The organism is Nocardia sp. CNY236, assembly GCF_000482385.1.
Lineage (GTDB): Bacteria > Actinomycetota > Actinomycetes > Mycobacteriales > Mycobacteriaceae > Nocardia.
Genome location: NZ_AXVD01000017.1, coordinates 1 through 57,671 on the forward strand (window position 1 = coordinate 1; position 57,671 = coordinate 57,671).

The following is a 57,671-nucleotide window of genomic DNA, read 5'->3' on the forward strand; positions in this document are numbered from 1 at the left end:
AATCCGGCAGGCGGTGATCGTTGCCGCGGGGTTGGACGCGCGAGCGTATCGCCTCGACTGGCCTGCGGACACCGCGGTGTTCGAAATCGACCAGTCGAAGGTCTTGGAATTCAAACAGGTGGTGCTCACCGAGCATCACGCCCAACCCACGTGCGACCGGCGACCGGTGACGGTCGATCTGCGAGAAGACTGGCCCGCCGCCCTTCGCTCGGCAGGTTTCGACCCCGAGAAACCGGCAGCGTGGTCGGCGGAAGGGCTGTTGCGCTATCTTCCCGGCACTGCGCAAGACTTGCTGTTCGCCCGGATCGATGAACTGTCCGCACCCGGCAGCCAGCTCGGTCTGGAGGTCTTCATGGCAAGCGGCGATTTCAACAGTATTGCGGACTACGAGAAACAGATGACCGGCCAAAGTCCCTTCGGTGGCGTCGACCCGGCCGAGCTCTGCTATGACGATGAGCGCGCCGATCCCGCGTCGTGGTTGGCGGACAAAGGCTGGGTGGTCCACCCGTTCTCGCTCGAGGCACTCACCCTGACCTACGGACGTACCATTCCGGAGATACCCGACGAACTCGGCGGGATGATGAAGCAACCGAGGCATCTGATAGCGACGCGTTGATCCGAGGTCGATCGATCGTCCTGGGCGATGAGCCCGGTGCATACCATCATCCGGTAGGCCGTCGGTTCGTGCCGCGCAACGGATTCGCCACGGGGAAGGTGATCGCTGGCAGCGTCACCGACATGCGCACCGTGGTACCCGGCCCTTCGTGGGCGATATCGAGTTCCTCGGTCAGCGCGCGCATCATTTCGATACCACGACCGCGGTAGCCGGGGTCGGAGGCGCGTGGCTTCCACTTCCCGCCGTCGGTGACCGTGATCACCACGGCGTCGCTTTCGCATGTGGCCGATAGCCCGACCCGACCGGCGGCGCCGCGGTATGCGTGCTCGATGCTGTTGCTGCAGGCTTCGTTGGCGGCGGCGACCAGATCGGCCGCCAGGTCGTGCGGTACCGCTGCCGCGGACAACCAACGCCGCAGGGCGCGCCGAAGGACTGCGAGTTCTTCGGCGCGAGCGGGCGCCTCCAGCCGCAACGCTGCAGGCGGCTGGCGGTAGACCACCATGGCCACATCGTCATCGTATCCAGTCGCCGGTCGCAGTCGGGACAGCACGGCGTCGGCCACTTCGCGAGGTAGGCGCCCCGAAGTATCGGCGAGTACCGTGGCGATCTTGGCGAATCCATCGTCGATGTCCACCCCGCGTTGTTCGACCAAACCGTCGGTGAACAGCACCAGTGTGGCGCCGGGGGCCAACGCGGTGGTGGCCTCGGGGCGGCGCGGCGGGTCGAAGGTCGCCAATGGAACCGATCGACCCCCCTCGAGCAGCCGCCCTGTGCTGTCGACGTCGGCCAGGATCGGCGGCATGTGCCCGGCACTGCTGTAGCGAACGAGTCTGCGCGCTGGGTCGAGGATTGCGGCACAGGCAGTGGTGCACATGGCGCCAGGGATTCGTGAGGCCACGGTGTCGAGTTCGGCCAGCAACTGCGCCGGTCCCGCGCCGCGCAGGAGCAACGCGCGAGCGGCGGTCCGCAATTGCCCCATCACCACCGCCGCAGAAAGGCCCCGACCGACGCAATCGCCGACCACGACTCCGATGGTGCCATCGCGTAGCGGTGCTACGTCATACCAGTCGCCACCGATCTCCAGCGGCGGCAGAGCGGGTTCGTAGTGCACGGAGAAGCGCGGTGGCAGCTCGATCGGGCCGAGCATTGCTCGCTGGAGGGTCAGCGAGGTGGCGCGTGCCTGGTCGAAGTTGCGCGCCCGCTGAACTGCGAGGCTGAGATGACCGATCAACAAGGAGAACAGGGTCCAGTCCGCGGCGCCGATCACCCGTGGGGCCGCGAAGCGCAACCACATCGCCGCGTCTCCGGTCTCACCGAGCGGCGCGACGATGCCTGCTGCGCTGTCGGAGTCGGCGGGGACGGCCAGCAGACTGCGGGCCGGCCGTCGCCGACCCTGGTCCAGCAGAGCGCGTGACCGGTCGTCGACGCCGGCGCCATGGGGTGTGGCCTCGCCATCGCCCGATCTGGCGCCCGAGCCGGAGACCTGTGTGCCGGATACGTGTACCTCGGGTGCGGCATTGCGGTGGGGCCATACCGCGACCACAGCGGTCTCCGCGCCCACGGTCCGGCGCAGCTCATCGAGCCCGACCTCGAGCACCTCGACGACGCTGGTCGCCGCGCCGAGGGCGGTGGCCAGTCGGGAGGCCGCCTGGTCGCGAGCCTGGGCGTCGTGCTCGGCGGTGACATCGCGGATGGTGCCGACGAACATTTGTTCATTGCCCTCCGGCTTGATCAGCGCACTCGTACTCACCGCAAGCCATACAGTGCGCCCGTCGCGATGCCGGACCGGGATGACGAAGTGCTGGGCCTCGGTGCCGAGGTCCGGGTATCGCGGACCTGCTGGGCTCGACCACGGATGCGGGAGTGTATAGGGCAGGCCTTCGGCGCCGTAACCCGTGAGCCCGCCGAAGGCAGTGTTGACCTCGACGATGGTTCCGTGCGCGTCGGCGACGAAGAATCCGTCTTGCAGCGATTCGACGAGAGCGGTACGAAATGCATCTCGTCCAGCGAGGTCGTCGGCGCGCGAACGCTGCTGCTCGTAGCGTCGGGTGCCGTCGAGGTAACCGCGGGTAGCGATGTCCAGCGGTACGAGTGTCTGCAACAGGAATTCCAAGGCGGTTTCCGGCAGCCGGCTGTCGGATTCACCACGGGTGGATTCGCCGTGCTGTCGCTGTTGCACATCGTGGAGCACGCGGAAGTGGTTCTCGGTGAGATCGAGCAGACTGATACCTTCTACCAGCGCGCGTCTGCCGAGTTCGTAGGCCTCGGTGAGATCGGCCTGAGTGGGCCAGTTCAGATGCCGCCGAAGCGCGTTCGCGTACGCGGTCAGAAATTCTGCCAGGACCGCGCTCATGGCGCGGCCTCGGTGACGCCACGATGTCTGGCGGCCAGCACGAGCGCATCGTCGGAGGTCCTCGCGCGCAGCGCCAGAATCCCTGTGGTGATACCGGAGGCAGAGTCGGCCAGGTCGACTTCGCCGGTCGAACGGGCGACGATCCCGTCGGTGGCCATCAGCAGCAGATCGCCGGGTCGGACCGGAATGGACTGTGGTCGTAGAGTCGCCGGCAGCCGGTCGCCGACCACCCCCGCTCCCAGCAACATGGTCGCGCGCACAGCCGCGCCGACAGGACCCGCGCCGAGCACCTGGGACTCGACGTTACCGACACCGAGCCAGCACACGGTGTCGACCCGATCGAACCGGGCGAGCGAGATCGCCGCCCCGCGCGTATGAGCCAGGGCACGATGGCAAAGCACCATCAGCGCATCCAGCGGTTGGGTGCGGTGCTGCGTGAGCACCCGGGTCGCCTGCTCGGCTGCATGGGCGGCGGCTGTGCCATGGCCGAGGCCGTCCACAACGGCGAAAAGAGCCGCGCCGCCACCGGTGTCGAGGACGATCCCGCGGTCACCGGAGACCGGTTGCCCCGGCTGCGCACGGCCGGCAATCGCCCACTCGATTCGGCCGACGAACCCGTGTTCATGCACCGCCGGGTACCCATTTCCACATCTCCACCAGCGTGCCTTGCCCTGGCGACGAATCGACGGTGAGCCGGTCCATCAACCGTCGAGCGCCGGGGAGGCCGAGCCCGAGACCGCGCCCGGTGGAGTAGCCGTCCTCGAGCGCACGGGGGATATCGTGGATTCCCGGCCCCTGATCCTCGGCCTGGACGATCAGTGCCTGGCGACCTTCACGGTCGTCGATCGACAAACGAATTTCGCCGCTTCCGGCATAACTGGTGATGTTGCGTGCGATTTCGGAGATCGCCGTGGCGATCATCGTCCGATCGGTCAGAGTGAATCCGAGCTTGGCTGCCAGTTCGCGTCCGGCTTGACGTGCGGTCACGATGTCACCGGACACCCTGACCGCGATCACCACGTTCTCAGCGGCCACTGTCACGACCGTCTCGCAGGCGACGTGCCGGGGGTATTTCTGCCCAACCAGGCCAGTCCCTCTTCTAGATCGAGTGCCGTATGCATGTCCTCGAAGGTGAGTCCGAGTTGCACCATAGCGAACGCGACTTCGGGTTGCAGTCCGACGATCACAGTTTCGGCGCCCCGCAACTGCGTCATGTGCGCGATGGTACGTAACGATCTCGCCGCGAACGAATCCATTACATCGACGGCAGTGACATCGACGATGATGCCGTGCGCTCGATGTCGACTGACCTGTTCCATCAGATCGTCTTGCAAGCGTTCGGCATCGGCGTCGGTCAGCGCGGACTGTACCGACGCGATGAGATACGTTCCCTGCTTGAGAATCGGAACCGGCATGTGCTCGCCTGGTCAGCGGCCGTCGTGTCGGGTGACCCGTTCGATGACCCGGGTCACTTCATAGCCCAGGAGGCGTTCGGCCTCTTCGAGGCCGCCTTGAAGGTCGCCGACTGCATTCATTTTCGACAGATCCAAACCGATCGTGACCAGAGCCAATGCGATCTCCGAGGATAGGCCGGTGATGATCACATTGGCGCCCATCAGGCCGGACGCATCGACGGTCTGCACCAGATGGTTGGCTGCCGTGGAGTCGATCGCGGGCACACCGGTGATGTCGATGACGACGACCTTCGCGCGGTTGGCGCGGATGGCGAGCAGCAGCTGTTCGGTCAGCTGGCGGGCACGCTGACTGTCCAGCACCCCGATGATGGGCAGGATCAATAGCTGATCCCGTACCTGCAGCACTGGTGTGGACAGTTCGCGAATGGCTTCCTGCTGCTGGCGGATAACCCGCTCGCGCTCTTGAACGAAAGATACGCCCACGGTGTTCAAGATGCGGTTGGCGGCGGGCTCATATGCATTGAGCACCGCATTGAGCAGCTCGAAATCGGCATGATACTTCTCGAACAGCGACCGAGCCAGGACGTCACGCAGCAACTGGACGATGCCGAGTACCTCGTCGGTCTCGACGCCACGGGGAATGATGCGCTCGGACAGATCGCGAGCGTAGGCCTGCAGCGCCTCGACACTCCCGGTTTCCAGGACTTCGACGTAGTTGTCGTATACCGATGTGGCCTCGGAGAAGATCTCCTCGGGAGTCATCGCGGTCAGCAGTCGAGCATCGGTAATACGTCGTGCCCATTCCTCGCGTAGTGCGGTGCGATTCTGGCGCAGGTGCTCGACCAGCTCCGGGAGCAGCTTGTCGACCGATCCTGCAGTCAAGGAATCCGCCGAGAGGCTCATGGATACCTCGGACATGGAACTCCTGCCCCCTTCGAGGATCGTGTCGGGTTGTTCATGTGGTCGGCGGCAAGCCGATTTCGAGCCTAGTCATACCCCGGGTGAATCGCCGACTAAACCTGCCGGAGGTTCGGAGGGCGCACTATTGCTCACGACACCGTAGCGAATCCGCGTTCGAGTGCAGCGAGTGCCTCGTCCAGATACGTCGTGAGGTCTGCGTCGGCACGCGCCAGCCACGCATCGAAAGCGGCTCGAGCCGCCGCGAGGGTCGTACGCCCGATGGCGAGGGGGATGAGCCCGTCCTCCGGTGCGCCCAGTCGCTCGGCGGCGAATGCGCTCACTGCACGTTCCCAGGCGTCGTAGTGGGCGCCGGCGGTCGCGGCCAGCGCCGGAACGGTGGTCACCAGGTGCATCCGTGTGCGCAGCTCCGGGACGTCTTCGGCGCGATATCGATTGGCGTTCACCACGACTCGTCGCACAGCCGTCATCGTCGGAACGTCGTGCGCCACCGTGGCGAAGGAGGAGCGCAATGCCGAGACCTCGTCGTCGAACTGGTACCACAGCACCTCTGCCTTGGTCGGAAAGTAGCGAAAGAAGGTGCGTCCGCTGATGCCGGCGACGGCGGCGATCTGCTCGACCGTCGTCTCGTCGAACCCCTGTTCGGTGAACAGTCGCATCGCGATCAGTTCCAGGTCGCGCTTGGTGGTTCCGCGTGGACGGCCGCGCCCGCTCCGACTCTCCTGCATCGTCCGATTCTGCTCGACCACCATGACCCTTGATTATGACAGTGACTGACGATAATCTCACGGCATGTTGGCGGATCTCACCTGGCCCGAAGCTGGCCACCGGGCCGCCGCGGGGGCGATCCTCGCCATCGCGGTGGGTGCGACCGAGCAGCACGGTCCCCATTTGCCGTTGTCCACCGACACCGATATCGCTGTCGCTCTGTGCGCCCGACTGGCCGCGGCACGATCCGATGTTCTTGTCGGACCGCCGATTGCCTATGGGGCCAGCGGTGAGCACGCCGGCTTTCCTGGCACGCTGTCGATCGGGCAGGCGGCGTTGGAGCTGTTGGTGGTCGAGTTGTGTCGGTCGGCCACCGACACTGTCGATCGGATTCTGCTGGTGAACTGGCACGGCGGCAATGTCGAACCGCTGTGCCGCGCCCGCGACGTGCTGCGCTCGGAATCACGCGATGTGCGCGTCTACCTACCCCGCTTCGACGGTGACCCCCACGCTGGGCGTTCGGAGACAGGGCTTCAGTTGGCGCTCACACCCGAGCGCGTGCGTGGCGAGCTGGCGGCAATCGGGAATACCCGACCGTTGGTCGAGTTGCTCCCGCAGTTGCGTACTGCAGGAGTACGCGCGGTGAGTGCCAATGGTGTGCTGGGCGACCCCAGTGAGGCAACGGCCGCCGAAGGGGCGGCGTTACTGGAGGACTTGGGCGCTACCCTGCTGGACCGAACCCGGCGCTGGTGGCCCGAGCCCCTTCCGGAAAGGACCGGAGAATGAATCCATGGTTCGAGACCGTCGCCGAAGCGCAGCGGCGGGCGAAGAAGCGGCTGCCGAAATCGGTGTACGGTGCGTTGGTCGCAGGTTCCGAGCGTGGCCAGACCATCGAAGACAATCAGCGAGCGTTCACCGAACTGGGCTTCGCACCGCACGTCGCCGGACCGATCGGGGACCGGGACCAGTCGACGACCGTGCTCGGGCAACATCTGGCGATGCCAGTCCTGATTTCGCCCACGGGCGTCCAGGCGGTACACCCAGACGGTGAGGTGGCCGTCGCTCGTGCGGCAGCCGCGCGCGGCATCGCCATGGGATTGAGTTCGTTTGCCAGCAAGCCGATCGAGCAGGTGGTCGCGGCCAACCCTGCGACGTTCTTCCAGCTCTACTGGTGTGGCAGCAAGGACGAGATCCTGCAGCGAATGCGCCGGGCGAAGGCTGCTGGTGCGGTAGGCCTGATCCTGACGTTGGACTGGTCGTTCTCCCATGGGCGGGATTGGGGGAGCCCGGTTATCCCCGAGAAGCTCGATCCACGGACCATGCTGGCGTTCGCGCCGCAGGTCGTGGCCCGGCCGCGGTGGCTGGCGACCTATCTACGGTCCGGCCATCTTCCGGATCTGACCGCGCCGAACATGGCCGTGGGCAGCGGACCTGCGCCGGGATTCTTCGGTGCCTATGGCGAGTGGATGGGTACGCCCCCACCGGATTGGTCGGATGTGTATTGGATTTGCCAGCAGTGGGACGGTCCGGTGATGCTCAAAGGCGTCGTCCGGGTCGATGACGCCCTACGGGCGGTCGATGCCGGCGTGGCCGCGATTTCGGTGTCCAATCACGGCGGGAACAATCTGGACGGCACTCCGGCAGCGGTCCGTGCACTGCCGCCGATCGCCGATGCAGTGGGCACCCAGATCGAAGTAGTGCTCGACGGGGGAATCCGGCGTGGCAGCGACGTGGTCAAAGCGATGGCGCTGGGTGCGCGGGCGGTGATGATCGGACGAGCCTACCTGTGGGGTCTGGCGGCGAACGGGCAGGCCGGTGTCGAAAACGTGCTGGACATCCTCCGCGGTGGCATCGATTCGGCATTGCTGGGACTACGCAGGACCCGCGTCATCGACGTGGACCGGTCGGATGTGGTGGTGCATCCCGAGTTCGAACGGGCGCTCGGGATGCCCGCGGCGGCTGCGCCTGCCGATCATCCAGACCGGACGGTGTCCACGCCGGGCTGAGGTCAGCGCCCGGACGCGGAATGTTCAGGCCCCGGCCGTGGAATGTTCAGGCCCCGGCCGTGGAATGTTCAGGGTCCCGCCGTCGAATTCCGATGGTGGGCCAGCAGTGTGTCGTAGATGTCGGCCAGGGCGGCGAGCTGCCCACGATCGAGAATATCGGTCATGTGTCGGCGCACGCTCTGGACGTGCGCGGGCGCAGCCCCGGTCAGCACATCGGCCCCACGTGGCGTGAGCCGTGCTGCGGTGCGGCGGGCATCGTGGGGGATGGCCTCTCGGGTAACCAGGCCGCGCTTCTCCATCCGGGTGATCTGATGCGACAGTCGGCTCTGCGACCACTCGAGCTTGTCCGCCAACGAGGCGAACGGGAGTCGCTGGTCCGGGTCCTCCGCCAGATAGGCGAGGACCGAGTATTCGACGTAGGTGAGGTTGGATTCCTTGGTGGAATCCCGCCCGACTGCCGCGGCAATGAGGTCGCGGGTGCGCACGAAACCCAACCAGGTGCGCATCTCGACGTCATCGAGCCGATGGGGATCGGTCACGATAGCGCTCCAAACTCTGACGGATCACAAGGATCGTTCCGCGTCGCACGGGCCGCTGCGCAACCAGTCTGCGCGCGGCCCAGGCGATCGGATGCTCGCGTGCTTTCTCTGAGATGAGAGGTAGCATCACCGGGTTGAACGTGCAAGCCTTCGTGTAGTGCACCCGGGATAGGGTTGCCTAACCATCTGGGGGTGTCGACCGGTGGCTAGGCTCGCTGTGCCGATGACCAGCCCGGCCGTTCGCCGTGTTCGGGCCCAGCCAAAGGAGTGCGACTGGTGACCGCGCCGGACTTCCGTTATTCAGATCTGCTGCCGATCGGCGCGGACTACACCCCCTACCGGTTGCTCACCACCGAGGGCGTCACGAGTTTCGAGCACAACGGGCGCACTTTCCTGCAGGTCGAACCCGAAGCGCTGCGGCTGCTCACCGAAACGGCGATGCACGACATCAGTCACTATTTGCGCCCGGCGCACCTGGGTCAGCTGCGAAAGATCATCGACGATCCGGAATCCAGCGGCAACGACCGCTTCGTAGCGCTGGATCTGCTCAAGAACGTCAATATCTCCGCCGGCGGTGTACTGCCGATGTGCCAGGACACCGGCACCGCGATCGTCATGGGGAAGAAGTCCGAAGGCGTGCTCACCGGCGTCGACGACGCGCAATGGATCGGCCGAGGAGTGTTCGACGCCTATACCAGGCTGAATCTGCGCTACTCACAGTTGGCGCCGATCACCATGTGGGACGAGAAGAACACCGGCTCGAATCTGCCGGCACAGATCGAGCTCTACTCCACCCCAGGAGATTCAGCGCACCCGTCGTACAAATTCTTGTTCATGGCCAAGGGGGGTGGTTCGGCGAACAAGTCGTTTCTGTATCAAGAGACGAAGGCCATTCTGAATCCCACGCGGATGCTTGAATTCCTGGACGAGAAGATCCGTTCCTTGGGCACCGCGGCCTGCCCGCCGTATCATCTCGCGGTGGTCATTGGTGGAACCAGTGCCGAGTTCGCGCTGAAAACGGCGAAATACGCCTCCGCGCATTACTTGGACTCCTTGCCCACGACGGGGTCGATGTCGGCACACGGGTTCCGCGACCTGGAGCTGGAGGAAGAAGTATTCAAGCTGACTCAGTCCTTCGGTATCGGTGCACAATTCGGTGGCAAATATTTCTGTCACGACGTCCGCGTCGTGCGCCTTCCGCGCCACGGTGCCAGCTGTCCGGTGGCCATCGCAGTGTCGTGCTCGGCGGATCGGCAGGCATTGGCCAAGATCACCGCCGAAGGCGTATTCCTCGAGCAGCTCGAACGCGAGCCTGCGCAGTACCTGCCGGAACAGACCGATGACATCCTCGGTGGCGACGTCGTGCGTATCGACTTGAATCGGCCGATGGACGAGATTCGTGCCGAATTGTCGAAATACCCGGTGAAGACCCGCCTTTCGTTGACCGGTCCGCTGGTGGTCGCCCGCGACATTGCGCATGCCAAGATCGAAGAGCGCCTCGACGCGGGGGAGTCGATGCCCGACTATCTGCGAGACATGGCCGTGTACTATGCCGGACCGGCCAAGACACCGGAAGGGTATGCCTCCGGCTCCTTCGGACCGACTACCGCGGGCAGGATGGACTCCTACGTAGGTCGATTCCAGGCCGCGGGCGGGTCGTTCGTGATGCTGGCCAAGGGCAATCGGTCGGCACAGGTGACCAAAGCCTGTAAAGAACACGGCGGCTTCTACCTCGGCTCCATCGGAGGTCCTGCCGCACGGCTGGCGCTCGACTGCATCAAGTCGGTCGAGGTGTTGGAGTACCCCGAGCTGGGCATGGAGGCCGTGTGGAAGATCGAGGTGGAGGATTTTCCCGCGTTCATCGTGGTGGACGACAAGGGCAACGACTTTTTCGCCGAGACGCAGAAGCCGATTGCGCTACGGGTGCGCACCCGCTCCAAGGAACGAGTCTGAACCCTCGTGCCGCCCGCATCATGGTGCGGGCGGCGAGCGAGCGATATCGACGGGTCAGTTGCGGTGTGTCCACGGCAGCGCCGGATCCGGGTATTTGCACATGAACAGGTGCGGACACCGGCAGAGCGAGAGCACCAGATAGGCCCTGGCGGGTATCGGTGCAGTGCCGCAGACCGTCGTGTCGGGTTGCGTGTGCTGGACGGTTCGACACCGCGGCGGCTTCGCGTAGCGTCCGATATGGCGGCTCTGCACATGTTGGGGACCGAAATGTGGAAAGCGGCACCTTCCGTACACAGCGTTGGCCGTTCGCGCTGTATCGTCCGCTAGTGCCAGGGTGTGGGTTCGTACAACGCTTCGGTCGCTGCATTCAGAGTGCTTGGTGAGCACGGGGTTCGGCGTACCGCCCCGATGACCTGTGCCGGAGTCGCTGGCAGTCCTGGTATCTCGCCCTGGGGACACAGTGTGAAAACCCCATCGGTACAGCACCTCGGAACCGGCGCACACCCGACCCTGGAACACTCTGGCTGGCGGTTGATTCGGGCATTTCGGTCGTAATCGTAGTGGATGACCGAATGTGTTCCACAGCACTGGAATGCAATGTGGACAATATGTCTTCCATGTGAATCAAATCCCTGCGCGCTGGGGATAATTGAGTACATATCGGACATATCAGGTTGCTCGCCTGTGAAGTAGTAATGGTTTCTGGGGATTTCGGCGTCTGTTGTCCACAGGAAGGTGGAGACCGCAGTGGTCTGTGGTTCCGCCAGGTGAGGAATGAGTGAATTCGCCAGTCTTGTCGTCACAGTGACGCCTACAAGTATCCACCGCGGGGAGTGGAGCGACGGTCCATAGTGTGCGAATGGGCACATATCCGACATCGAGCCGCTGGCGATACCATCACTTCGTGCGGACACGGGTGAGGGTACTTGGAGCGGTAGTGTCGGCCTTGGTGGCAGCCGGAGTGTTCGCTGGGGAGGGCGAGGCCCGAGTCGGCGCAGTGAGTGACCACCAGGGGACTATGCGTTCCGCAGCCGATACCAGTGGACTCGAGCCGGGATTGGCACGCGCGTTCACGATGGCCGAGAGTGCGGCGCAGGCGCAGGGGGTGGCGTTGCAGATCACGTCGGGATATCGGACGCCGGCTCAACAACAGGCATTGTGGGACGACGGTGTCGCAACCTACGGGGCCGATGTGCACCGCTGGGTGCTTCCCCCGGAGAAGTCGGCGCATGTGGCTGGGGGAGCGATCGATGTCGGTCCGCTACAGGGCGCGCAGTGGCTGGAGGCGAATGGCAGTCGCTGGGGGCTGTGCCGGATATTCGCCAACGAGTATTGGCACTTCGAGTTGCGTACTGCGCCCGGTGCATTGTGTCCGCCGCTTCTACCCGACGCCAGTTCGCTGTGATCGGCACATCTGGCGCATAGGGTTCGCGGACCGGGTTTGCCCAGTAGCGCCGCCTGCGCGGCGGTCGCTCGTGCGCCGCGGTGCATCGAGCCCACTCACTCGATCGACAACGAGCGCAGTTGGTCGAGATAGGTTTCCGTGCGCGGGTCACCGGGGTAGTGCGCAACGAACTCGCGTGCGACTTCGCCAGCCGTCCACAGCAACGAGGGCAGTGAGCGGCGCCGACCCGCGAGCGCTCGCATGCCCTCGGCCACTGCCAGTTCCAGATCGTCCCCGCGAACGGCCACCGCAGCCAGGGTGAGGCGTGCCTCGGAGACGCGCATGGGGTTGCGCACGGTGCCGTCGGGGCGGGTTGCGTTCTTGATCACTTCGTGTGCGTACGCTTCGGCGAGCCGATCGTCGCCGGCCACCCGGCAGCAGTCCATTGCGTAGAAGTCGAGTTTGTGCGCGTCCACGACGAAGTGATTGTCCAAATTTGCAGGATGGTCCATGCGCTCCAAGATCGCTCGACCGTCCGCCAGCGCCGCCTCCACCTCGCGTCGATCTCCCAGTCGTGCCCAGGCTTTGGCCCGTTGCGCCGCGAGTTGCACATCGACACGCAAATTTCGGCTCACCTTCAGTGTCGGTTGCACCGTCTCGATGACGCCTCGATAGTTCGCCTGGGTGAGCGCGAACCACGCCGCCATTTCTGTTGCCCACGCCGTGATCTCAACGGCCTCTGCCTCCTGTCCCAACGCATGGGCTGCTCGGCGAGTGGCTTCGGCTGCTGTCCGTCGTCCGAGGTCGTAGTCGACACACCCGACCAACAATGCGACCCATCCGGCGAGTACCAGGATTTCGCGGTGTTGTCCCAGAGTCAGTCGTCCATCCAGCAACGACGTGATCCTGCGCAGCCATGCCGTCCCCTCCGAGTGCAGGTCGTGTGGGTCGGCATAGGAGTATTCGCAGCACAGGCGCTCGGCGGTAATTCGGATCGCGTCCAAGGTCACAGCAGATACATCGGATATCCGCAGCCGGCCGATGAACTCGAGTGTGTCCATGCCTGTGGCCGAGAGTAGTTCATCGTCGCGATTCGGTCTGACCTTGGGGAAGAATGCCGAGGTCACTGCGTTGAAGGTGGCGGCGATGATCGGAGCGTAGAAATCGTCGGGGCGTGATTCGCCCGATTCCCAACGGCGCCAGTTACGTAGCAGGGTGCTGTCGGTCGGCAAGTTGTGCGATGACTTCCCCCGCATCGCGCGAACAGCATCCGCCTGCGACCACCCCCTCGCATCGCGTTCAGAGCGCATCCGGATTGCCCAAACGGGTCGATCGTCGGTAGCGGTCACACCCGCAGTATCGCACCAGTTAACGTCTGGTGTCCTCAATAGGGCACGGAGATGTCCCTGGATTGACAGCTATTCGCGCCCCGCGAAGTCGAGCAGGCTCGGTATCGGTGCACAAAGTTCGCCTGGCATTTCGCCAGGGAGGCGACCGAAAAACACAACTGCTCTTGCATGTAGCGCAACAGCCCCGTAGAACGGGTTAATCCACTGAAGAGAACGGCGATCCCAATCCAACGGAGGTTCGGGTGGAAGCGTTGATCTATGGATACTTGCGTGATGACCTGGCCGACGGCCAGTGCAAGGAGCTCGAGGCGGCCATGAGCAGCCTCGCTCGCGACGAAGGGCTCTGCTTCGCAGCAACATTTCATGAATCGACCGGTGGTGACGGTGCCGCTTTTGCGGAGCTCACGGCCGAACTGAAGCGAGCCGACGCACACCATGTAGTGGTTCCGTCGCTCGAACACCTTGCTGGTCAGACGATTCCGCGTGACGTGCTACTGGCGAAACTGGTCGATGAGGCGGCAGCCCAGGTGTGGACCGTGAACAGCTGACCAGGGTGTGGCGTGATCGTTCGCGTCGCAACCAAGCACATCGAGGTTCAGCGGTTCAGCGGTTCATCGGTTCAGCGCCCGAAGCTACCCGGCCCTCGCCTGCGGAGATACTTCTCGAACTCCGCGGCGATGGCGTCGCCGTCGATTTTGGCCATGGCCTCGTTCAGGTCGACAGCAGCGTCGCCACGCTCCTCCAACGAGCGTACGTACTCGCTGATCTCATCGTCGCTCACGGTCATTTCGTTGACCGCGGTCTCCCAATCTTCTGCCTGCTTGGGCAATTCGTGCAGTGGCACTTCGATGTCGAGCGCGTCCTCCACCCGATGCAGCAACGCGATGGTTGCCTTCGGGTTCGGCGGCTGGGAAACATAATGCGGTACGGCGGCCCAGAACGACACAGCAGGCACCCCAGCCTGCACGCACTGGTCCTGCAAGACGCCGGTGATCCCGGTGGGTCCCTCGTACCGAGTCTGCTCCAGGTTGAACCGCTCGGCAGCCTCCGTGCTGCACGCCGAGCCGGTCACCGGCACCGGTCTGGTGTGTGGTGTATCGGCGAGCAGCGCGCCGAGTATGACCACGGTCCGTACCCCGAGTTGGTCGATGAACGCGAGCAGATCGCCACAGAAGCTTCGCCAACGCATATTCGGTTCGATACCACGCAGCAGCACGACGTCCCGGTCGCTTCCCGGGGGGGAACAGACCGACAGTGTCGTCGACGGCCACAGGACTTCCCTGGTCACTCCATCCACTTGACGCACACTCGGCCGGTTGACTTGATAGTCGTAGTAGTCCTCCGAGTCGAGTTCGGCCAAGGGTTCGGCGTCCCAGATCAGTTCCAGGTGCTCGACGGCACCACTGGCTGCGTCACCGGCGTCGTTCCAGCCCTCGAAGGCAGCAACCAGCACCGGATCCCGCAACGTGGGCAGGTCCGAAGCGGAGGTTTCACTGGCGTTCACTCGGTCAGCCTACGGCGTTCGGCGCCGTGGCGTGTCTCAGGACGGTTCGAGGGTCTGCGGCATGTTCGGCGCGGTCGTGTCGGTGTGGTGTGCTGTGGTGTGGCGCACCACCCAGCCTCCACGGGCGCAACGGTCCGGCCGTCGGCCTACTACGCTGGGAGACATGTCTGCGTCCATTCCCGCCGAGTTCGACACCACGCTACTCGAGACGTTGCGCCGCCGCGTCGTCGTCGGCGACGGCGCGATGGGGACGATGCTGCAAGCCGCCGATCTCACCCTGGACGACTTCCATGGGCTCGAGGGTTGTAACGAAATCCTCAACGAAACGCGGCCGGATGTTCTGCGTGAAATCCATCGCGCGTATTTCGAGGCGGGCGCCGACGCGGTCGAGACCAACACCTTCGGTTGCAACCTGCCCAATCTCGCCGATTACGGCATCGCCGATCGAATCCGTGACCTATCGACCCGCGGCGTTCGACTCGCGCGTGAGGTTGCCGACGACATGGGGCCGTCCTCGGACGGGACCCCACGGTATGTGTTGGGCTCGATGGGACCGGGCACGAAACTGCCGACGTTGGGGCATGCGACGTTCGTCTCCCTGCGGGACGCCTACACCGAAGCCGCGATCGGCATGCTGGACGGCGGCGCGGACGCCATCCTCATCGAGACCTGCCAAGATCTCCTGCAAGTGAAGGCAGCGGTGACCGGCAGCAAGCGCGCGATGGTGCAGGTCGGTCGCAAGATCCCGATCATTACCCATGTCACGGTGGAAACCACCGGCACCATGCTGGTGGGTAGCGAAATCGGTGCGGCGCTCACCGCGCTCGAGCCGCTCGGCATCGACGTGATCGGTCTGAACTGTGCGACCGGGCCCGACGAAATGAGCGAGCACCTGCGCCACCTGTCGAGGCATGCACGCGTACCGGTCTCGGTGATGCCGAATGCCGGACTTCCGGTGCTCGGCGCCGATGGAGCCGTGTATCCACTCACTCCAGAGGAACTTGCCCGCGCACTGAGTGGGTTCGTCACCGAGTTCGGTCTCGCCTTGGTCGGCGGGTGCTGTGGCACCACTCCCGAGCACATTCGTCAGGTCGGTGCCGCAGTACGAGCAGTCGATCCCGGCCTGGCGCCGATGGCCGAGCGTCGCAGCCCGTTGCACGAGCCGAGCGTGTCCAGTATGTATTCGGCGGTGCCGTTCGATCAGGACACCTCGATCCTGATGGTCGGCGAGCGGACGAACGCCAACGGCTCCAAGGCATTCCGAGAGGCGATGTTGGCCGAGGACTGGCAGAGATGCCTCGACATCGCCAAGGACCAGACTCGTGACGGCGCGCACATGCTCGATTTGTGCGTCGACTACGTGGGGCGCGATGGAACCAGAGACATGCAGGCGCTGGCCAGCAGGCTGGCCACCGCCTCGACATTGCCGATCATGCTCGACTCCACCGAGACCGAGGTGCTGCGAGCGGGCCTGGAACATCTCGGCGGCCGTTGCGCGGTGAACTCGGTGAACTACGAGGACGGCGATGGTCCGGATTCGCGTTTCCAGCAGACCATGCGGCTGGTCGCCGAGCACGGCGCAGCGGTGGTGGCGCTCACCATCGATGAGCAAGGGCAGGCCCGTACTGCGGAGAAGAAGGTGGAGATCGCGCAGCGGCTGATCGCCGACATCACCGGTACCTGGGGGTTGTCGGAAAGCGATATCATCATCGATACCCTGACCTTCACCCTCGGCACCGGCCAGGAGGAATCGCGCCGCGACGGTATCGAGACGATCGAGGCCATTCGCGAACTCACCCGTCTGCATCCACAGGTGCAGACCACATTGGGGCTGTCGAACATTTCCTTCGGGCTCAACCCCGCCGCGCGGCAGGTGCTCAACTCGGTCTTCATGCACGAATGCGTCGAGGCCGGCCTGGGTTCCGCGATCGTGCATGCTTCGAAGATTCTCCCGATGAGCCGGATTCCGGACGAGCAGCGCGTGGCCGCGCTGGATTTGGTATACGACCGTCGAACCCCGGACTACGACCCGTTGCAGAAGCTGATGGCGCTGTTCGAGGGAGTGTCCACATCCTCGTCCAAGGCGTCGCGAGCCGAGGAACTGGCGGCACTTCCGTTGTTCGAGCGACTGGAACAACGGATCGTCGATGGTGAGCGGGCAGGGCTGGAGGCCGACCTGGACGCAGCGATGACCGAAGTGCCGCCCCTGCGGATCATCAACGAGACGCTGCTGTCGGGGATGAAGACGGTCGGCCAGCTGTTCGGCTCCGGCCAGATGCAGTTGCCGTTCGTGCTGCAGTCGGCCGAGGTGATGAAGGGCGCGGTCGCCTATCTGGAGCCATACATGGAAGCGGTCGACGACAGCGGCAAGGGGCGTATCGTGCTGGCTACGGTCAAAGGCGACGTGCACGACATCGGTAAGAACCTCGTGGACATCATCTTGTCGAACAATGGCTACGAAGTGGTCAATCTCGGTATCAAGCAACCGATTTCCACCATCCTGGACACCGCAGTGGACAAGAAGGCCGACGTTATCGGCATGTCGGGTCTGCTGGTGAAGTCGACGGTGGTCATGAAGGAGAATCTCGAAGAACTCAACGCCAAGGGAGTGGCCGAGCAATTCCCCGTGCTGCTCGGTGGTGCGGCGTTGACTCGTTCGTATGTCGAGAACGACCTCACCGAGGTATATCGGGGCGACGTACGCTATGCCCGTGATGCGTTCGAGGGTCTGAGGCTGATGGACGACATCATGACGCGCAAGCGTGGCGGTGCGCCGGACCGGAACAGCCCGGAGGCAGTCGCCGAGCGAGCCAAGGCCGCCGAACGCAAGGCGCGCCGTGAACGTTCCCAGCGGATCGCCGCAGAGCGTCGCGCGGCCGAGCAACCCGTGGTGGTGCCCGAACGCTCCGACGTCGCGACGGATCTACCGGTGCCCGTGCCGCCGTTCTGGGGTACCCGCGTGGTGAAAGGGCTGGCCCTGCACGAGTATGCGGGTCTACTCGACGAGCGCGCGTTGTTTCTCGGGCAGTGGGGTCTGCGCGGCCAGCGTGGCGGTGACGGGCCCAGCTACGAGGACTTGGTGGAGACCGACGGCAGGCCGAGGTTGCGCGCTTGGCTCGACCGGCTCAGTACCGAAGGGGTATTGCAGCACGCAGCAGTGGTGTACGGCTACTTCCCTGCGGTGTCCGAAGGGGATGAGGTCGTCGTGCTCACCGAGCCGGAACCCGATGCACCGGAACGCTATCGGTTCGCCTTCCCACGCCAGCAGCGTAGCCGCTTCCTGTGTATCGCCGACTTCATCCGCTCGCGGACCTGCGCCAGGGAGGTCGGCCAGGTGGATGTGGTGCCGTTTCAACTGGTGACCATGGGGCAAGCGATCGCCGATTTCGCCAACTCGCTGTTCGCAGGTGACAACTACCGCGACTACCTCGAGGTGCACGGCGTCGGTGTCCAGCTCACCGAGGCGCTTGCGGAATACTGGCACCGTCGCATCCGCGAAGAGTTGATGCTCGAAGGCCACGCGGTAGCGGACTCGGATCCCAGCGATGTGTTGGAGTATTTCAAACTCGGCTACCGCGGCGCTCGATACTCCTTCGGCTATGGCGCCTGCCCGGATCTGGCCGACCGTGCGAAACTGGTGGATCTGCTCGGAGCCGATCGCATCGGCGTCGAGTTGTCCGAGGAACTGCAGCTGCATCCCGAGCAGTCCACCGATGCGTTCGTGTTGCTGCACCCGGAGGCGAAGTACTTCAACGCCTGAACTCATTGGTGGCTTGGAAGGTTACCTCTCGGCATGGGAAGGTGGATGTCGGCCGCGCGGGTACGTCGTTGTCGAAGGTGGTGTAGTGGCGCCACGAAGCGCAACGGCGGGTATGCTTTTCGGTCGATCTGTGCATGTGCGTGCAGTGCTGAACGGCTAGGCGTGTAGGAGAGGCACCCACCATGACGGCTGATCGATTGATCGCGGGACGATACCGACTGATGGATCCGATCGGCAGCGGCGCTATGGGGGTCGTGTGGCGGGCGACCGACGTACGATTGCGACGCACTGTGGCGGTCAAGCAGTTGCTCCTCGCTCCCGGACTGTCGAAGTCGGCGGCGCTCGAGGCGAAGCTGCGCGCCATGCGCGAAGGTCGGATAGCTGCGCGGCTACACCATCCGCATGCCATCACCGTCTTCGACGTGGCCGAGGAGGACGGTCAGCCGTGGTTGGTCATGGAGTACCTGGATGCGCCCAGCCTGGCTGCCGAGCTGTTGGGCAATCGGACTCTGCCTCCACGCACGGTTGCCAAGATCGGTGCGCAGGCGGCAAGTGCCTTGGCTGCCGCGCATGACGCGGGCATCGTGCATCGCGACGTGAAACCGGCCAATCTCCTGGTCGCCGCGGATGGCACCGTGAAGATCACCGATTTCGGCATATCCCGAGCGGTGGGCGACGTAACGGTGACGGCCACCGGCTTTCTGGCCGGGACGCCTGCCTATCTGGCGCCAGAGGTGGCGCGCGGCGAGAATCCGGAACCTGCCTCCGACGTCTTCGCCCTCGGTTCGACACTGTATGCCGCAGTCCAGGGCAGTCCACCGTTCGGTGAGGGTGACAATCCGTTGGCGTTGTTGCATGCGGTGGCCAGGGCAGAAGTCCAACCACCCGAGGCCGCGGGCGGGCTCGGGCCGGTGCTGATGCGCCTGCTGGACCCGGAGGCGCACAAGAGACCGACCATGCACGAGGCGCAACTGGAATTGGAAGCCGTTGCGCAGCAAGCGGATACGGATATGGTATCTGCCCACCCCGAGCCCGAGCCCGAGCCCGAGCCCGAGCCCGAGCCCGAGCCCGAGCCCGAGCCCGAGCCCGAGCCCGAGACGACAGTGGTATCGCCGGTTCGGACGGCCCCCACTTCGGCCGAGAATGCGAGCGACACGACCGCGCCGGAGACTGTGGCTGCCGCCAGTGCGGCTGCGGCAGAGTCGAAATCGCGCTCGGATCGACGGCCGCCTTCGCAGCTGCGTCGCGAGGGGGGGTCCGGGCGCAGCCGAGTGCTACCAGTGTCCATAGCGGTGGCCGCAGCGCTGCTGGTGGTCGGAGCTCTCGCATTGGTGATCTTCACCGATCGGGACAGTGACTCCGCGCAGATGTCCTCGCCCACTCCGCCGATCGTGGCAGTACAGAATGCGCCGTCGCCAGGTGAGTCGGTCGATGGCAATTCGGCGGTGAGCTCCGCGGCGCGATCTCCGCAGTCTTCGACGACCATCCCGTCCGACCCGCCGACGCCTGACCGAATCGCCGCATTCGTCCGTGAGTACTACGGACTGTTGCCCGGCGATACGGCCGAAGCCTGGACCCGACTTGCTCCTGGATACCAGGCGCAGACCGGCTACGACTCGTATATGAGTTTCTGGAGCACGATTCGCTCGGTTCACATCGGTGCGATCACGCACCCGAGCCCGACGCGGGTCGTGGTCGCGCTGACCTATACGCTCAACACCGGTGCCACGGCCTCGGAACACCGGTGGATCGACATCGCCGGCGACGGTCCCGGGTTGTCGATTGCGGCATCGGATACCTAGGCAGGTGTCCATTACGCACCCCCGTCGTGGACCGGTCGGGATAGGTACGAGCGTCTTAGGCACGATCGTCGGATACCGCATGGTGGAACGGGATTCGCGCAACGGCGCCCGGTGCTCCTGAGGCGATTCGCTGTCGCCACGACGGACAGGGCCTGCCTCGATCGCCCAGAGTTACTGTGCCGCAATGGGAATGCGCCCAGGCAGTCGATGTGATAGTGATCACCGGCAATCTCGTCGAATCTCGGGCGTGTCGCCAAGGGCTGCACCAAAATAACGCTATGGCAACGATGGGCGTACTCGACGAGATCGTCGACACCGTGCGGTATCCACTGGCGGACCCGAGCGGTCCCGAGGTGCGCGCAGCGGTGAGCCGGGCCCGTTCGGAGCTGACCGACAGCGGCTGCACCGTCCTGCGGGGTTTCGTTCGGCCCGAACTTGCCGAGACTCTGCGGGTCCAGGGTGAACAGATGGCTCCGCACGCGCACCACGAAGTCGAGCAGGTCAATGCCTACAACATTCCCCTGGACACCGCGCTGCCACAGAATCATCCAGGCCGGATCGTCCTCATGCGTGGCAACGCCTTCGTGCCACGCGACCGCATCCCGACCGATGCGCTGATCCACCAGCTCTACGTCGACGGCCTGTTCCAGGCATTCGTCGCTCAGTGCTTCGGCTTGGCCGAATTGCACGAGTTCGCCGATCCGCTCGCAGGGTTGTGTCTCAATGTCGTTGCGTCGGGTTCGTCGCACCCGTGGCATTTCGATACCAACGAGTTCACGGTGTCGATGCTGACTCAGCCTGCAGAGGTAGGCGGAATCTTCGAATACTGCCCCAATATCCGAACGCCCGAGGACGAGCATTTCGACGACGTCCGTGCGGTGCTGACCGGTTCCGGCAGACGCTTCGTTCGGCGGCTCGAGTTGCGTCCGGGCGACCTGCAATTGTTTCGTGGTCGCTTCTCCTTGCACCGTGTTTCGCCGGTCGGCGGCGCGCGTCAGCGCCATACGGCCATCTTCGCCTACACGGATCGTCCTGGCATTATCGGCACCGTGGAGCGCACTCGGCAGTTGTTCGGGCGAGTGCTCGAAGACCACGTTGTTGCCGCGGCCGACGCCGTCCGGGGTGATCGACTACTCGACTGAGCCGAATGGCTCGACTGACCATGCTCGACCCGAGAGGACCGACAGTGCCAGTGCCGTTGAACACCACCGGGAAAGCGTCTTTCGACGATATCTACGACCGACCGGATCCGCGCGCTTACTACGAACGTATGTTCGATTTGGACTACTGCATTCCAGAACTTGCGAAGCCGATCTTCCAACAGCAGATTAGGGAATATCGCGCCTCTGCACGGATTGCAACGCCAACTGTGCTGGACATCGGCTGTTCCTACGGGGTGAACGCAGCGCTGCTGCGCCTCGACACGACAATCCGCGACCTGGCCGAGCACTATGCCGCAGCGCCCGACTCCGACCGGGTCGAGCTCATTCAGCGGGACCGAGCGAGGCTCGCGTCCCTGCCCAGCGGGTCGACAGATGTCCGTTTCCTCGGGATGGACGCCGCGAGGCCTGCGCTCGACTACGCCTACGAGGCCGGATTTCTGCACGATGTGGTGCACGTCGACTTGGAGGCCAGCGAGCCGTCCGACGAGCAGCGCGCCCTGTTGGCCAGCGCCGACCTCATCGTCTCCACCGGCTGTATCGGCTACGTCACCGAGAAGACCGTGACTCGCGCTGCCACGGCACACCCGCGCAAGCGGCCATGGATGGCACACTTCGTGTTGCGCATGTTCGATTTTTCTCCGATTGCGGCGGAACTCACTGCGCTCGGGTATCACACCGAGCAGGCGCCCGGGTTGTACGAACAACGTAGATTTGCTTCCGAGGCCGAACAGGCGCACGTGCTCAACACCTTGTCCGACATCGGAGTCGACGCCACCGGTCGCGAAGACCGGGGGTGGCTGTACGCCAACTTGTATGTTTCCAGGCCCGTGCCCTACCCGCATGCCGAGCCGTACCACCACACCGACACCGACACCGAGGATACGCATTGACCGACCGCACCTTCGCCGCCGACGACCGCCTGCCCAGAGTGCCTTTACCCACGTTGGAGGACAGCTGTGCCCGGTTTTTGGAGTGGTGCGATCCGCTGTTGACCGCCGATGAGCGTGCGGCTACGCGCACCGCCGTCGATGATATGGTGCGCCCCGGCGGACCAGGCCAGATTCTGCACGAAGCGCTCGCCGAATACGACGCGACGCCTGGCGTGGGCAGCTGGTTGGACCTGTTCTGGCCGTCACGATACCTGGGCAGGCGGGATCGGATTGCGCTGAATGCGAACTTCGTGTTCCTGTTCGGTGACGACACTCGGTTGGCGGCTTCTACCGCAGCGACTCAGGTGGATCGAGCTGCTGGTCTCATCGGAGCCGCGGTCGACTACAAGCTGGCTCTCGACGAGGAAGCCGTCCAGCCAGTGGTGCAGCGCGGACAGCGGCTGTCGATGTGGCAGAACAAATACCTGTTCTCCGAGACCAGGATTCCCGGGACGGACCAGGACACGGTGCGGGTCCCCTACAGCGCCGACTGGCCGGGCCACTCCGAGGCTCGGCATATCGTGGTGTTCTTCCGTGGCGGTATGTTTCGGATGGACGTGATCGGTCCGGATGGGGCGCCGTACGCGCCCGAGGACCTCGCAGACGGGCTGCGCGCGGTACAGAAGGCCGGTGCGCGCCCGGCTCGTGCCGACACCACCGTCGGGCATCTCACGACCAAGGCCCGCGCCGAGTGGGCGGCCAGCCGGCGCAGCCTCATGGCGGAGCCGACGAACGCCGAGGCACTGGAGACCATCGAAACGGCGTTGTTCGTGGTCTGCCTCGAGGATTTCGCGCCCACCGACGAATTGCACGCTTGTGATCAGCTGTTGCATGGTGACAGCGCGAACCGCTGGTTCGACAAATCGGTGTCGTTCATCGTTTTCGCCGACGGCCAAGCCGGGATCAACATCGAACACTGCGGGTTGGACGGCACCACTGTGCTGTCCTTCATCGATGCTCTGTTGGAGAAGTCGATACTCGACCATGCTGCCGGTTCCGAGGCCCAAGCCCAGGGATTGCCCGCCGTCGAGCCGATCGAGTTCATTCTCGACGCAACGCATCGTGGCGATATCGCTGCGGCTGGCGCAGCCTTCGCCCGGTACGCCGCGGAGAACGCCACCCAGACGGTGTCTTTCCCGGACTTCGGTACCACCCGCGCGAAGCAGCTGGGCATATCGCCGGACGCGTTCGCGCAGCTGAGCTACCAGCTGGCGCATCGGCGCAGCAAGGGACACATCGGCGCGACGTACGAATCCATCGCGACCCGGCAATACCGCAACGGACGCACCGAGGCCATGCGAGTGGTGACGCCCGAGATGGTCGCCTTCGTCGATGTCATGCAGGATCCGGATGCCGACGTTCCGACCAAGCGCGCCGCGGCTCGGTCGGCGGCGGCCGCGCACGTACGTCGGGCCAAACAGTGCCAGGCCGGCGAGGCTCCCGAGCAGCACTTGTGGGAGCTGCAGTGGATTCAGCGTCGACGGGGCACGGAACTGGGGACGACCGACGCGATAGCGCTCTATGACAGCCCTGGCTGGACCGTCATGCGCGACGACTATCTGAGCACCAGTTCGGCGCCTTCGGTGAATATCCGGTACTTCGGCTTCGGTTCGACCAGTCCCCGGTGCATCGGGGTCGCCTACGTTTTGCTACCGGACCGATGGAACCTCTATCTGGCCACGCCGACGGCGGTCGCCGACCAGATGTACGCTTTCGCCGACCAGCTGCGTACCGTGGTAGCGGAGCTGGCGGCGCTACTCGCCGAAAGCTAGGTCGCTGCTGGCCGAAGGCTGGATCGCTATGGCCACCCGGCCCGGACCACCGGCTCGGGTGGCCTTGCGATCTCATGGGCCGCCGCATGTGCCCGGCGTCGGGGTCTGAAACAATGGTCTCCCGTGAAGAGCTTCGAAGCCTTGTTCGCTGAGCTGCAGGATCGCGCCATCGACCGTCCCGCGGGGTCGACGACCGTTGCCGCATTGGATGCCGGAGTGCACAGCCAGGGAAAGAAGGTGCTAGAAGAGGCCGGCGAAGTGTGGCTGGCCGCCGAACACGAGAGCGACGAATCGCTCGCCGAAGAAATCTCCCAGCTGTTGTATTGGGTTCAGGTGCTGATGGTGGGGCGTGGGCTGAAGCTCGAAGACGTGTACCGACATCTGTGACGGCCGTCCGCTTCTCGGCTTCTCCTCTCGAAAGGACTTTCATGCTGCGCGTCGCAGTCCCCAACAAAGGCGCCCTGTCCGAATCTGCTGTCTCGATCCTGGCAGAGGCCGGGTATCGTAAGCGCACAGATTTACGGGACCTGACCGTCCTCGATCCGATGAATCAGGTCGAGTTCTTCTTCCTACGCCCCAAGGACATCGCCATCTACGTCGGTTCCGGAGAGCTCGATCTCGGCATCACCGGTCGAGATCTGGCGGCGGATTCCGGTGCTCCGGTGCGGGAGCGGCTCGCCCTCGGTTTCGGACGGTCCACGTTTCGCTATGCAGCTCCGGCAGGACGGGAATGGACGGTCCAAGATCTCCACGACAAGCGCATTGCGACGTCCTATCCGAATTTGGTTCTGAGTGATCTGGCGCGCCGTGGCATCGAGGCCGAGGTGATCCGCCTCGACGGTGCGGTGGAGATCTCGATTCAGCTCGGAGTCGCCGATGCCATCGCCGATGTCGTCGGCTCCGGACGTACCCTGCGCCAGCACAACCTCGTTGCCTTCGGCGACTCGCTGTGCGAGTCCGAAGGGGTGCTTCTCGAACGCGAGGACGCCGACCAGCGCGATCGGGCCCGCAATCAACTCGTCGCCCGCATCCAGGGCGTAGTGTTCGCCCAGCAATATGTGATGCTGGACTACGACTGCCCCGAAGGCCTCCTCGATGCAGCGTATGCCGTGACCCCGGGTTTGGAGTCTCCGACGGTGGCGCCGCTGGCCGAGCGCGGGTGGGTCGCCGTGCGGGCGCTCGTACCTCGCGCACAGAGCAACGAGCTGATGGACAAGCTGGCCGATCTGGGCGCGAAGGCGATCCTCGCCACCGACATCCGCACCTGCCGCGCGTTCTGAACCCCGGGTCTCCGGGGCCGGGACCCGGGCATCCATGGCGAGCATGCCGGGTCGCCCGGGCTACTGCAGCCGGGTCGCGGCAGTGCTGCGCGCAGTGGGGTCGCCGGTTGGCCAACCGGGGTAGGGCGGTGGCGTGCCGCCGAATTCCGGGCACAGTGGCTGATAGTCGCAGTAGGAGCACAGTCGCGTCGAATTCGGCTGGAAGTCTCCGCTGCGACCGGCCTCCTCGATGGCCGCCCACAGTGCCGACAACGTGCGCTCGAAGCGCAGCAACTCCTGCTCCTGCGGGGTGTAGGTGAGAATCTGCGCGTCGGCGAGATAGATCAGGCGCAGTTGGGCGGGCACCCGCCCGCGAGTGCGCAGCACCATCAGGGCATAGAACTTCAATTGGAACAGCGCTTGGGTCTCGCGAGTGGGCCCTGGCGCACGGCCGGTCTTGTAGTCGACCACGCGCAGCGCGCCGGTTGCTGCCACGTCGATCCGGTCGATGATGCCCAGCAGCGGCACGCCGTCATCGAGTTCGACCTCTACTCGAGCCTCACACGATTCCGGATCGAATCGGGTCGGATCCTCCAGGCGGTAGTAACGGCGCACCAGCGCGCGTGCTTCGTCGAGGAACACCTCGAGCCGTTGGTCGGTGAGCGACTCGACGACCTCGGGGCGCTCACCACGCACCCGACTCCACGCCGAGGCAGCCAACGTGTCCGCTCTCTCGGGCAGACGTTCGGCTGCTGGAAGCCCGAAGAGGTCTTCGAGCACAGCGTGCACCAGCGTCCCGCGTACCGCCTGTAGTGAGGGTGTCTCCGCAATTCGGTCGATCGCCCGGAGCCGGTATTTCAACGGACACTGTTTGAAGTCCATTGCCCGTGACGGCGACAATGTCGGCCGGCCACCGGTGAGCGTGGTACGGAATTCGGAGCCGGACCGGTCGTCGACAGGGGGCGTGCGGGCAGTGGAGCGCATACCTGGCAGGCTATCCGGCGGCACCGACACGCTGGTGCTCCCTATCGAGTAGTCGAAGCGCGGAACGGAGATTCATGACGGCCGGACGGACAGGGCCATTCACCATCGGCGACCGGGTGCAGCTCACCGACGCCAAGGGGCGCCGGTATACGGTGGTCCTGCAGTCGGGCCACGAGTTCCACACCCATCGCGGCGGTATTCTGCACGACCGGCTGATCGGCGTGGACGAGGGAAGCGTGGTGCATTCCACCAACGGCACACCGTATCTGGCTCTTCGCCCGCTGTTGACCGACTACGTTCTGTCGATGCCGCGCGGCGCCGCGGTGATCTATCCGAAGGACGCCGCGCAAATTGTGCACGAGGGCGACGTGTTCCCGGGGGCGCGGGTACTGGAAGCGGGTGCGGGTTCCGGGGCGCTGACCTGCTCGTTGCTTCGAGCAGTCGGTCCGCAGGGGCAGGTGGCGTCCTACGAAATCCGCGCAGACCATGCCGAGCATGCGGTGCGCAATGTCGAGACCTTCTTTGGTGAATTACCAGCTAACTGGTCGCTGACGATTGGCGACGTCGGCGGCTACGCTGGCGAACCGGTGGACCGGGTGGTGCTCGACATGCTTGCGCCGTGGGACGTGTTGCCCACGGTGTCCACAGCTCTCGTCGCAGGAGGCGTACTCGTCGTCTACGTGGCCACGGTCACGCAACTGTCGAAAATCGTCGAGGCCTTACGCGAACAGGCGTGTTGGACCGAACCTCGCTCGTGGGAGTCGCTGGTGCGGCCGTGGCATGTGGTCGGCCTTGCCGTGCGCCCCGAACATCGGATGCAGGGGCACACGGCCTTTCTGGTCAGCGCTCGCAAGCTCGCCGAGGGAACCGTCGCGCCCAAACCGCAGCGCCGGCCCTCGAAGGGCTGAGCGGGCTGGGTTCGAGCGGTAGGCCTCGAGCGGGCTGGGCTCGATCGGGTCGACCTTCGAGCGGCTGAGCGAAGGACGGTGCTCTGTAGCCTTCAGGTGCAGGGAAGCCCTCAGGTGCAGGGAAGCCCTCAGGTGCAGGGTGCTTGTGCGAGACCGAGTAGTTGGCAGCCGCTCTCGTTCGACAGTTTCCAGGTGTCGTCGATGTTTTGCCAGGTCAAGGGGATCGCCGGTGCTACGCCGTGGGGGGATTCGATGGTCACCTGCGCGGTCGCGACAAGGCCGTGGACGGCGACCTCGGCGACGGTGAAGGTCAGCGGATAGCCCTGGAGTCCGGCGTTCATCCGATCGATGTTCTCGGTGCGCTGCTCGCCGTCGACGATCGCTGCCGCCTTGTCGGCCGTGGGCACGGCCGGATCTGCGAGCCGTGCCAATGTCGCCCGCAGCGTACCGGCAGTGGGCGCATCGGGCGCATCGGTAGCCTGGTCGTCGTGGCCGTGGGTATCCTCCGCGTCGTGGCTGTGGGTACCGTCAGCGGGGTGGTGGGTGTTCTCGGCGGAGTCGGCACCCGAAACTACGACGGCCGACGTCTGCGTCGAAGCGGCGGAGTCCTCGTCGGATCCGCATGCCGCCAACCCACAGGAAACAGCCAGCATTGCCGCGGCAGCGGCAAGGGGGATGCGCAGATGTCGGGCAGCAGGGAGCATGGTCAGCAACCTTTCAGCTCGGGTGGCGAGCGAGCTCGCGCACGGCAGGTTAGGGCAGGCTAACATGGATATTCGGCCGCCGGTCGCGGCCCAGATGTGATCACGACGAAACCATGTCGGAAAGCGAGAACGAGTCGCGCCCGGTAGCGTTGATAGACCGGGACTGGGAGGAGCAGCACATGAGCCCCATCGAGAATTCGGATTCGGCGGCCTGGAGAGAGCTCGAGGCGGTACGCGCCGAGGCGGCTGCACTCCGAAGGCAACTCGCCGACTCGCCGGATCGGTCGCGTGAGTTGGAAGCCCGTATCGATTCGCTGACGATTCGCAACACGAAGCTGCTGGATACGCTGAAGGAAGCCCGCCAGCAGCTTGTGGCGTTACGTGAAGAGGTCGATCGCCTGGGCCAGCCACCGAGTGGATACGGCATCCTGATCGGGGTGTACGACGATCAGACGGTCGACGTGTTCACGTCGGGACGCAAGATGCGGTTGACATGTTCACCGAATATCGAGACCTCGACGCTGGAGTACGGCCAGACCGTCCGTCTCAACGAAGCGCTCACCGTCGTCGAGGCGGGGTATTTCGACTCCGTCGGTGAGATCGGCACCTTGCGGGAAATCTTGGATGACGGACGCCGGGCTCTCGTCGTCGGACACGCCGACGAAGAGCGTGTGGTGTGGCTGGCCGGCCCACTGGGTAAGGTCGCCGAGGCCGACGATCTGGACGACCCGGATTCCCCGGTTCGCAAATTGCGCCCGGGCGATTCGCTTCTAGTGGACACGAAGGCCGGGTTCGCATTCGAGCGTATTCCCAAGGCCGAGGTCGAAGATCTCGTGCTCGAAGAAGTCCCGGATGTCGACTACGGCGATATCGGCGGTCTCGGTAGGCAGATCGAGCAGATCCGCGACGCAGTGGAGCTCCCGTTTCTGCACAAGGACTTGTTTCGGGAGTACGCACTGCGCCCGCCCAAGGGGGTACTGCTCTACGGCCCGCCCGGTTGCGGTAAGACGCTGATCGCCAAGGCAGTGGCCAACTCGCTGGCCAAGAAGATCGCGGAGGCGCGCGGCGAGGACGCCAAGGAGGCCAAGTCGTTCTTCCTCAATATCAAGGGTCCCGAACTGCTGAACAAGTTCGTCGGCGAGACCGAACGACACATTCGGATCATTTTCCAACGGGCGCGGGAGAAGGCCTCGGAAGGCACTCCAGTGATCGTGTTCTTCGACGAGATGGATTCTATCTTCCGCACGCGAGGCTCCGGTGTCTCGTCGGACGTGGAGACCACGGTGGTGCCCCAGCTGTTGTCGGAGATCGACGGCGTCGAAGGCTTGGAGAACGTGATCGTGATCGGCGCCTCCAACCGTGAGGACATGATCGATCCGGCCATCCTGCGACCGGGTCGTCTCGATGTGAAGATCAAGATCGAGCGTCCGGACGCAGAATCGGCGCAGGACATCTTCTCGAAGTACCTCACCGAGGGGTTGCCGCTGCACGACGACGACCTGGCAGAGTTCGGTGGCGACAAGGGGCTGTGCATCAGCGCGATGATCGAGCGGGTCGTCGACCGGATGTATGCAGAGAGCGAGGACAATCGGTTCCTCGAGGTCACCTACGCCAATGGCGACAAGGAGGTCTTGTACTTCAAGGATTTCAACTCCGGTGCGATGATCCAGAACATCGTGGACCGTTCCAAGAAGTACGCCATCAAGGCGGTGCTCGACACCGGAAACCCTGGTCTGCGTATCCAGCATCTCTACGATTCGATCGTGGACGAGTTCTCCGAGAACGAAGACCTACCCAACACCACGAACCCCGACGACTGGGCGCGGATCTCAGGTAAGAAGGGTGAGCGGATCGTCTACATTCGTACGTTGGTCACCGGCAAGAATGCCAGCGCCAGCCGTGCGATCGACACCGAGTCGAACACTGGTCAGTATCTCTGAATCTCGCAGACGGTTGGCCCGCACGGCTGTGCAAGCGTCGTGCGGGCCAACTGCTTCACCACCAGCCGACGATCGGCGACAACCGTCTGCCGAGCTCGGGGGCCAGTGATCGTGAGTAGCTGGCGGTGAGGTGATGTTCGTCGAAGTAGATCAGGATATTGCCTTCGGTGACCGCGCAGACATCCGATTCGCATACGGCATCGGACATGTCCAGCGGAAAGACATTGGGGAAGGCGGCAGCGGACTCCAACGCGGGGTTGACCTCGCTCAGCGCTGCCGCTCGGGGCATTCCGCAGGTGATTCGGTCGCCCCCCTGCTCGGCGAGGCAGTCGATCGCTTTGTAACGCACACCGTCCCGGCGTAGCCACGGAGTGTCGCGCATGGCGAGAACATCGAGCCCGCGCTCGGCCAGTTGTGACCAGACGTCGAGGTAGTCGGCTGGCGTTTCGTCGCCCTTATCGGCTCGTGGACGGGTCGCGGTCGTGAACACCCACTCCGGTTGGTCCACGCCCAAACGGTCGATCACCTCTGCGGACCAATCCCGGCAGTCCGGTATGGGTTGGCCTTTGTACATCGGCTCCGCTGCCACGGTCAGTGGGCAACCCATCTTCAGGTAGACCACGATGCGGAAACCATGTGTCCGGGCCAGTACATCGAGCGCGGGTACCCAGTGTTCGGCGTGAGAGCTGCCCACGACCGCAATCGTGCGGTCCGCGCTCGCGTCCCCGTATATACAGGTAACGACCTCCCGGGTATCCCAATCCGCGATGCACCCGTCGATTGCCGGGTAGGCGCGGTCTGCGGGCGCTTCGAAGACCGTCGGACGCATCTCTGCGGGAGGCACGTTCGCACCGCTGATCAAGGCCTCCGCGCCGGGGTACCGAAGCGGGTCGAGGGAGGCCACCGCGCGTGGCGGATTGATCGTGGTCACGACCTGGGCGCCAACCGACACGGTGAGTACTGCGACGCCCAGCACCGCCACGACCTGGCCGACGCGAGCGTCGCTCTTCGGTGCTCGGTCCAGGGGCCGCGTCGTTCGCATCCGCAGCGGCTGTTCGATGAACGTATTGGTGAGGCGGGCGAGAACCAGTGACGCGGCGATGATCGCGAGTCCGCCACCGAGTCCGATGGTTGTGCTTCCGGTTTGCGCGAGTACGAAAATCAGGATCGGCCAATGCCACAGGTAGAGGGCATAGGCCAACTCACCGAGTCGAATGGCGCCGGAAGAGCCGAGCAGGCGGTTGGGCAGCGGCTGCTCGGCAGCGGGAAGGTTGCTTCCAGCCACGATCAGCGCCAGCGCGGCGCTCACTGGAAACAGCGCCGCCGGCCCGGGAAACAGTGCCGCGCCGTCGATCAGCCAACCGCACAGAAGTACCGCGGCGGCTCCGAACACGGCCGCCACCGTCCGCAGGGCTCGGGATGGTGCCAACCGAGGCGCGACCAGCGCGAGCAGTGCTCCGGCCAACAATTCCCAGGCTCGGGCGAAACTGTCGTAATAGTTCCAGCCCTGGTGGGTCGTGGTGCCGTGGAGGGCATAGAGGAACGAGGCTGCCGCGGTGGCGGCGAGGACGACCAGCAACGCGGGCCGCAGCGCGTCGGGGCGGATGAAACGTTGGCACAGCCACACTGCCGAGGAGACGGTCGACAGTATGACCAGATAGAACTGCATCTGTACCGCCATCGACCACAGGTGCTGCAGTGGGCTGACGGCTGGGTCGGCGGCAAGGTAGTCCGACCATGACAGCGCCAGATACCAGTTCTGGTAGTACAACAACGATGCCAGTGTCTGTGCCGAGATTTCGCCCCACTGGGTGGGCGGGCGGATCAGAACAGTTGCGATGACCACCGCAGCCAACACCGTGACCAGGGCGGGCAGCAGCCGGCGGGCGAGGCGACGCGCGGTGTGCCCGATTCGTATCGTGCCGGTGGACTCGGCGCCGCGCAGCAGCGAGCCGGTGAAGAAGAATCCGGACAGTACCAAGAAGATGTCCACACCACCGGAGACCCGACCGAACCAGATGTGGAACACCACGACCAATGCGATCGCGACTCCGCGCAGGCCGTCCAGATCGTGTCGGTACCCCCCGCTCTGGGGTGCGGGCTCGTTGCTGGTGCCCGTGCGCGGCACACCTGCTGTGGTCGCTGAGCCCAACCGGATGAACCGACTCACCACACGGGTGGCGGTCACCGTGCGCGCACGGCGTCGTCGCGGAGGCAGCCGGACGTGACGGCCGCGTGGCGGGTACATGTACAGGACACGTCATCTCTCTTACCACGGGCGACGGTACGCGGTCCACCGCGGCCGGACTCGCGACTACCCACCCAGCACGGTTCGGTCACGACGTGGGTGTGACGCAAACCCCGGCGATGCGGACAATTCGGGTGCACGCCGACGGGGGTGCGGTCCATGGCCGATAGGGTGGTGGCGTGAACGTCGAGGTGACACCCCTGCCGGGTATCGGTGTATGTAAGCATTTTCCGTTGACCAATGCACCGCGCTGCTGCGGCGTGATCGATCATACTGCCGGCGATGTGCTCGCCGGCGTCGGCGCCGCCGAGGGTCGGGCGGCGGCCGCCACGATTGTGCTGGACGGCTGATCGGCGATGGTAGAACACGAGACCGCGCTCGCATTGATCCAGTTGGGTGCGGTGTTCTTCGGCCTCGGTCTGCTCGGCAGGATCGCCGCGCGCATCGGCATGTCGCCGATCCCGCTCTACTTGGTCGGCGGGTTGGTGTTCGGCACCGGCGGCGTGCTCGAGTTGCGGCAGGTCTCGGATTTCATTCACCTCGCCAGCGAGATCGGCGTCGTCCTGCTCCTGCTGCTGCTGGGACTGGAATACAGCGCCTCGGAACTGGTCACCGGCATGCGCCGCTCTCGTGCGGCCGGCCTGATGGACATTGTGCTCAATGCCACTCCGGGTGCTTTGGTCGCGCTTGCGCTCGGCTGGGGTTTCGAAGGCGCTATCGCCATGGCCGGCGTCACCTATATCTCGTCCTCGGGAATCGTCGCGAAGGTGCTCAACGATCTGGGCAGGCTCGGCAACCGTGAAACGCCGGTGGTGCTGTCCATCCTGGTGTTCGAGGATCTGGTGATGGCCGGATATCTTCCGGTTCTCACCGCGGTGCTCGCCGGCGTCGGCTTCGTTGCCGGGTTGAAGACGCTGAGTATCGCGCTGGCTGCAGTGACGATCGTCATGGTGGTTGCACTGCGCTATGGCCGGTTCGTGTCGGCGATCGTCGACAGCGAGGACCGAGAGATCTTCCTGTTGAAGCTGCTCGGCTCGGCGCTGCTGGTGGCTGGAATCGCCTCCGCGGTGCAGGTGTCCGCGGCGGTCGGTGCGTTCTTGCTCGGCATTGCGATTTCCGATTCGACCGCACGCAATGCCACCAAGCTCTTGGAACCGCTGCGCGACCTGTTCGCGGCGCTGTTCTTCGTGCTGTTCGGTCTGAGCACCGATCCAGCGAGCATTCCGCCGGTGCTGGGCTGGGCGTGCATGCTGGCAGTGGTCACGACGGTGACCAAGGTCGTCACCGGATGGTGGGCGGCGAAGCGGGCCGGCGCCGGTCGTTACGGTAGGGCGCGCGCCGGCACGGCGCTCGTGGCGCATGGCGAGTTTTCGATAGTCATTGCGGGCTTGGCCGTGTCGTCCGGCGCGGAGCCGGAGTTCGCCGCTTTGGCGACTACCTACGTTCTGCTGATGGCAGTTCTGGGTCCGGTCGCCAGTCGGTTCGTCGAGCCGATTCTCACCTTCGCATTGCGCCGTCGCGTCGGTGTGTTCTGAATCGACGTCCGGTTTCGATGCGTCCGGCGAGTCGAGATGCGGCAGAGCGGAATTCGAGGGAAAGTGGGGTGAATACCGAACGCACCGGAAGGATTGTCGCTCATGGTATTTCCGCAGGCCTTGGCAAATATCAACCGCTACATCACCAACCCGGCAGCCAGTGTGGTCGCGGGCCGAGTACCGGGATTCGGCATCGTATTGCACAAGGGGCGCAAGTCCGGGCGTGCCTACCGGACTCCGGTTGTGGTCTTCGAGCGAAACGCGGGATACCGCATCGCGCTGACCTACGGTCGAAATGTCGACTGGGTCAAAAATATTCGCGCGGCTGGTGATTTCGCGCTGGAGACCCGGGGACGCGTCGTGGAATTGACGGAGCCGGTGATTCGGTGCGACCCGTCCATGGATTGGGCGCCGTTGGGCGTCCGACAGGTATTGCGCGCGATTTCGGCCGACTACTACCTCGACTCTCGCCCGGTGGACTGAGTCCACGGCCGGCGGTGCCGAAGAGGAGTAGAAATCTGCACATTGGGGCGCTGGGTGTCATCGCTCTCGGGCCAGGACCCGATAGCCGACGTTCCACAGCCACTCGACCGGTCCCCGTTCGAACCGGCGCAACCACAGGTGCGCGCCGCAGGCGATGAGCAGCGCTACCAGGAGATACACACCGATGGTGAACGGGACGCGATCGCCCGGCGAGACACGGGCTGCGAGTCCGAAGCCCCAGCCGTAGCACAAGATCGATGCCACCAGGTTCTGCAGGATGTAGCAACTGAGCGCAGTGCGGCCGATTTCGGTGAGTCTGCGCCCGAGAAATCCCACATGTGGGCGCCGCACATACCACTCGGCGACCGCCGCCAGAATACCGAAGGCGACGAAGGGAGCACTGCCGTAGCGCATACATATGACGAGGTCACCGCCGCCCGCGGTACCGACGAGTAGATCGATGGGCGCAGCGACGCCGAACCCGACGATCATCAGCTGTCTGCGGATGCGTCCGCCATCCGGGTGGAATACACCCGCGCGAAACAGCCGAGTGCCGAGCAGAAAGAGCGCGACCGACATCGCGAACACGAAAATCGGCTCGAACCGGAACAGACCCACATTGTCGAGGCGGAACACCACGAGATCCCAGAACGAACCGTCTGCATAAGGATTCGGGTGCAGCAGCGAATGCGAGACCGGACTTTGTTGCGGCGCAAAGGCCGTGGCGAGAGCGATGAGTGTCAGCAGAGCCACGTGCACACCCGCGGCTCCGATCAGCCAGCGGCGCTGCGTCCGCTCGCCGGTAGCCAGCACGAAGGCGACGACGAGGCCGGTCACTGCATAGCCCATCAGTACGTCGAACTCGGCGATGAACAGGAAGTTCAGTAGTCCGTCGAGGAACAGCAGTCCCGCGCGCCACGGGTACGTGCCGGGCCATCGCCGCCCGGCCCTGATCGCCGACTGTTGCTGGATTGCCAGGCCGATGCCGAACATGATGGTGAGCAGCCCGAGGAATTTGCCTTGGCACAGCTGTTGGAGCACCCGCTCGGTCCACATCCACTCGCCGGTCGACCGACCCAGTTCGTTCAGGTAGCCGACCAGGCCCTGCGGGTTGGTCAGAATCCAGATGTTGGTGCCGAGTGTGCCGAGGATCGCGATGCCGCGCAGCACGTCCAGCGCGACGAGCCGGGTCGGCGCGTGTGCCGGCGGCACCGTGGGCTGGTGGGGTGGCGCGATCCGCGTGCATCGATCGGAGCCCGATTCGGACATGCGGTGAGCGTACATCGCCTGATTGTGGCGCAGATCTGCGCCCGACGCGGTTGGCGCCCAGATCTGTGCCCGACCGTGTCCTGCGGAGGACGACACGGGCACGACATCCCCTCCCGCCGGTCGCGCCGGCTTCGGCTGGGTGCGTCGCTTACGCTCGACAGCATGCAGCGCATCATCGGAATCGAGGTCGAATACGGCATCTCGACCCCCACCGAGCCGTCGGCCAACCCGATCCTCACCTCCACCCAAGCCGTCTTGGCCTATGCCGCCGCCGAGGGCGTGCCGCGCGCAAAGCGCACCCGCTGGGACTACGAGGTGGAATCGCCGCTGCGCGATGCCCGTGGATTCGACCTGAGTCGGATCAACGGACCCGCTCCGGTGATCGATGCCGACGAGGTCGGCGCGGCCAATATGATCCTCACCAATGGCGCGCGACTCTACGTCGACCACGCCCACCCCGAATACTCCGCGCCCGAGGTCACCGATCCGCTGGACGCGGTCATCTGGGACAAGGCCGGCGAACGAGTCATGGAGGCGGCTGCCCGTCACGCGTCGAGCGTGCCGGGAGCACCGCGCCTGCAGCTGTACAAGAACAACGTCGACGGCAAAGGCGCCTCCTACGGCACCCACGAGAACTATCTGATGAGCCGGGAGACGCCGTTCAATCAGATCATCGTCGGGCTCACGCCGTTCTTCGTGTCGCGCCAAGTGGTCTGTGGGTCCGGTCGGGTCGGAGTCGGACAGTCCGGCGACCATGCGGGCTTCCAGCTGTCCCAGCGGTCGGACTACATCGAGGTCGAAGTGGGGTTGGAGACCACCCTCAAGCGCGGCATCATCAATACCCGCGACGAACCGCACGCCGATGCCGACAAGTACCGCAGACTGCATGTGATCATCGGTGACGCCAACCTGGCCGAGATGTCGACCTACTTGAAAGTCGGTACGACCGCCTTGGTCCTGGACCTGATCGAGGCCGGCGAAGACTTGTCGGATCTGCAACTGGCCCGCCCGGTCACCGCGGTCCACGCAATCAGTCACGACCCGACACTGCGGGCAACTGTCGCGCTGGCAGACGGTCGCGAACTCACCGGACTCGCATTGCAACGCGTCTATCTGGACCGGGTGATCAAGTTCGTCGACCGCAGCGGCAACGACAGTCGGCGCGTCCACGACATCATCGAGAACTGGGCCACGGTTCTCGACCTGCTCGAGCGAGATCCGATGGAGTGCGCGAACCTGTTGGACTGGCCGGCCAAGTTGCGTTTGCTGGAGGGCATGCGCAACCGAGAGGGACTCGGTTGGGCGGCGCCCAAGCTGCACCTGATGGACTTGCAGTACTCGGATGTGCGATTGGACAAAGGGCTCTACAACCGGTTGGTTGCTCGAGGCTCGATGAAGCGGTTGATCACCGAGCAACAAGTCCTCGAGGCGATGACCAATCCGCCCACCGACACGCGCGCCTACTTCCGCGGCGAGTGTCTGCGGCGTTTCGGCGCCGATATCGCCGCGGCCAGCTGGGACTCGGTGATCTTCGATCTGGGGGGCGACTCTCTGGTGCGCATACCGACCCTGGAGCCGCGCCGCGGTACCAAGGCTCATGTCGGCACGCTGCTCGACGGCGTCGACACTGCCGCGGACCTCGTGGAGCAGCTCACCACCTGAGCGAGGGCCGCTCCATGACCCCGCGGTCGTCGTTGCTCGGAGGTTGTCGGTGATGGAGCGGGTTGCTGATCTACTACGGCCCAGCGGCAAAATAGGCACACTGTCGGTGCTGGTAGGTAGTGTTGAAAGACGAGCACGGACACTGCTCATGATCGGAGCCGTGCTCACGATGGGTTCCGGTCATGATGAGGACAGAGGAGGTCGGCTGCCATGGCACAAGAGCAGACCAAGCGCGCCGGGGGTGGCGACGAGGACGAGGGTTCGGACGGTGTGGATGCCGCCGGCCAGGAGCGCCGCGAGAAACTGGCGGAGGAGACCGACGACCTGCTCGACGAGATCGATGATGTGCTCGAGGAGAACGCCGAGGACTTCGTCCGCGCATACGTGCAGAAAGGTGGCCAGTGACAGTCGGTGACCTCTCGAGTCGTCAGCTCGGGTATTCCCTGTCGTCGTTTTCCGAATACCTGCGCAGGCATGCTCCGGACCTGTTGCCGACTACCAGGTTCGGTCACGGTGCCGCCGGCACCGCCGCGCAGGACATCGCGCCGCACGGCACCACGATCGTCGCGGTGAGCTACCGAGGCGGCGTCTTGATCGCCGGCGATCGGCGGGCCACTCAAGGAAATCTGTTGGCCAGCCGGGACACCGAGAAGGTCTACATCACCGACAGCTACTCCGCGGCCGGGATTGCGGGCGTCGTGGGTATGGCGGTGGAGATGGTGCGGATTTTCGCGGTGGAACTGGAGCACTACGAGAAGCTCGAAGGTGTGCCGCTGACATTCGACGGCAAGGCGAACAAGTTGTCGAAGATGGTGCGGGAGAACCTGCCCGCCGCGTTGCAAGGGTTGGCTGTGGTGCCGATTCTCGTCGGCTACGACTTGGAAGCCACCGATCCGGACAAGGCGGGTCGCATCGTCTCGTTCGATGCGGCGGGCGGACGCAGTGACGAGCGTTTCGGCTACGCCGCGGTCGGTTCGGGTTCGATGTTCGCGAAATCGGCGCTGAAGAAGTTGTACACCAAGGGAATCGATCAGCAGCGCGCACTCCGGATCGCCGTCGAGTCGCTGTTCGACGCGGCCGACGACGATACCGCGACGGGGGGTCCGGATCTGGTCCGCGGCATCTTCCCGACGGCGATCGTCATCGATGACGAGGGTGCGATAGAGGTGACCGAGCCGCTACTGGCCGAACTCACTCGCGAGATCGTCTCCGACCGCGAGGCCGCCGAGGAAGGGAGCGCCTGATCATGACGTTGCCGTACTACGCGTCGGCCGAGCAGATCATGCGCGACAAGACCGAGCTCGCCCGCAAGGGCATTGCTCGAGGGCGCAGCGTGGTCGTGCTGACCTACGACAAGGGAGTGGTGTTCGTCGCAGAGAATCCCTCCGCGACTCTGCACAAGGTCAGCGAGCTCTACGACCGGGTGGGGTTCGCCGCGGTGGGCAAGTACAACGAGTTCGAGAACCTGCGTCGGAACGGCATCCTGCAGGCCGATATCCGTGGATATCAGTACGACCGCCGTGATGTCACCGGTCGTGCGCTGGCCAACGCGTACGCGCAGACGCTCGGGGCAATCTTCACCGACCAGCTCAAGCCCTACGAGGTGGAGATCTGCGTGGCGGAGGTGGGATACCCGGAACAAGCCGCGCAGTCGGTGCTCTACCGCATCACCTTCGACGGCTCGATCGTGGACGAACGCGAGTTCGTGGTGATGGGTGGGACGACGGAGCCGATCGTCACCGCGTTGAAGGCGTCCTACCAGCCGGGCTCGGATCTGGCTTCCACGGTAGGGGTCGCAGTACGCGCCTTGCAGGCGGGGCTGCCCGAGGGTGCGGACAAGGACAAGCGTGCCCTCGGTGTCACATCGCTCGAGGTCGCTACCTTGGAGCAGGCGCGTCCGCGTCGGGCGTTCCGCCGAGTGACCCGGTCCGCGTTGGAGCGGCTGCTGGCTTCGCCGCAGACCGTGGACGCTTCGGTGGTAACGAAGGAGGCATCCGACTCGAGCGACGAGGAGCCTTCGGCAGGCAACGGTACGTCGGCGCAGTAGCACTCCGTGTAGGCCGGGTATTCACGATCCCAGCGGTCTGCGAACCGGGCAGTTCGCAGACCGCTTTGTGCTGCCCGGAGACGAGCCGAAGGGCAGACCGGTTGGTTTCGGTCAGGTGAATTCCGGCACGCCGGGCCAAATCGTTGCCAAGGCGTATGCATCTGGGTTGCGCGGTCGCTCCGCACGGCCATGACATGGCTGTAATGTCGATAGTGTGCAGCGACGAATTATGGGGATCGAGACCGAGTTCGGTGTGACGTGCACCTTCCATGGTCACCGTCGACTCTCCCCCGACGAGGTGGCCCGGTATTTGTTCCGCCGGGTGGTGTCCTGGGGGCGTAGCTCGAACGTGTTCCTCCGCAACGGTGCCCGGCTCTATCTCGATGTCGGGTCGCACCCGGAATATGCGACCGCGGAGTGCGACAACCTCGCGCAGTTGGTCACTCATGATCGCGCGGGTGAGCGGGTGCTGGAGGAGTTGCTGATCGACGCCGAGCAGCGGCTCGCCGAAGAGGGTATCGGCGGCGACATCTACCTGTTCAAGAACAACACCGACTCCGCGGGCAACTCCTATGGCTGCCACGAGAACTTCCTGGTCGTCCGCGCTGGCGAGTTTTCCCGGATCTCGGATGTATTGCTGCCGTTCCTGGTGACTCGCCAGTTGATCTGTGGCGCGGGCAAGGTGTTGCAGACACCGAAGGCGGCGACCTATTGCTTGTCGCAGCGCGCCGAGCACATCTGGGAGGGCGTCTCGTCTGCGACGACCCGGTCACGGCCGATCATCAATACCCGAGACGAGCCGCATGCCGATGCCGAGAAGTACCGCCGTTTGCACGTGATCGTGGGCGACTCGAACATGTCCGAAACCACCACGATGCTCAAGGTTGGCACCGCGGCTCTGGTGCTGGAGATGATCGAGGCGGGCGTCGGCTTTCGCGACTTCGCTCTGGACAACCCGATTCGGGCAATTCGCGAGGTGAGTCACGATCTGACCGGGCGTCGCCCCGTGCGTCTCGCAGGCGGTCGGCAGGCCAGTGCTCTGGACATCCAGCGAGAGTATTACGCCCGGGCGGTGGAGCATCTGCGCAACCGGGACCGCAATCCGCAGGTCGACCAGGTGGTCGACCTCTGGGGACGCACTCTCGATGCCGTCGAGGCGCAGGATTTCGCGAAGGTCGACACCGAGATCGATTGGGTGATCAAACGCAAGGTGTTCCAGCGTTATCAGGACCGCTACGGCATCGAATTGTCCGATCCGAAGATTGCGCAACTGGACCTGGCCTACCACGACATCAAGCGTGGACGGGGCGTATTCGACCTGTTGCAACGGAAGGGCTTGGCCAAGCGGGTCACCGAAGACGAGGCTGTGGACACCGCAGTGAACACGCCACCGCAGACCACCAGGGCGAAATTGCGTGGTGATTTCATTACCGCTGCTCAGGAAGCCGGGCGGGACTTCACTGTGGACTGGGTGCACCTGAAGCTGAACGATCAAGCGCAGCGCACCGTGTTGTGCAAAGATCCGTTCCGCTCGGTCGACGAACGGGTGGATCGGCTGATCGCCTCCATGTGAAATCGGGGGCGGATATCCGCCGGTGTGGGCCGGTACTGCGGCGCGCACCGGCACATCGATCACCTGTTCGATGATGTCGAACGGTGCGCCGGCGCGCGCCTGGGTTGCCGAGCGGATTACCCTCTATCGGGTGGCGATATCCAAGGTCGAGCGGCTGATGAATCTGGTCATTGCGCTGCTGTCGACCCGGCAGTTCCTCACTGCGGAGCGGATCCGGGACAGCGTCGCGGGATATGAGGAATCCGCAAGTGACGAGGCGTTCAGCCGGATGTTCGAGCGGGACAAGAGCGAGTTGCGTGATTTGGGCATTCCGCTGGAAGTGGGACCAGTGGGGCGGTATTCGACGATCGAGGGCTACCGGATCAATCGCGATGCCTACGAACTGCCCGATATCGACTTGACCGACGAGGAAGCTGCCGCGGTTGCGGTTGCGGTGCAGATGTGGGAGTCGCCCGAACTGGCCGCTGCTGCCGAAGGCGCGCTGCTCAAACTACGCGCTGCCGGCATCCATGTGGAGACCGACGCCGCAGTGGCATCGGTGCCCGCTGTACCTGCCCATACTCGCGGGTCGGAGCCGGTTCTGGGCAAGTTGCTCGTTGCGATCGATGAGGGTCGGGCAGTCCGATTCGAGCATCGCGGCGCGAACAACGCGCCCTATCTGATGCGCGATGTCGAACCGTGGGGAGTGGTGACTCGTTGCGGACGCTGGTATCTGGTCGGGCACGACCGCGACCGGGATGCAGTGCGTTGCTTCCGGCTGTCTCGGATGGGTGAACACGTGACCCCCCATGGCCCGGCAAGTGCGGTCCGCAAGCCCGAGGGTGTCGACCTGCGAGCGATTGTGGCTCGGGTTACCAGCACTGCGCCGGTCAGCGGCAGTGCGACCGTCTGGGTTGCCGCCGGGCGTGGGCGTGAGCTTCGCAGGCTCGGTCGGGTGACCGGTGTGCGCACCGTCGATGGACGTGACGGCGCTGTCATCGAACTTCCGATTCGATCTCATGGTTGGCTGGCCGGGTTGGTCACGAGTCTGGGTCCCGATGCGGTGGTGCTCGCGCCCGAGGATCTCAGGGCCGATGTCATCGCCCGGCTGCGGTCGGTGGTAGGCCACACGGAGGTGCGGGCATGAGGCGGCGGCGCGGGGTGGCAACCGGTGGGGTGACATGGTGAGCTCACGATTGTCGGTGCGTTTGTCGCGGCTGCTGAACATGATTCCGTATTTCATCGCCCACCCCGGCATCGGCGCGGCCGCGGCGGCGGCGGATCTCGGGGTGACCACTCGACAGCTGATGATCGATCTCAACCAGTTGTGGATGTGCGGTTTGCCCGGCTACGGTCCCGGCGATCTGATCGACCTGTCGTTTTCCGAGGAAAGTATCGAAGTCACCTTCTCCGCCGGGATCGAACGACCACTCCGGTTGACCTCCACCGAGGCGACCGCACTGTTGGTCGCGCTGCGCTCGATCGCGGATATGCCCGGTATGGTCGATCCGACCGCTGCGCATGCCGCGATCGCAAAGATCGAATCGGCTATCGCAAAGATCGAATCGGCCTCCGGCGGCGGATCCGAGCCGGCAGCGAGCGGTCAGTCACGCACGCCGCCCGCAGAGGCGCCCGCAGTTGCCACAGTCCGCGCGGCGCTGGCGCGCGGTCGGGCGGTCGATCTGGTGTATTACTCCGCCAGCCGTGACGTCGTGTCCGAGCGCAGGGCCGACCCGATTCGTATCGTCTTGGTCGACGACAACAGCTACCTACAAGCTTGGTGCAGACAGGCCGAGGGCGTGCGGTTGTTCCGTTTCGATCGGATCGAGGCCGCAACCGAGTTGGCCGAGGCCTCCCAACCGCCGGAGCACGCGACCGAAACGATGGCAGGACTGGATCTGTTCCAGGACGATCCCGCCGTCCCCGTGGCGCGCCTGCGTATCCACCCCGACCATGCCTGGGTGCTCGACCAGTACCCCATGCACCGGGTCGCGGTTCATCCGGATGGCACGCTGGAGGCGACCATGCGGTTTGCCACATTGGACTGGATGGCGCGCTTGGTGCTGGGCTTCGGTCCCGGCGTCACCGTTCTCGGTCCGGAGGGACTGGTCGCCGCGGTGCGCGATCGGTCGAACGCCGCTTTGGCGGTGTACGAGCGAGCAGGGTATCTGGAGGAGCGATGATGGACGACGCAACGGTGGGTCGGGGGACCGACTTACCGGTTGCGCCGCGTGGGAGGCTCGATGCGCGGTAGACGCCCCGATACCGCGCGTATTCCGCTGCGGACCCGCCGCCAGCGGTGGAGGACTGCGCGGTGAGTGTGCGCGTGCTGGTTCTCGGGGCAGGCAGTGTCGGCAGTTTCGTCGGCGGAAAGCTCGGGGTGGCCGGCGCAGACGTCACCCTGGCAGGTAGGCGGTGGGTGCTCGACGAGCTTGCCGCTTCGGGGCTGCGACTCAGCGATCTCGACGGGGGTGACGATGTCCTCGCCGCCGACCAGGTCCGCCTCGCCGCCGAGCCGGCCGATATCGGCCCGATCGACATCGTGCTCGTGACGGTGAAGGCGGCGGCGACTGCGACCGCGGTCCGAGAATTCGCCAGCGTCATTCAGCCGGGCACCGTCGTGCTGAGTCTGCAAAACGGGATCGGCAACGACTCGGTGATCCGAGAAAACCTGCCGCGCTGTGTGGTACTGGCCGGCATCGTGCTGTTCAATGTCGCGCACTACCCCGGCGGCCACTTCCACCGCGGCACCGCAGGCGGCCTCGCGGTGCAGGAGGACCCGGGGCTTGCGCCCTATCTGGATGTATTCGAGCGGGCGGGGCTCAGGCTGCGCCGCTACCGAGATCTGCGGCCCATGCAATGGGCGAAGCTGCTGATCAATCTCAACAACCCGGTCAACGCGCTGTCCGGACGTTCGCTGCGCGAGGAGCTCGGTGATCGCAACTATCGTCGATGCTTCGCGCTGGCTCAGCGCGAAGCGCTCACTGTGATGAACAGAGCGCGAATTCGTCCGGCTCGACTGACCGCCCTTCCGCCTCGACTGATCGCAACGATGTTGGGCAGCCCCGACGCTCTGTTTCGTCGATTGTCCGGCAGGGTGTTCGCCATCGATCCGATGGCACGCACGTCCATGGCCGAGGATCTGGACTTGGGACGAACCACCGAAATCGCATGGTTGTGCGGTGAAATCGTCGAACTCGGCGCCATGGTGGGGATGCCGACGCCGGTGAATCAGCGATTGATCGAATTGATTGTCGCGGCCGAACGCGGTGATCGGCGCCACTGGTCGGGCGTCGAACTGCTGGATCAGTTGCGTGCTGCGGCGTCGGGCGGCTCGGCCGGAGGCCGGGTGAACGGGCGGTGACGGCGGCATTCGCGCACTTCACGGTCCGGTAGCATCAAGACATCCGAGGCTTGGGAGGTAGATCATGGGCAGTATGAGCATCTGGCACTGGCTGATCATTGCGGTGGTTTTCGTGATGTTCTTCGGTGCGAAGCGGATGCCCGACGCGGCTCGCAGCCTGGGCCGTTCGTTGCGCATCTTCAAAAGCGAGGTCACCCAGATGCAGAGCGAAAGCAGTGCGTCCGACTCCGGCTCCGGCCCCTCGGCTCAGCAGCCCGCTTCGCCCTTGCCTGCCGCACAGCCGGCAGCGCCTGCTTCCGAATCTCGCACCGAGCCGAAGTCGGTCTGAGCGGAATCCGCTCGCACTGGAGTGAGCCGATCTCACTCCAGGTGTAGGGCTGCTCTCACTTCGGGCCTAGGTCTGCTCTCACTCCGGGTAGGTCTGCGGCCCGGTTGGACGAGGTGCGGCCGAGTTGAGCGAGGCACGTCAACCCAGAGGCGAACACCACATGCGAATCCCGTTCGATCCCCGGCGCAGCAAGCGCAGAAACAACCCCGACGGCACCATGTCGTTGGTCGAGCATCTGCGGGAGCTGCGCTATCGCCTACTGGTGTCCATGGCGGCGGTGGTTGCCACGACCGTGCTGGGATTCCTCTGGTACGCGCATTCGTTCCTCGGCATCGACAGCCTCGGTGAGATCCTTCGGGGGCCGTACTGCTCGCTGCCTCCAGCGGCGCGTGCGGCACTGAGCACCGACGGTCAATGCCGCCTGCTGGCCACCGCCCCGTTCGAGCAGTTCACCTTGCGGCTGAAGGTCGGCATGACTGCCGGTGTGGTACTCGCGGCGCCGATCTGGCTGTATCAATTGTGGGCATTCATCACGCCGGGGCTCTACCGCAAGGAGCGCAAATATGCGGTCGGCTTCGTGTGTTCGGGCACGGCGCTGTTCGTCGCCGGTGCGGTACTGGCCTACGTCGTCATCGCGCACGCGTTGAGCTTCCTGCTGACCATTGGTGACAATGTGCAGATCACCGCGCTGAGCGGTACCCAGTATTTCAGTTTCATCATTCGGCTGCTGATCATTTTCGGGGTCAGCTTCGAAACTCCGCTGCTGATCGTCGGACTGAATCTGGTGGGGGTGCTGAGCTACCAGCGGCTCAAAGCGTGGCGCCGAGGAATCGTGTTCGGGCTGTTCGTCTTCGCCGCGATCGTGACTCCCCAGGACCCGTTCTCCATGTTGGCATTGGCGGGGGCACTGACTGTGTTGTTCGAGATAGCCGTTCAAGCCTCCCGGATCAACGATCGCCGTCGTGCGCGCGCCGAACGCGCGCACGACGCGGCGCTGTCCGACGACGAAGCCGCCGAGTTGGACGAACCTGCATCGGTCGGCGCTGCCGATGCGATCACGATGCCGCGAGACAAATCCGCGCGACCCGCGTCGGACTACTCCGATACGCTCTGACGAGTGACAGATGACCGGCCGCACATCGAGGAACTGGCCACTTTTTCGGCCGAGCTGAAATTTCGGCTCGATGCGTTTCAGCGCAATGCGTGTGCGGCCCTCGAGCAGGGCCATAGTGTGTTGGTGTGCGCACCGACGGGTGCGGGCAAGACCGTGGTCGGCGAGTTCGCCGTTCACTTGGCGCTGGCGACCGGGGGCAAGTGCTTCTATACGACGCCGATCAAAGCCCTGTCGAACCAGAAGTTCGCGGATCTGACCGAGCGTCATGGCCGCGACAAGGTAGGCCTGCTCACTGGAGACCAGTCGATCAACCCCGAGGCGCCGACGGTGGTCATGACCACCGAGGTTTTGCGCAACATGCTGTATGCCGCCTCGGATGCGCTGCACGGTTTGGCCTATGTGGTCATGGACGAGGTGCACTACCTGGCCGACCGCTTCCGGGGCGCGGTGTGGGAAGAGGTCATCCTGCATCTACCAGCGGACGTGCGACTGGTGAGCTTGTCGGCCACCGTCAGTAATGCCGAGGAGTTCGGTGCCTGGATGGAGACCGTGCGCGGCGATACCGCGGTGATCGTCGACGAGACCAGGCCGGTGCCGCTGTGGCAGCATGTCATGGTCGGACGGCGGATGTTCGATTTGTTCGACCCGAAGTCCACCGATCAGAAGGTGCTGGTGGACGAAGACCTGGTGCGGTTCATCCGCCATCGGGAGGCCGCCGACCGGATGAACGGGTGGAGCGCCCCGCGCGGGGCGCGGGGTGGCTCACGTCGTGCTTTCCGCCCACAGACGCGCCACGAGGTGTTGGCGACGTTGGACGAGCAGGGGTTGTTGCCAGCGATAACGTTCATCTTCAGCAGGGCGGGCTGTGACGCAGCCCTGGCGCAGTGTCTGCGTTCGCGCCTGGACCTGAGTCGCGTAGACGAGGGTGAACGCATCGACGCGATCATCGACAAACACACCGGTGACCTGCCGAGGACAGATCTCGAAGTGCTCGGTTTCTGGGAGTGGCGTGAGGCACTGCACCGGGGTTTGGCGGCGCATCACGCCGGCATGCTGCCGGCCTTCCGGCACACTGTCGAAGAATTGTTCGTCAATGGCCTGGTTCGCGCAGTCTTCGCCACCGAGACGCTGGCATTGGGCATCAATATGCCTGCCCGCACCGTCGTGCTGGAGCGACTGGTCAAGTTCAATGGCGAGTCGCACGCCGAACTCACCCCGGGCGAATACACCCAGCTCACTGGACGCGCGGGTCGCCGCGGCATCGATGTCGAGGGACATGCAGTGGTGTTGTGGCAGCCCGAGGTGGACACCAGTGCGGTCGCCGGTCTGGCCTCCACGCGAACCTATCCGTTGCGCAGCTCGTTTCGTCCGGGTTACAACATGTCGATCAACCTCGTCGACCGGATGGGCGCCGATGAATCGCGCGCTTTGCTGGAGCGCTCCTTCGCGCAGTTCCAAGTCGATCGCTCGGTGATCGGACTGGTCCGCGGCATCGAACGCAACGAGGGTGCACTGCGTAAGCTGCGCGACCAGCTCGGCGGCGCCGACAGCGGGTTCCTGGACTATCTCACGTTGCGCGAACGGATCAAACAGCGGGAAAGACAGTTGCTCGCACAAAGTCGCGCCGATCGGCGTGGCGCGGCGGTGGATGCGCTCGGTGCTCTGCGACGTGGCGACGTGGTTGCCATTCCCGCGGGGCGGCGTGCCGGACTGGCGGTGATTCTCGAACCGGATGCGACGCCTGGTGATCCGCGGCCGTTGGTTCTCACCGAGGCCAAGTGGGCGGGACGAGTCTCGGTGGCGGACTTCCCGGTACCTGCGGAGGCGTTGGGCCGCATGCGCTTGCCGCGCCGGGTGGACCATCGAACTGCCCGCACCCGCCGTGATTTGGCCTCGGCACTGCGCAGTACCGGAATCTCGGTGCCGGGCAGGCCCCGACGCGGCCCACGTTCCGCCGCGGCCGAAGACCGGGAACTGGCCACGCTGCGGCGCGGTCTGCGCGCACACCCGGCTCATGCCCGGCCCGATCGTGAGCAATTGGCGAGAATCGGCGAGCGCTACACCCGGTTGCGTCGCGAAACCGACGCGATGCGCCAAAAAGTTGCTGCGACAACCAATTCGTTGGCACGCAACTTCGACCGGATTCTCGGCCTATTGGAGGAACGAGGATTCGTACACGATTGCGAGGTAACCGGCGACGGTCGCCGATTGGCGCGGATCTACGCCGAGAGCGACCTGGTGGTTGCCGAATGTCTTCGGCGAGGATTGTGGCGTGGCCTCGGCCCGGCCGAACTGGCCAGCGTGGTATCCATCGTCGTATATGAGTCACGTCAAGAGGGCGGTTATCTCGGGGCGGGTGGCCCCACCGCGTCGATTCGCCGGGCCGTCGGTTCGACGATCGACGTATGGTCGCAGCTGCGGTCCGACGAGGCGCGCCACAAGCTGCCTCCGACAAGGGAGCCGGACCTCGGGTTCGTCGGTGGGGTGTACAAGTGGGCACGCGGGGACGGCTTGGCCGAGTCATTGCTGGCCAGTGGCGAGCCCGGTGCGCCATTGGCCGCAGGAGATTTCGTGCGCTGGTGCAGGCAGGTGATCGACTTGCTCGATCAGATTCACGACACCGCCGACGATTCGGAGGTGGCTACCACGGCGGCTGCTGCAGTGCGGGCGATCCGGCGGGGTGTCGTGGCGGTGGACGCGGCGTAGCCGATGCGATTGTGATTTGATTTCCTTCGCGATCGACTGGCGGAGGCTGTGCGATGCGAAGCGGCTTACCTGAGGTCTGGGTATTCGACGACACGCGGTGTATAACGATGCGAGTGGAGGCAAGTTGATGAGCGGCCCGTACGGTCCGAACGAGTTCCCGGACGGACCTGATGGTCCCACTCGGTGGGGTGGCGCCCCGCAGGCTCCTGCCGGACCCGGCTTTCCGCAGGGGTCGGGCGGCCAACCACCGGGGCCCTCTTCACCGCCGCCGACGCAGCCATGGCCAGAGCAGCCGCAGCAGCACTGGGGACAGCCGCAATCGGGGTGGGGCCAGCAGCCTGCCCCGGGGCAGGCGCAATGGGGTGGTCAGCAACCTCCAGGGCAGCCACAGTGGGGTGGTCAGCAACCTCCAGGGCAGCCACAGTGGGGTCAGCAGTCCCCCCAAGGGCAACCGCAGCAATCGCAATGGGGTGTCCAGCAACCTGTCCAGGGGCAGCCGCAGTGGGGTCAGCAGCCGTCCCAGGGGCAACAATGGGGCCAACAGCCGCAGTGGGGAATGCCAACTCAACAGCCACCCGCACAGCCGGGCAAGGGCAAGGGCTTGATCATCGGATTGTCGATAGCGAGTCTCCTCGTGATCGGAGGGGTCGTCGCCCTGGTCCTGGTGCTGAACAGTCGGGCCGTCCTGGATCACGTTGCGGTACAGGAGGGTGTGACGGAGGTGCTGTCGCAATCCTATGGCATCCAGGACGTCAGTGGTGTTTCCTGCCCGTCCGATCAGAAGGTGGAGATCGACGCCACCTTCGAGTGCGACTTGAAGGTCGGTGGCGAAGCCAAGAAAGTGAGCATCAAGATCACCGAGGAAGATGAACCCACCTACGAAGTCGGACGCCCGCGCTGACCGCAGGTAGGGGCTCACACCAGCCGAGCCGATCGAATTCACACGGTGCGCGTACCGAGGGCTGTGATCAACCGGGTGACAGGGCCTTCGGCATTGAGCGTGCCGGCGAGCGCCCGCAACGCGTTCGGGTCCGCGGGTTCGGTGGGCAGGGGATCGGGACGCGAGAGCGCGACGTCGGCATCGCACACGACCCGGACCACCTGCTCGGCAGCGTCGAGATAGTCGTCCGCAGCGCGGAGCCGGGCACGGACTCCTCGGGTCAGGTCGGCGGCCGGATCCTCGATGGCTGCCCGGAGCGCGCCGAGGGAACCGAAGCGGGAAATCAGTGTGGAGGCGGACTTCTCGCCGATCCCGCTGACCCCGGGCAGACCGTCGGAGGCATCACCGCGCAGGATGGCCATGTCTGCATAGGCCGGTCCGGCATTCTGCAGTGGCACACCATATTTCGCGGCGACCTCGGCCGGACCGAACAATTCCGCTTTGGCCAGCCCGCGCCCCGCGTAGAGGACACGCACGTGCGGGGCGGGCTCGTCTCGTACCAGTTGCAGCAGATCGCGGTCACCGCTGACCACGATCACAGGGTCGGTACGCTCTCGAGTGGCCAAGGTACCGATTACATCGTCGGCTTCGAGTCCGACCGCGCCGCCGGTCGCGATGCCCGCCGCGCCCAGCACCTGCAGGATCATCTCGACCTGGGGAACAAGGGCGTCGGGCACCACCTCGGCGCCGGGTTGGGCCGTCGGTGAGGTGTCCAGGCGGTGCGCCTTGTACGAAGGCATCAGATCGACCCGAAATGTCGGCCGCCAGTTCGAATCCAGACAGACCACCAATCTGCTCGGCGAGAACCTGCCGATCAGCGAGGCGACCATGTCGGTGAAACCGCGTACCGCGTTGACCGAGCGGCCATCGGGTGCGGTGATCTTGTCAGGTATGGCGTAGAAGGCGCGGAACCACAAACTTGCTCCATCCAACAGCAACAGGGGCCCACCAGCGGCAGAGGTCACGCGCCGAGACTACGCGTCACACCGACGGTCGACACCGCGTTGCATCGAAACCCACCGGCGCGTCCCGTGGCGTCGAGACCGGCGTTCGGCCATCGGCGCCGGTCGTCGGTGACGACGGGGTAGGCTCGGGTCGATGAGCACCCCTACGGATTCCAGGTTTGCGGCACCGATCTACCGTGCTCGGCTGGAGCGCGCGGTCGAGCACATGCGGGCTGCACATCTGGACGCATTGCTCATCACCCCGGGTGCGGACCTGCGCTACCTGATCGGTGCGGCCGCCGAGTCCTTCGAGCGACTGACCTGCTTGGTGATCCCCGCGGATGGGTCGCCTCCGTCGGTGGTGATCCCGAAACTCGAACTGGCGATGCTGGACCATTCCGCAGCCAGTGACCTGAACTTGTGGGTGCTGGATTGGGTCGACGGCGCCGATCCATACGCTCTGGTGAAATCCGTGCTGCCCGCCGGTGCCACCGTTGCGGTCGCCGATGCCATGCCCGCGTTGCATTTGCTGCCCTTGGCGGACGCGCTGTCCAGTTTGCCGGTGTCGGCCACTGCGGTACTGCGGGAGCTACGCATGATCAAAGATCCTGCGGAACTGGAGGCATTGGGCAGGGCCGGTGCTGCGATCGATCGGGTGCACGCGCGCATGGGGGAGTTTCTCAGAGTGGGTCGGACAGAGGCCGAAGTCGGCGCCGATGTCGCTGCGGCAATCGTCGCCGAGGGGCATACCGAAGCGGGGTTCGTCATCGTCGGCAGTGGGCCGCACGGCGCCGAACCCCATCACGCAGTGTCCGACCGGCGCATCGAAGCCGGTGACGTCGTAGTCGTCGACATCGGTGGCCCGGTCGAGCCGGGCTACTACTCGGACTGCACTCGAACCTATGTGCTGGGCGATCCGGACCCCACCGTGGCCGCTCACTATGCCGACCTGGAACGCGCTCACGCCGCAGCGGTCGCGGCAGTGCGCCCTGGAGTCACCGCGGACGCAGTGGATTCCGCGGCACGGTCCTGTTTGTCCGATGCCGGGCTCGGCTCCGCTTTCGTACACCGAACCGGCCACGGCATCGGACTGTCGGTACACGAACAGCCCTACATCGTCGCGGGCAACGACCTCGTCCTCCGACCCGGCATGGCTTTCAGTATCGAGCCGGGTATCTACTTTCGTGGTGGGTGGGGCGCGCGCATCGAGGACATCGTGGTGGTGACGACCGACGGCTGCCGAACCCTGAACAACCGGTCGCGACAACTCACGGTGTTGTGATCGTCGGTGACCGTGTGCGCGGTGTCGTAGTCGGCTGTGCGGTCAGTGCACGGCTGGACAGGACCCGACGCACCTGGATGGCGATCACGACTCGGGCTGGATTGTCTCGCGGGACACGGTAGCGTCCCGCATACCGCTCGACCGCCTCGGCGACGGCGGCCGGGTCGTCGAGGACCATTGCCGGGCCCTCCAAGGTGATCCATCGGATTCCGTCGACTTGACCGACCGCCGCGTATCCCGAACGGCGTACATTGCGGACCTTCACCGACCCGCCGCCAGTGATCACGCGTGCCAAGCCGCGTTCGGGGTCCCAGGTGAACCCCACAGCCACCACATGGGGCGTACCGTCCGCACGCAGCGTTGTCAGTGTGGCGAGATGGCGCTCGGCGACGAAGTCGAGCGCAGCGGGGGACAATTGAGCCATGTCGGGGGACATTCCCTGACCGTAGCGTGCGCACACGGGTGCTCGTCACCGGGCCAGCGCGTGGTCCCCGAGCGCGTCCCAGGCCACCCGCCGTGCGGCGCAGCCGTCGATGACACACTGGGCCGATGCGAACGCGTGAGTTGGTCGAGGGGGCTGTGTTGTTGTTGGGCGGGCGCAGCGAGATCGGGCTGGAGGTGGTGCGACGGCTGGCGCCGGGGCGAACGGTGATTCTCGCGGCCCGACGCAGTGGCGAGTTGGATGCCGAGTGCGCTGCGCTCGCCGTAGCCGGCGCCAGCGCGGTCCACACGGTCGAATTCGATGCCGACGATACCGCCACCCATGCGGCTGTCTTGGAGAAGATCTCGGCCGACCATGGCCGGATCGGCATCGTGATCCTCGCATTCGGAATTCTCGGGCAGCAGGGCCGGGCCGAGCGTGACCCCGCCTATGCGACCGCGATCGTGCACACCGACTTCGTGGCACAGGTCAGCGTCCTCACCACCATGGCGCAGCTCTTGCGCGCGCAGGGCGAAGGCCAGCTCGTCGTGTTCAGCTCGGTCGCCGGTCGGCGGGTCCGGCGTGCGAACTACGTCTACGGATCGGCCAAGGCCGGGCTCGATGGCTTCGCCAGCGGCCTCACGGATGCGTTGCACGGCAGCGGTGTTCAACTGTTGGTGGTCGTTTCGGGATTCGTCATCGGAGGCATGACAGCGGGGATGGCTCCGGCGCCCTTCGCTACGACCCCCGATCGGGTCGCCGACGCCGTTGTGGGGGGCTTGCGCCGGCGTGCGAGTCGAGTCTGGGTACCCCGGATCTTGCGGCCGGTGTTCGCCGCGTTGCACTTTCTGCCCCAATCGGTCTGGCGACGGATGCCCCGGTGAGCGCGCACGAGCCCGAGCGCTGGATCGGACCTCCTATCGCAGTTGTCGGGATCGGTGCCGATGGCTGGGACGGCCTCGGTCGCGCCGCGCGCACGGCCATCGGCGATGCCGACATCGTCTACGGTTCCCCACGACAGCTCGCGCTGGTTCCGGGTACGGTGGCGGCGGCCCGGGTGAGCTGGCCTTCACCGCTGTTGCCTGCGCTGCCGGAGCTGTTCGACCAGCACGCCGGCGCGCGGTTGTGCGTTCTGGCCAGCGGTGATCCGATGTTCTTCGGCATCGGCGTCACGTTGGTGCGTCTGCTGGGGGTGCAGGCACTGCGAATTCTGCCGCAGCCGTCCTCCGCCTCGCTGGCCTGTGCACGATTGGGATGGTCGGTGGCCGACACTCCAGTGGTGAGTCTGGTGGGGCGTCGGTTGGAGACAGTGTTGCCCGAGCTCGCCGACCGCATGCGGCTGCTGGTCCTCAGTGCCGACGAGCACACACCCGACCAGCTCGCGCGGTTGCTGCGGAATCATGGTTTCGGCGAGTCCGCGCTGACTGTGCTGGAACAACTGGGTGGTCGGGCCGAGCGCACGCGGGTCGGGATCGCCGAGGGATGGCAATGGCCGCCCGGTGACCCGCTGAACATCGTCGCCGTTGCCTGTGTCGCGGACCCGGATCGACCACGATCAACACGCCTGCCCGGCCTACCGGACGATATGTTCGGTGGCGACGGTCAACTGACCAAATACGAGCTGCGAGCCTTGACCGTGGCAGCGTTGGCACCGTCACCAGGGGAGTTGTTGTGGGATGTCGGCGGGGGATCTGGCAGTATCGCGATCGAATGGTGCCGTGCCCACCAGAGCAACCGCGCCGTCACCTTCGAGCGGCTCGAGCGCCGGCGCCGACAGATCATCGACAATGCCGCCGCTTTGGGGGTTCCGCACCTCGTCGTCCGTGGTGAGCTGGGCGCCGACCGCGCCAGCGTCCCCGAGGCATCGACGCCTGATGCGATCTTTGTCGGAGGCGGCCTCACGCAGGCAGGTGTACTCGACACCTGCTGGGCGCGATTGCGTCAGGGTGGTCGACTGGTGGCGAACGCTGTGACAGCTGAATCGGAATCGGTGCTGCTGAGCTGGGCGACTGTGCACGGAGGCGTGTTGCGGAAATATCAGATCTACCGTGCTGAACCACTCGGATCCTTCACAGCGTGGCGGCCGCAGATCCCGGTGGCCCAATGGTCGGTGGTGAAGCGTACGAGCGCCGGGTCGGCTTCGCCCGCTCTACGAGAATAGACGCAAATGGACACAGGACATGGTGAGACTCGTCGCCGGCGTGCCCGTGCCGATTCGTCGGCAATTTCGGACGTGCACGATGCCTCATCGGCAGCGTTGTTCGACGTGGCCGGTGTTATCGTGCTCGAGTTGCACTAGCCGAAAGCTGGACTCGTGAATGCTCTATGTCAACCGCGTTGGGTCGGCGCGATATTTGATCGGTCGGTGTGCGGCTGGGCAGTATTCGCCGCATCCGGCGGCGTTTGGGCCGCAGGAATGGTGGCGCCATCGTGAGCGCCCCCGCGCCGGAGACCGTTGCCGACTCTCGGGCGACATCGGCGGCATGTCGCCGGGTGACGGCCGTTGTGGCACTACTGCCCGGGCTCGGTGCATGCGCCGCGTCCACTGTGTGTGCCCTGGCCCTCTCTACCCTGGCGTCGACAGTGAGCCCGCTGCTGATCGCCGTCGCGCTGGGCGCCATCGCCGCGAATACCGGCTTGATCCACCCGGTGTTGTCTCCGGGCCTTGCGGTGGCCGCGAAACCGCTGCTCCGAGTAGGGGTGGCGCTGTTGGGCTTTCAGTTGGTGTTCGCCGACGTACTCGGTCTCGGAGTCACGGCGATGCTGGTGGTGGTCGCAGTCGTGGCCGTAGGGCTGATCGCGACCATGGTCGCGGGCAAGTATCTCGGACTGACCTGGGCCCAGCGGGTACTCATAGCGTGCGGTTTCTCGATCTGCGGGGCTGCGGCGGTGGCCGCAGCGGGAAGTGTCGTCTCTGCCGACGAGGAAGAGACCGTCACGGCGGTGGCGCTGGTGGTGGTTTTCGGTACCGCGATGATATTCGCCATCCCGCTGTTGACATCGATCCTGGGATTCGATGACGATCGGGCCGGTCTTTTGGCCGGCGCCTCCATCCACGAGGTGGCGCAGGTGGTGGCTGCCGGTGGGGTGATCGGTGGTACCGCGCTGACGGTTGCGGTCGTGGCCAAGCTGGCGCGGGTTGCGCTGCTCGCGCCGGTGGTCGTGGTGCTGTCGCTTGTGCAGCGTCGCCGAACCACGTCGTCGCCGCAGGCACGACGGCCACCCGTCGTGCCGTTGTTCCTGTTCGGCTTTGTGATCTGTGCTGGACTTCGATCTTTGGATGTGGTGCCCGAAAGCGTGCTCACCGTCACTTCGACGTTGCAACTGGTACTGCTCACAGCCGCGATGTTCGCGTTGGGCGCCGGAGTGCGTATAGCGATGCTGCGCGCGGTCGGGTTTCGGCCAATCGCGCTGGGGGCGGTTTCGACCGTAGTGGTGACGAGTATTGCTCTCGGCGGTGTCCTGATGTCGTAGGCGGCGGCGAATCATCACAGGGTCACCTCACAGACGGGTACCGATCGCCCAGATCGGGGTGCTCTGCACCTGCGACAATCGCCAGCCATCAGGAGTGCGGACCGCGTCGAAACGGTAGATCTCGCCCAGGATGTACTGCGGCTGTGGAATCGTTTCGTCGGCCACCGCAGGGGCGAAGGTGGCGATGAGGTTGGCCCGGACTTCAGCGCTGTCACCGTGCAGATCGATCAGCACATTGCTGACGGCGTGCTGGATGTGGCGGTCGCGGGTATGTGTGCGGCGAGCCTGCGCGATCAGTGACTCCCGGCCTTCGGCGGTGCCGCCAGGTGTCGTGGCGGTCGCGTCGGGGGTGTAGATAGACCGCAGATCGTCCAAGCGATCCTCGTCCAGCGACCGACCGAGCCGGTCGATCAGCATGGTGATCTGCTGGCGATCCAACATTTCGCCCACCTGCGGCGCGGGAGTCATCCGAACAGCCGAGCGGGCGGCGGTGACGACGGCCACCGGGAAAGACAGGAGGCGGTCGAGGCGGATTGTGCGCATCGTGTGTTCCTTTCCATTATATGTTGGCTTAGCCAACGTTGGTAAGTCCAACATACTAGTTGTGGGTGACGCCAACGAATATTGGTAGGGTGGCCGTATGGACATCGCGCAGGACGGCGCTGCGGGCCGGCTTCGGAACCTGCCCACCCGGCTGATCAATCAGGCTGCGCTGGTGGCGAATCGGGCAACCGAGCGGGCCTTGGCGCCCACCGGTTCTCGTCGATACCACTTCGCGCTGTTGGCCACGCTCGCGGAGTTCGGCGCGGCCAGCCAGGCCGAGCTGGGCAGACACACTCGCATCGATCGCAGTGACGTCGTTGCCGCGGTGAACGACCTCGCCGAGCGCGATCTGGTCGCGCGCAGCCCCGACCTCGCCGATCGGCGGCGCAACATTGTCACCCTCACCGTCGAGGGCGCGAGGCATCTGGACGAGCTCGATGCGCGGCTGGCCGGGGCACAAGACGAGCTGCTCGCTGGCCTCACCGTCGCTGACCGCCGAACCCTGGTCGAGCTGTTGACCCGAATCGTGGATGCGCACTCGGGTTGACCTGCGGGTGATTGCGATCGCAGCCGTTCCGTTCCGAGGCTCGACATCCGCCTACATCGTGCCGGTGTTCGATCAACGGCTGCTCGACGGCGCCGAGGCAACCGGGCGCCGATTGCGGCTGCTGTATTTGCAGTTCCGCGGTACTACTCACAGCCGCAATGTTCGCGCTGGGCGTCGGAGTGCGGATAGCGGTGCTGCGCGCGGTCGGCTTTCGGCCGATCGCGTTGAGGGCGATCTCGACCATCGTGGTGACGGGTATCGCTCTCGGCGGCGTCTGGTGTCGTAACGGTTGTGGCGAATGACCGCAGGGCCGAGGCGAACCGAGGGGCATTCGTAGCTGATGCGGCCAGCCGATAGTGCTCGGCCCCCGACACCGTCGGGTGGAGTGGGGGCGTGGTCGTGCTCGGCTACCGGTGCCGGGACGAGCAAGGATGACGAAAAGTGCTTCCACCCCGCGTTTTTCGTATATCTGCGAGTCGATCCCGTCACATCGCCTGCATTCGGGAGAACACATTCGCCGCGCGCGGTAGGGTTGAAGCCCGTTCCGATGTCGATCGGAAGCCCAGTTCCTCGTGGGAGACAGATGAAACACACGAAATTCGCGGCGGCCGCACTACTGGCTGTCGCTGCTACGGGTGTCACCCAAGCTACCGCCTATGCTGCGCCGGCCCCATCCGCGTCGCAGGAGCAATCGGTCACGACTACCGTCACGGGGTCCGATCGCGGTGTCGACTATGTCCTCGGACTCGCGGACGCCGGTACATCGGTGGTGACGAGCGTGACCGGCGGTGTGTTCGCCGTCGATGCCGCCCGGCACATGGTCACCCTGCGGGATGCTGCAGGTGCGAACCTCGCGGAGCTTCCGCTCGCCGGGATGGTCGCGGGCCAGCAGGTCCGAATTGCCGCCGAGATCGCCGACGAAGGTACGCAGTTGACGCTGACCCCGCAGGTCGCCGCGTCGGCGTCGGCGCCTTCGTCTGCCGAGTTCATCGGTGCGCAGCAGTGGTTCTTCGCGGAGTTGCAGCGCGCCTCCCTCGGGGCCGCGGTCGGCGGCGTGCTCGGTGCCGCGGTCGGGATCTTGTTCTTCGGCGCCGGACTCGTGCCGGGTGCGATCCTCGGCGCGCTGATCGGCCTTGCGGTGGCGGGTGGACCGGCATTGTTCGATGCCGGCATCGCCTACTTCAGCGGGCAGCCCTGAGAATTCTGATTCTGGGCGGCACGCGAGACGCGCGCATGGTGGCCCAGG

The 57,671-nt window shown here is 65.0% G+C and carries 55 protein-coding genes (1 of these 55 running past the window's edge); 38 read left to right on the top strand and 17 right to left on the bottom strand.

Going from position 1 to position 57,671, the window contains the following annotated elements; all coding sequences use genetic code 11:
- A partial coding sequence (locus K940_RS0111905; RefSeq protein WP_028477739.1) for an SAM-dependent methyltransferase occupies positions 1-616 on the top strand: 616 nt, incomplete at its 5' end.
- Between the two features lie 46 nt (positions 617-662).
- Here the strand turns inward: K940_RS0111905 and K940_RS0111910 are convergent.
- From K940_RS0111910 to mftR, 6 genes are all read right to left on the bottom strand, one after another.
- The gene (locus K940_RS0111910; protein ID WP_028477740.1) at positions 663-2,969 is read right to left on the bottom strand and encodes a SpoIIE family protein phosphatase; all 2,307 of its coding nucleotides are present in this window, start codon (positions 2,967-2,969) and stop codon (positions 663-665) included.
- Positions 2,966-3,598, bottom strand: coding sequence for a SpoIIE family protein phosphatase (locus tag K940_RS0111915; protein WP_036528367.1), 633 nt, complete (start codon positions 3,596-3,598; stop codon positions 2,966-2,968). The genes K940_RS0111910 and K940_RS0111915 overlap by 4 nt, the downstream gene beginning before the upstream one ends.
- Positions 3,591-4,004, bottom strand: coding sequence for an ATP-binding protein (locus K940_RS0111920; protein ID WP_028477742.1), 414 nt, complete (start codon positions 4,002-4,004; stop codon positions 3,591-3,593). Before K940_RS0111920 ends, K940_RS0111915 begins: the two co-directional genes overlap by 8 nt.
- A 2-nt stretch (positions 4,005-4,006) precedes the next feature.
- Positions 4,007-4,384: an STAS domain-containing protein gene (locus K940_RS27945; RefSeq protein ID WP_051407113.1), complete on the bottom strand. Its 378-nt coding sequence runs from the start codon at positions 4,382-4,384 to the stop codon at positions 4,007-4,009.
- Positions 4,385-4,396: 12 nt separating this feature from the next.
- Entirely contained in the window at positions 4,397-5,302 is a 906-nt protein-coding gene (locus tag K940_RS0111930; protein ID WP_028477743.1) for an STAS domain-containing protein, read from the bottom strand.
- Between the two features lie 131 nt (positions 5,303-5,433).
- Positions 5,434-6,030 (bottom strand): mycofactocin system transcriptional regulator, encoded by a 597-nt coding sequence (mftR, locus tag K940_RS0111935; RefSeq protein WP_028477744.1) that lies wholly within the window; start codon positions 6,028-6,030, stop codon positions 5,434-5,436.
- 64 nt (positions 6,031-6,094) lie between these two features.
- On the opposite strand from mftR, the gene mftE reads away from it, so the two are divergent.
- Both mftE and mftD read left to right on the top strand, forming a co-directional pair.
- The gene (gene mftE, locus K940_RS0111940; RefSeq protein ID WP_028477745.1) at positions 6,095-6,796 is read left to right on the top strand and encodes a mycofactocin biosynthesis peptidyl-dipeptidase MftE; all 702 of its coding nucleotides are present in this window, start codon (positions 6,095-6,097) and stop codon (positions 6,794-6,796) included.
- Complete coding sequence (mftD, locus tag K940_RS27950) at positions 6,793-8,016, top strand: pre-mycofactocin synthase MftD (protein WP_051407114.1); 1,224 nt, start codon at positions 6,793-6,795, stop codon at positions 8,014-8,016. Before mftE ends, mftD begins: the two co-directional genes overlap by 4 nt.
- A 68-nt stretch (positions 8,017-8,084) precedes the next feature.
- On the opposite strand, the gene K940_RS0111950 is transcribed toward mftD, so the two are convergent.
- Positions 8,085-8,555, bottom strand: coding sequence for a MarR family winged helix-turn-helix transcriptional regulator (locus tag K940_RS0111950; RefSeq protein WP_028477746.1), 471 nt, complete (start codon positions 8,553-8,555; stop codon positions 8,085-8,087).
- Between the two features lie 276 nt (positions 8,556-8,831).
- Here K940_RS0111950 and K940_RS0111955 point away from each other — a divergent pair, with 276 nt between their 5' ends.
- Together K940_RS0111955 and K940_RS27955 are read left to right on the top strand one after the other, a co-directional pair.
- The gene (locus tag K940_RS0111955; RefSeq protein WP_028477747.1) at positions 8,832-10,508 is read left to right on the top strand and encodes a fumarate hydratase; all 1,677 of its coding nucleotides are present in this window, start codon (positions 8,832-8,834) and stop codon (positions 10,506-10,508) included.
- Positions 10,509-11,526: 1,018 nt separating this feature from the next.
- Positions 11,527-11,913, top strand: coding sequence for a M15 family metallopeptidase (locus K940_RS27955; protein ID WP_036528372.1), 387 nt, complete (start codon positions 11,527-11,529; stop codon positions 11,911-11,913).
- 95 nt (positions 11,914-12,008) lie between these two features.
- Here K940_RS27955 and K940_RS0111970 read toward each other — a convergent pair whose 3' ends face one another.
- Positions 12,009-13,148: a hypothetical protein gene (locus K940_RS0111970; RefSeq protein ID WP_028477750.1), complete on the bottom strand. Its 1,140-nt coding sequence runs from the start codon at positions 13,146-13,148 to the stop codon at positions 12,009-12,011.
- 335 nt (positions 13,149-13,483) lie between these two features.
- Between K940_RS0111970 and K940_RS0111975 the strand changes: the two genes are divergently transcribed.
- On the top strand, positions 13,484-13,789 hold the full coding sequence (locus K940_RS0111975) for a hypothetical protein (protein ID WP_028477751.1): 306 nt from the start codon (positions 13,484-13,486) through the stop codon (positions 13,787-13,789).
- A gap of 71 nt (positions 13,790-13,860) precedes the next feature.
- Here K940_RS0111975 and K940_RS0111980 read toward each other — a convergent pair whose 3' ends face one another.
- On the bottom strand, positions 13,861-14,745 hold the full coding sequence (locus K940_RS0111980; RefSeq protein ID WP_036528374.1) for a PAC2 family protein: 885 nt from the start codon (positions 14,743-14,745) through the stop codon (positions 13,861-13,863).
- A 163-nt stretch (positions 14,746-14,908) separates the two neighbouring features.
- Here K940_RS0111980 and metH point away from each other — a divergent pair, with 163 nt between their 5' ends.
- From metH to hisG, 7 genes are all read left to right on the top strand, one after another.
- Positions 14,909-18,505 carry a methionine synthase gene (metH, locus tag K940_RS0111985; RefSeq protein WP_028477753.1) on the top strand — a complete coding sequence of 1,199 codons (3,597 nt, stop codon included), beginning with the start codon at positions 14,909-14,911 and terminating at the stop codon, positions 18,503-18,505.
- Positions 18,506-18,687: 182 nt separating this feature from the next.
- Positions 18,688-20,307, top strand: a complete 1,620-nt coding sequence (locus K940_RS0111990) for a serine/threonine-protein kinase (protein ID WP_028477754.1) — start codon at positions 18,688-18,690, stop codon at positions 20,305-20,307.
- Positions 20,308-20,585: 278 nt separating this feature from the next.
- Positions 20,586-21,449, top strand: a complete 864-nt coding sequence (locus K940_RS0111995) for a hypothetical protein (RefSeq protein WP_028477755.1) — start codon at positions 20,586-20,588, stop codon at positions 21,447-21,449.
- 5 nt (positions 21,450-21,454) lie between these two features.
- The gene (locus K940_RS27960; RefSeq protein WP_231390345.1) at positions 21,455-22,360 is read left to right on the top strand and encodes a class I SAM-dependent methyltransferase; all 906 of its coding nucleotides are present in this window, start codon (positions 21,455-21,457) and stop codon (positions 22,358-22,360) included.
- The gene (locus K940_RS0112005) at positions 22,357-24,171 is read left to right on the top strand and encodes a choline/carnitine O-acyltransferase (protein WP_028477756.1); all 1,815 of its coding nucleotides are present in this window, start codon (positions 22,357-22,359) and stop codon (positions 24,169-24,171) included. The genes K940_RS27960 and K940_RS0112005 overlap by 4 nt, the downstream gene beginning before the upstream one ends.
- 105 nt (positions 24,172-24,276) lie before the next feature.
- On the top strand, positions 24,277-24,558 hold the full coding sequence (locus K940_RS0112010; protein ID WP_196812182.1) for a phosphoribosyl-ATP diphosphatase: 282 nt from the start codon (positions 24,277-24,279) through the stop codon (positions 24,556-24,558).
- 41 nt (positions 24,559-24,599) lie between these two features.
- Positions 24,600-25,451, top strand: a complete 852-nt coding sequence (gene hisG / locus K940_RS0112015; protein WP_028477758.1) for an ATP phosphoribosyltransferase — start codon at positions 24,600-24,602, stop codon at positions 25,449-25,451.
- A 60-nt stretch (positions 25,452-25,511) separates the two neighbouring features.
- Here the strand turns inward: hisG and K940_RS27965 are convergent, their stop codons facing one another.
- The gene (locus K940_RS27965; protein WP_051407115.1) at positions 25,512-26,414 is read right to left on the bottom strand and encodes a RecB family exonuclease; all 903 of its coding nucleotides are present in this window, start codon (positions 26,412-26,414) and stop codon (positions 25,512-25,514) included.
- 74 nt (positions 26,415-26,488) lie between these two features.
- On the opposite strand from K940_RS27965, the gene K940_RS0112025 reads away from it, so the two are divergent.
- On the top strand, positions 26,489-27,322 hold the full coding sequence (locus K940_RS0112025) for a tRNA (adenine-N1)-methyltransferase (protein ID WP_028477759.1): 834 nt from the start codon (positions 26,489-26,491) through the stop codon (positions 27,320-27,322).
- A 128-nt stretch (positions 27,323-27,450) separates the two neighbouring features.
- On the opposite strand, the gene K940_RS0112030 is transcribed toward K940_RS0112025, so the two are convergent.
- Positions 27,451-28,026 carry a hypothetical protein gene (locus tag K940_RS0112030; protein WP_028477760.1) on the bottom strand — a complete coding sequence of 192 codons (576 nt, stop codon included), beginning with the start codon at positions 28,024-28,026 and terminating at the stop codon, positions 27,451-27,453.
- Between the two features lie 179 nt (positions 28,027-28,205).
- Between K940_RS0112030 and arc the strand changes: the two genes are divergently transcribed.
- Positions 28,206-29,966 carry a proteasome ATPase gene (gene arc / locus K940_RS0112035; RefSeq protein WP_028477761.1) on the top strand — a complete coding sequence of 587 codons (1,761 nt, stop codon included), beginning with the start codon at positions 28,206-28,208 and terminating at the stop codon, positions 29,964-29,966.
- Between the two features lie 55 nt (positions 29,967-30,021).
- Here arc and K940_RS0112040 read toward each other — a convergent pair whose 3' ends face one another.
- Entirely contained in the window at positions 30,022-32,154 is a 2,133-nt protein-coding gene (locus tag K940_RS0112040; RefSeq protein ID WP_369797501.1) for an acyltransferase family protein, read from the bottom strand.
- 239 nt (positions 32,155-32,393) lie between these two features.
- Between K940_RS0112040 and K940_RS33565 the strand changes: the two genes are divergently transcribed.
- The 3 genes from K940_RS33565 (at position 32,394) to K940_RS0112055 (ending at position 34,232) form a co-directional block, all read left to right on the top strand.
- The gene (locus K940_RS33565) at positions 32,394-32,564 is read left to right on the top strand and encodes a hypothetical protein (protein ID WP_231390346.1); all 171 of its coding nucleotides are present in this window, start codon (positions 32,394-32,396) and stop codon (positions 32,562-32,564) included.
- Between the two features lie 6 nt (positions 32,565-32,570).
- Positions 32,571-33,749, top strand: coding sequence for a cation:proton antiporter (locus K940_RS0112050; protein ID WP_028477763.1), 1,179 nt, complete (start codon positions 32,571-32,573; stop codon positions 33,747-33,749).
- Between the two features lie 102 nt (positions 33,750-33,851).
- The gene (locus K940_RS0112055) at positions 33,852-34,232 is read left to right on the top strand and encodes a nitroreductase family deazaflavin-dependent oxidoreductase (RefSeq protein ID WP_028477764.1); all 381 of its coding nucleotides are present in this window, start codon (positions 33,852-33,854) and stop codon (positions 34,230-34,232) included.
- Between the two features lie 57 nt (positions 34,233-34,289).
- Here K940_RS0112055 and K940_RS0112060 read toward each other — a convergent pair whose 3' ends face one another.
- Positions 34,290-35,501 (bottom strand): DUF418 domain-containing protein, encoded by a 1,212-nt coding sequence (locus K940_RS0112060; RefSeq protein WP_081706325.1) that lies wholly within the window; start codon positions 35,499-35,501, stop codon positions 34,290-34,292.
- Between the two features lie 162 nt (positions 35,502-35,663).
- Between K940_RS0112060 and dop the strand changes: the two genes are divergently transcribed.
- The 11 genes from dop (at position 35,664) to K940_RS0112115 (ending at position 48,274) form a co-directional block, all read left to right on the top strand.
- Entirely contained in the window at positions 35,664-37,163 is a 1,500-nt protein-coding gene (dop, locus tag K940_RS0112065; protein ID WP_028477766.1) for a depupylase/deamidase Dop, read from the top strand.
- A 210-nt stretch (positions 37,164-37,373) separates the two neighbouring features.
- Positions 37,374-37,568 carry a ubiquitin-like protein Pup gene (locus tag K940_RS0112070; RefSeq protein WP_028477767.1) on the top strand — a complete coding sequence of 65 codons (195 nt, stop codon included), beginning with the start codon at positions 37,374-37,376 and terminating at the stop codon, positions 37,566-37,568.
- Complete coding sequence (gene prcB / locus K940_RS0112075; RefSeq protein WP_036528376.1) at positions 37,544-38,407, top strand: proteasome subunit beta; 864 nt, start codon at positions 37,544-37,546, stop codon at positions 38,405-38,407. Before K940_RS0112070 ends, prcB begins: the two co-directional genes overlap by 25 nt.
- Before the next feature lie 2 nt (positions 38,408-38,409).
- Complete coding sequence (gene prcA, locus K940_RS0112080; RefSeq protein ID WP_028477769.1) at positions 38,410-39,210, top strand: proteasome subunit alpha; 801 nt, start codon at positions 38,410-38,412, stop codon at positions 39,208-39,210.
- A gap of 214 nt (positions 39,211-39,424) precedes the next feature.
- Positions 39,425-40,783: a Pup--protein ligase gene (pafA, locus tag K940_RS0112085; protein WP_028477770.1), complete on the top strand. Its 1,359-nt coding sequence runs from the start codon at positions 39,425-39,427 to the stop codon at positions 40,781-40,783.
- A gap of 130 nt (positions 40,784-40,913) precedes the next feature.
- Positions 40,914-41,909, top strand: a complete 996-nt coding sequence (locus K940_RS0112090) for a YafY family protein (RefSeq protein WP_028477771.1) — start codon at positions 40,914-40,916, stop codon at positions 41,907-41,909.
- 37 nt (positions 41,910-41,946) lie between these two features.
- Entirely contained in the window at positions 41,947-42,945 is a 999-nt protein-coding gene (locus tag K940_RS0112095) for a YafY family protein (RefSeq protein ID WP_028477772.1), read from the top strand.
- 131 nt (positions 42,946-43,076) lie between these two features.
- Positions 43,077-44,126 carry a 2-dehydropantoate 2-reductase gene (locus tag K940_RS0112100; protein WP_028477773.1) on the top strand — a complete coding sequence of 350 codons (1,050 nt, stop codon included), beginning with the start codon at positions 43,077-43,079 and terminating at the stop codon, positions 44,124-44,126.
- Positions 44,127-44,190: 64 nt separating this feature from the next.
- Entirely contained in the window at positions 44,191-44,454 is a 264-nt protein-coding gene (gene tatA, locus K940_RS0112105) for a Sec-independent protein translocase subunit TatA (RefSeq protein WP_028477774.1), read from the top strand.
- Positions 44,455-44,614: 160 nt separating this feature from the next.
- A complete protein-coding gene (gene tatC, locus K940_RS0112110) occupies positions 44,615-45,568 on the top strand; it encodes a twin-arginine translocase subunit TatC (protein ID WP_028477775.1) in 954 nt (317 codons plus the stop codon).
- Positions 45,569-45,571: 3 nt separating this feature from the next.
- Positions 45,572-48,274, top strand: coding sequence for an RNA helicase (locus tag K940_RS0112115; protein WP_028477776.1), 2,703 nt, complete (start codon positions 45,572-45,574; stop codon positions 48,272-48,274).
- A 259-nt stretch (positions 48,275-48,533) separates the two neighbouring features.
- Here the strand turns inward: K940_RS0112115 and K940_RS33570 are convergent, their stop codons facing one another.
- Positions 48,534-48,842 carry a hypothetical protein gene (locus K940_RS33570; protein ID WP_028477777.1) on the bottom strand — a complete coding sequence of 103 codons (309 nt, stop codon included), beginning with the start codon at positions 48,840-48,842 and terminating at the stop codon, positions 48,534-48,536.
- Here K940_RS33570 and K940_RS33575 point away from each other — a divergent pair.
- Entirely contained in the window at positions 48,831-49,175 is a 345-nt protein-coding gene (locus K940_RS33575) for a DUF4333 domain-containing protein (protein ID WP_231390347.1), read from the top strand. The genes K940_RS33570 and K940_RS33575 overlap by 12 nt on opposite strands.
- 38 nt (positions 49,176-49,213) lie before the next feature.
- Here K940_RS33575 and K940_RS0112130 read toward each other — a convergent pair whose 3' ends face one another.
- A complete protein-coding gene (locus K940_RS0112130) occupies positions 49,214-50,179 on the bottom strand; it encodes a 5'-3' exonuclease (RefSeq protein ID WP_028477779.1) in 966 nt (321 codons plus the stop codon).
- A 133-nt stretch (positions 50,180-50,312) separates the two neighbouring features.
- Between K940_RS0112130 and K940_RS0112135 the strand changes: the two genes are divergently transcribed.
- Positions 50,313-51,440: a Xaa-Pro peptidase family protein gene (locus tag K940_RS0112135; protein ID WP_028477780.1), complete on the top strand. Its 1,128-nt coding sequence runs from the start codon at positions 50,313-50,315 to the stop codon at positions 51,438-51,440.
- Here K940_RS0112135 and K940_RS27970 read toward each other — a convergent pair.
- Positions 51,427-51,876, bottom strand: coding sequence for a PPOX class F420-dependent oxidoreductase (locus tag K940_RS27970; RefSeq protein WP_051407116.1), 450 nt, complete (start codon positions 51,874-51,876; stop codon positions 51,427-51,429). The genes K940_RS0112135 and K940_RS27970 overlap by 14 nt on opposite strands.
- A gap of 113 nt (positions 51,877-51,989) precedes the next feature.
- Between K940_RS27970 and K940_RS0112145 the strand changes: the two genes are divergently transcribed.
- The 3 genes from K940_RS0112145 (at position 51,990) to K940_RS0112160 (ending at position 55,335) form a co-directional block, all read left to right on the top strand.
- Positions 51,990-52,745, top strand: coding sequence for an SDR family NAD(P)-dependent oxidoreductase (locus K940_RS0112145; RefSeq protein WP_028477781.1), 756 nt, complete (start codon positions 51,990-51,992; stop codon positions 52,743-52,745).
- On the top strand, positions 52,742-54,022 hold the full coding sequence (gene cbiE, locus K940_RS0112150; protein ID WP_369797502.1) for a precorrin-6y C5,15-methyltransferase (decarboxylating) subunit CbiE: 1,281 nt from the start codon (positions 52,742-52,744) through the stop codon (positions 54,020-54,022). The genes K940_RS0112145 and cbiE overlap by 4 nt, the downstream gene beginning before the upstream one ends.
- Positions 54,023-54,291: 269 nt before the next feature.
- Positions 54,292-55,335: a YeiH family protein gene (locus K940_RS0112160; RefSeq protein WP_028477783.1), complete on the top strand. Its 1,044-nt coding sequence runs from the start codon at positions 54,292-54,294 to the stop codon at positions 55,333-55,335.
- A 27-nt stretch (positions 55,336-55,362) separates the two neighbouring features.
- On the opposite strand, the gene K940_RS27975 is transcribed toward K940_RS0112160, so the two are convergent.
- Positions 55,363-55,878: a nuclear transport factor 2 family protein gene (locus K940_RS27975; RefSeq protein ID WP_196812176.1), complete on the bottom strand. Its 516-nt coding sequence runs from the start codon at positions 55,876-55,878 to the stop codon at positions 55,363-55,365.
- A gap of 97 nt (positions 55,879-55,975) precedes the next feature.
- Between K940_RS27975 and K940_RS0112170 the strand changes: the two genes are divergently transcribed.
- The 4 genes from K940_RS0112170 to K940_RS0112185 all read left to right on the top strand — a co-directional run.
- The gene (locus K940_RS0112170) at positions 55,976-56,425 is read left to right on the top strand and encodes a MarR family winged helix-turn-helix transcriptional regulator (RefSeq protein WP_028477784.1); all 450 of its coding nucleotides are present in this window, start codon (positions 55,976-55,978) and stop codon (positions 56,423-56,425) included.
- A gap of 158 nt (positions 56,426-56,583) precedes the next feature.
- The gene (locus tag K940_RS32980; protein WP_196812177.1) at positions 56,584-56,727 is read left to right on the top strand and encodes a hypothetical protein; all 144 of its coding nucleotides are present in this window, start codon (positions 56,584-56,586) and stop codon (positions 56,725-56,727) included.
- Positions 56,728-57,008: 281 nt separating this feature from the next.
- Positions 57,009-57,623: a hypothetical protein gene (locus K940_RS0112180; protein ID WP_028477786.1), complete on the top strand. Its 615-nt coding sequence runs from the start codon at positions 57,009-57,011 to the stop codon at positions 57,621-57,623.
- 35 nt (positions 57,624-57,658) lie between these two features.
- Positions 57,659-57,671, top strand: the start of a protein-coding gene (locus tag K940_RS0112185) for a cobalt-precorrin-6A reductase (RefSeq protein WP_051407118.1). It continues 698 nt past the right edge of the window; the window shows 13 of its 711 coding nt (coding positions 1-13); its start codon is at positions 57,659-57,661; the stop codon falls past the right edge of the window.

Bases quoted from the DNA above. Each gene is read 5' to 3' on its own strand.
- K940_RS0112170 (WP_028477784.1), top strand. From the start codon at position 55,976: ATGGACATCGCGCAGGACGGCGCTGCGGGCCGGCTTCGGAACCTGCCC.
- K940_RS0111970 (WP_028477750.1), bottom strand. From the start codon at position 13,148: ATGCGGGGGAAGTCATCGCACAACTTGCCGACCGACAGCACCCTGCTA.
- K940_RS0112135 (WP_028477780.1), top strand. From the start codon at position 50,313: ATGAGCACCCCTACGGATTCCAGGTTTGCGGCACCGATCTACCGTGCT.
- tatA (WP_028477774.1), top strand. From the start codon at position 44,191: ATGGGCAGTATGAGCATCTGGCACTGGCTGATCATTGCGGTGGTTTTC.
- K940_RS0112180 (WP_028477786.1), top strand. From the start codon at position 57,009: ATGAAACACACGAAATTCGCGGCGGCCGCACTACTGGCTGTCGCTGCT.
- K940_RS32980 (WP_196812177.1), top strand. From the start codon at position 56,584: ATGTTCGCGCTGGGCGTCGGAGTGCGGATAGCGGTGCTGCGCGCGGTC.
- K940_RS0112070 (WP_028477767.1), top strand. From the start codon at position 37,374: ATGGCACAAGAGCAGACCAAGCGCGCCGGGGGTGGCGACGAGGACGAG.
- K940_RS0111990 (WP_028477754.1), top strand. From the start codon at position 18,688: ATGACGGCTGATCGATTGATCGCGGGACGATACCGACTGATGGATCCG.
- K940_RS27975 (WP_196812176.1), bottom strand. From the start codon at position 55,878: ATGCGCACAATCCGCCTCGACCGCCTCCTGTCTTTCCCGGTGGCCGTC.
- mftR (WP_028477744.1), bottom strand. From the start codon at position 6,030: ATGCAGGAGAGTCGGAGCGGGCGCGGCCGTCCACGCGGAACCACCAAG.
- K940_RS0112025 (WP_028477759.1), top strand. From the start codon at position 26,489: ATGACGGCCGGACGGACAGGGCCATTCACCATCGGCGACCGGGTGCAG.
- K940_RS0112145 (WP_028477781.1), top strand. From the start codon at position 51,990: ATGCGAACGCGTGAGTTGGTCGAGGGGGCTGTGTTGTTGTTGGGCGGG.
- K940_RS0112055 (WP_028477764.1), top strand. From the start codon at position 33,852: ATGGTATTTCCGCAGGCCTTGGCAAATATCAACCGCTACATCACCAAC.
- K940_RS0111910 (WP_028477740.1), bottom strand. From the start codon at position 2,969: ATGAGCGCGGTCCTGGCAGAATTTCTGACCGCGTACGCGAACGCGCTT.
- K940_RS27970 (WP_051407116.1), bottom strand. From the start codon at position 51,876: ATGTCCCCCGACATGGCTCAATTGTCCCCCGCTGCGCTCGACTTCGTC.
- K940_RS0112050 (WP_028477763.1), top strand. From the start codon at position 32,571: ATGGTAGAACACGAGACCGCGCTCGCATTGATCCAGTTGGGTGCGGTG.
- prcA (WP_028477769.1), top strand. From the start codon at position 38,410: ATGACGTTGCCGTACTACGCGTCGGCCGAGCAGATCATGCGCGACAAG.
- hisG (WP_028477758.1), top strand. From the start codon at position 24,600: ATGCTGCGCGTCGCAGTCCCCAACAAAGGCGCCCTGTCCGAATCTGCT.
- K940_RS27945 (WP_051407113.1), bottom strand. From the start codon at position 4,384: ATGCCGGTTCCGATTCTCAAGCAGGGAACGTATCTCATCGCGTCGGTA.
- mftD (WP_051407114.1), top strand. From the start codon at position 6,793: ATGAATCCATGGTTCGAGACCGTCGCCGAAGCGCAGCGGCGGGCGAAG.
- K940_RS27960 (WP_231390345.1), top strand. From the start codon at position 21,455: ATGGCTCGACTGACCATGCTCGACCCGAGAGGACCGACAGTGCCAGTG.
- K940_RS33575 (WP_231390347.1), top strand. From the start codon at position 48,831: ATGCCAACTCAACAGCCACCCGCACAGCCGGGCAAGGGCAAGGGCTTG.
- arc (WP_028477761.1), top strand. From the start codon at position 28,206: ATGAGCCCCATCGAGAATTCGGATTCGGCGGCCTGGAGAGAGCTCGAG.
- mftE (WP_028477745.1), top strand. From the start codon at position 6,095: ATGTTGGCGGATCTCACCTGGCCCGAAGCTGGCCACCGGGCCGCCGCG.
- K940_RS0111930 (WP_028477743.1), bottom strand. From the start codon at position 5,302: ATGTCCGAGGTATCCATGAGCCTCTCGGCGGATTCCTTGACTGCAGGA.
- metH (WP_028477753.1), top strand. From the start codon at position 14,909: ATGTCTGCGTCCATTCCCGCCGAGTTCGACACCACGCTACTCGAGACG.
- K940_RS0112030 (WP_028477760.1), bottom strand. From the start codon at position 28,026: ATGCTCCCTGCTGCCCGACATCTGCGCATCCCCCTTGCCGCTGCCGCG.
- K940_RS0111995 (WP_028477755.1), top strand. From the start codon at position 20,586: ATGGCAACGATGGGCGTACTCGACGAGATCGTCGACACCGTGCGGTAT.
- dop (WP_028477766.1), top strand. From the start codon at position 35,664: ATGCAGCGCATCATCGGAATCGAGGTCGAATACGGCATCTCGACCCCC.
- tatC (WP_028477775.1), top strand. From the start codon at position 44,615: ATGCGAATCCCGTTCGATCCCCGGCGCAGCAAGCGCAGAAACAACCCC.
- K940_RS0112060 (WP_081706325.1), bottom strand. From the start codon at position 35,501: ATGTCCGAATCGGGCTCCGATCGATGCACGCGGATCGCGCCACCCCAC.
- K940_RS27955 (WP_036528372.1), top strand. From the start codon at position 11,527: ATGCGTTCCGCAGCCGATACCAGTGGACTCGAGCCGGGATTGGCACGC.
- K940_RS27965 (WP_051407115.1), bottom strand. From the start codon at position 26,414: ATGCGCTCCACTGCCCGCACGCCCCCTGTCGACGACCGGTCCGGCTCC.